The 53,463-nt window shown below is 66.3% G+C and carries 49 protein-coding genes and 1 pseudogene (1 of these 50 only partly in view); 11 read left to right on the top strand and 39 right to left on the bottom strand.

The genetic code is table 11. The annotated features are described in order from the left end of the window. Positions 1-74 precede the first annotated feature (74 nt). Positions 75-353 (top strand): enolase C-terminal domain-like protein, encoded by a 279-nt coding sequence (locus IQ782_RS10415; protein ID WP_194134577.1) that lies wholly within the window; start codon positions 75-77, stop codon positions 351-353. 703 nt (positions 354-1,056) lie between these two features. On the opposite strand, the gene IQ782_RS10410 is transcribed toward IQ782_RS10415, so the two are convergent. The 19 genes from IQ782_RS10410 to IQ782_RS10320 all read right to left on the bottom strand — a co-directional run bounded on the left by IQ782_RS10410 (position 1,057) and on the right by IQ782_RS10320 (position 23,166). After that, positions 1,057-2,586 carry a tannase/feruloyl esterase family alpha/beta hydrolase gene (locus tag IQ782_RS10410; protein ID WP_194134562.1) on the bottom strand — a complete coding sequence of 510 codons (1,530 nt, stop codon included), beginning with the start codon at positions 2,584-2,586 and terminating at the stop codon, positions 1,057-1,059. A gap of 310 nt (positions 2,587-2,896) precedes the next feature. Beyond that, on the bottom strand, positions 2,897-3,739 hold the full coding sequence (locus IQ782_RS10405; protein ID WP_194134561.1) for an alpha/beta fold hydrolase: 843 nt from the start codon (positions 3,737-3,739) through the stop codon (positions 2,897-2,899). Positions 3,740-3,812: 73 nt separating this feature from the next. Continuing rightward, positions 3,813-4,415, bottom strand: a complete 603-nt coding sequence (locus tag IQ782_RS10400; RefSeq protein ID WP_194134560.1) for a flavin reductase family protein — start codon at positions 4,413-4,415, stop codon at positions 3,813-3,815. Between the two features lie 51 nt (positions 4,416-4,466). Continuing rightward, complete coding sequence (locus IQ782_RS10395) at positions 4,467-6,026, bottom strand: tannase/feruloyl esterase family alpha/beta hydrolase (protein ID WP_194134559.1); 1,560 nt, start codon at positions 6,024-6,026, stop codon at positions 4,467-4,469. 103 nt (positions 6,027-6,129) lie between these two features. Continuing rightward, positions 6,130-6,873 (bottom strand): GntR family transcriptional regulator, encoded by a 744-nt coding sequence (locus tag IQ782_RS10390; protein ID WP_194134558.1) that lies wholly within the window; start codon positions 6,871-6,873, stop codon positions 6,130-6,132. A gap of 96 nt (positions 6,874-6,969) precedes the next feature. Then, entirely contained in the window at positions 6,970-7,560 is a 591-nt protein-coding gene (locus IQ782_RS10385) for a carboxymuconolactone decarboxylase family protein (RefSeq protein WP_240989213.1), read from the bottom strand. A 5-nt stretch (positions 7,561-7,565) separates the two neighbouring features. After that, positions 7,566-8,759, bottom strand: coding sequence for a CaiB/BaiF CoA transferase family protein (locus IQ782_RS10380; RefSeq protein ID WP_194134556.1), 1,194 nt, complete (start codon positions 8,757-8,759; stop codon positions 7,566-7,568). Then, a complete protein-coding gene (locus IQ782_RS10375; RefSeq protein ID WP_194134555.1) occupies positions 8,756-9,400 on the bottom strand; it encodes a glutathione S-transferase in 645 nt (214 codons plus the stop codon). Before IQ782_RS10375 ends, IQ782_RS10380 begins: the two co-directional genes overlap by 4 nt. Next, positions 9,397-10,176: an alpha/beta fold hydrolase gene (locus IQ782_RS10370; protein ID WP_194134554.1), complete on the bottom strand. Its 780-nt coding sequence runs from the start codon at positions 10,174-10,176 to the stop codon at positions 9,397-9,399. Before IQ782_RS10370 ends, IQ782_RS10375 begins: the two co-directional genes overlap by 4 nt. Further along, a complete protein-coding gene (locus tag IQ782_RS10365) occupies positions 10,176-10,937 on the bottom strand; it encodes an enoyl-CoA hydratase-related protein (RefSeq protein WP_194134553.1) in 762 nt (253 codons plus the stop codon). The genes IQ782_RS10370 and IQ782_RS10365 overlap by 1 nt, the downstream gene beginning before the upstream one ends. Before the next feature lie 19 nt (positions 10,938-10,956). Beyond that, positions 10,957-12,153, bottom strand: coding sequence for a 3-oxoadipyl-CoA thiolase (gene pcaF, locus IQ782_RS10360; RefSeq protein ID WP_194134552.1), 1,197 nt, complete (start codon positions 12,151-12,153; stop codon positions 10,957-10,959). 3 nt (positions 12,154-12,156) lie between these two features. Beyond that, positions 12,157-14,214, bottom strand: a complete 2,058-nt coding sequence (locus IQ782_RS10355) for a 3-hydroxyacyl-CoA dehydrogenase NAD-binding domain-containing protein (protein WP_194134551.1) — start codon at positions 14,212-14,214, stop codon at positions 12,157-12,159. Between the two features lie 13 nt (positions 14,215-14,227). After that, a complete protein-coding gene (locus IQ782_RS10350; protein WP_240989212.1) occupies positions 14,228-16,225 on the bottom strand; it encodes a TRAP transporter permease in 1,998 nt (665 codons plus the stop codon). Positions 16,226-16,299: 74 nt separating this feature from the next. After that, a complete protein-coding gene (locus IQ782_RS10345) occupies positions 16,300-17,430 on the bottom strand; it encodes a TAXI family TRAP transporter solute-binding subunit (protein WP_194134550.1) in 1,131 nt (376 codons plus the stop codon). Positions 17,431-18,275: 845 nt separating this feature from the next. Then, on the bottom strand, positions 18,276-19,859 hold the full coding sequence (locus IQ782_RS10340; protein ID WP_194134549.1) for a TRAP transporter large permease: 1,584 nt from the start codon (positions 19,857-19,859) through the stop codon (positions 18,276-18,278). 3 nt (positions 19,860-19,862) lie between these two features. Next, positions 19,863-20,549, bottom strand: a complete 687-nt coding sequence (locus IQ782_RS10335; protein WP_194134548.1) for a TRAP transporter small permease — start codon at positions 20,547-20,549, stop codon at positions 19,863-19,865. 95 nt (positions 20,550-20,644) lie between these two features. Beyond that, a complete protein-coding gene (locus IQ782_RS10330) occupies positions 20,645-21,640 on the bottom strand; it encodes a DctP family TRAP transporter solute-binding subunit (RefSeq protein WP_194134547.1) in 996 nt (331 codons plus the stop codon). Between the two features lie 134 nt (positions 21,641-21,774). Then, complete coding sequence (locus IQ782_RS10325; RefSeq protein ID WP_194134546.1) at positions 21,775-22,191, bottom strand: carboxymuconolactone decarboxylase family protein; 417 nt, start codon at positions 22,189-22,191, stop codon at positions 21,775-21,777. An 87-nt stretch (positions 22,192-22,278) separates the two neighbouring features. Beyond that, entirely contained in the window at positions 22,279-23,166 is an 888-nt protein-coding gene (locus tag IQ782_RS10320) for an NAD(P)-dependent oxidoreductase (RefSeq protein WP_194134545.1), read from the bottom strand. A gap of 242 nt (positions 23,167-23,408) precedes the next feature. Here IQ782_RS10320 and IQ782_RS10315 point away from each other — a divergent pair, with 242 nt between their 5' ends. Then, on the top strand, positions 23,409-24,110 hold the full coding sequence (locus IQ782_RS10315) for a GntR family transcriptional regulator (RefSeq protein WP_092429456.1): 702 nt from the start codon (positions 23,409-23,411) through the stop codon (positions 24,108-24,110). A 6-nt stretch (positions 24,111-24,116) separates the two neighbouring features. Here the strand turns inward: IQ782_RS10315 and IQ782_RS10310 are convergent, their stop codons facing one another. Then, positions 24,117-24,869: an IclR family transcriptional regulator gene (locus IQ782_RS10310; RefSeq protein WP_194134544.1), complete on the bottom strand. Its 753-nt coding sequence runs from the start codon at positions 24,867-24,869 to the stop codon at positions 24,117-24,119. Between the two features lie 101 nt (positions 24,870-24,970). Here IQ782_RS10310 and IQ782_RS10305 point away from each other — a divergent pair, with 101 nt between their 5' ends. Then, positions 24,971-26,455, top strand: coding sequence for an NAD-dependent succinate-semialdehyde dehydrogenase (locus IQ782_RS10305; RefSeq protein WP_194134575.1), 1,485 nt, complete (start codon positions 24,971-24,973; stop codon positions 26,453-26,455). A 120-nt stretch (positions 26,456-26,575) separates the two neighbouring features. Here the strand turns inward: IQ782_RS10305 and IQ782_RS10300 are convergent, their stop codons facing one another. Beyond that, positions 26,576-27,277: an HPP family protein gene (locus tag IQ782_RS10300; RefSeq protein ID WP_420832636.1), complete on the bottom strand. Its 702-nt coding sequence runs from the start codon at positions 27,275-27,277 to the stop codon at positions 26,576-26,578. Here IQ782_RS10300 and IQ782_RS10295 point away from each other — a divergent pair. Then, positions 27,177-27,588, top strand: a pseudogene (locus tag IQ782_RS10295) (integrase core domain-containing protein); the annotation flags it as partial. The gene IQ782_RS10300 and the pseudogene IQ782_RS10295 overlap by 101 nt on opposite strands. After that, entirely contained in the window at positions 27,582-27,959 is a 378-nt protein-coding gene (locus IQ782_RS30505) for a hypothetical protein (RefSeq protein ID WP_240989229.1), read from the top strand. The pseudogene IQ782_RS10295 and the gene IQ782_RS30505, both read left to right, overlap by 7 nt. Positions 27,960-28,050: 91 nt before the next feature. Here the strand turns inward: IQ782_RS30505 and IQ782_RS10285 are convergent, their stop codons facing one another. Next, a complete protein-coding gene (locus tag IQ782_RS10285; protein ID WP_194134541.1) occupies positions 28,051-29,253 on the bottom strand; it encodes a pyridoxal phosphate-dependent aminotransferase in 1,203 nt (400 codons plus the stop codon). A 1-nt stretch (position 29,254) separates the two neighbouring features. Further along, positions 29,255-29,917 carry a TetR family transcriptional regulator C-terminal domain-containing protein gene (locus IQ782_RS10280; protein WP_194134540.1) on the bottom strand — a complete coding sequence of 221 codons (663 nt, stop codon included), beginning with the start codon at positions 29,915-29,917 and terminating at the stop codon, positions 29,255-29,257. A 155-nt stretch (positions 29,918-30,072) separates the two neighbouring features. Between IQ782_RS10280 and IQ782_RS10275 the strand changes: the two genes are divergently transcribed. From IQ782_RS10275 to IQ782_RS10260, 4 genes are all read left to right on the top strand, one after another. Further along, a complete protein-coding gene (locus IQ782_RS10275) occupies positions 30,073-30,846 on the top strand; it encodes an ABC transporter ATP-binding protein (RefSeq protein ID WP_194134539.1) in 774 nt (257 codons plus the stop codon). Positions 30,847-30,882: 36 nt separating this feature from the next. Further along, positions 30,883-31,659, top strand: coding sequence for a transporter substrate-binding domain-containing protein (locus IQ782_RS10270; RefSeq protein ID WP_194134538.1), 777 nt, complete (start codon positions 30,883-30,885; stop codon positions 31,657-31,659). Between the two features lie 71 nt (positions 31,660-31,730). Next, positions 31,731-32,450 (top strand): ABC transporter permease, encoded by a 720-nt coding sequence (locus IQ782_RS10265; RefSeq protein ID WP_194134537.1) that lies wholly within the window; start codon positions 31,731-31,733, stop codon positions 32,448-32,450. Positions 32,451-32,460: 10 nt separating this feature from the next. After that, positions 32,461-33,291: an ABC transporter permease gene (locus tag IQ782_RS10260; protein WP_194134536.1), complete on the top strand. Its 831-nt coding sequence runs from the start codon at positions 32,461-32,463 to the stop codon at positions 33,289-33,291. Between the two features lie 34 nt (positions 33,292-33,325). Here the strand turns inward: IQ782_RS10260 and IQ782_RS10255 are convergent, their stop codons facing one another. From IQ782_RS10255 to IQ782_RS10185, 15 genes are all read right to left on the bottom strand, one after another. Continuing rightward, positions 33,326-34,282, bottom strand: coding sequence for an NAD(P)-dependent oxidoreductase (locus IQ782_RS10255; RefSeq protein ID WP_194134535.1), 957 nt, complete (start codon positions 34,280-34,282; stop codon positions 33,326-33,328). Positions 34,283-34,425: 143 nt separating this feature from the next. Beyond that, on the bottom strand, positions 34,426-35,433 hold the full coding sequence (locus tag IQ782_RS10250; RefSeq protein ID WP_194134534.1) for a zinc-dependent alcohol dehydrogenase family protein: 1,008 nt from the start codon (positions 35,431-35,433) through the stop codon (positions 34,426-34,428). A 132-nt stretch (positions 35,434-35,565) separates the two neighbouring features. Beyond that, the gene (locus IQ782_RS10245; RefSeq protein ID WP_277347845.1) at positions 35,566-36,342 is read right to left on the bottom strand and encodes a class II aldolase/adducin family protein; all 777 of its coding nucleotides are present in this window, start codon (positions 36,340-36,342) and stop codon (positions 35,566-35,568) included. Next, a complete protein-coding gene (locus tag IQ782_RS10240) occupies positions 36,323-37,744 on the bottom strand; it encodes a carnitine 3-dehydrogenase (protein WP_194134532.1) in 1,422 nt (473 codons plus the stop codon). The genes IQ782_RS10245 and IQ782_RS10240 overlap by 20 nt, the downstream gene beginning before the upstream one ends. Continuing rightward, positions 37,741-38,664 (bottom strand): 3-dehydrocarnitine:acetyl-CoA trimethylamine transferase BcoG, encoded by a 924-nt coding sequence (bcoG, locus tag IQ782_RS10235; RefSeq protein ID WP_194134531.1) that lies wholly within the window; start codon positions 38,662-38,664, stop codon positions 37,741-37,743. Before bcoG ends, IQ782_RS10240 begins: the two co-directional genes overlap by 4 nt. A 19-nt stretch (positions 38,665-38,683) precedes the next feature. Continuing rightward, positions 38,684-39,469: a carnitinyl-CoA dehydratase gene (locus IQ782_RS10230; protein WP_194134530.1), complete on the bottom strand. Its 786-nt coding sequence runs from the start codon at positions 39,467-39,469 to the stop codon at positions 38,684-38,686. After that, positions 39,466-41,520: an acetate--CoA ligase family protein gene (locus tag IQ782_RS10225; RefSeq protein ID WP_194134529.1), complete on the bottom strand. Its 2,055-nt coding sequence runs from the start codon at positions 41,518-41,520 to the stop codon at positions 39,466-39,468. The genes IQ782_RS10230 and IQ782_RS10225 overlap by 4 nt, the downstream gene beginning before the upstream one ends. Positions 41,521-41,523: 3 nt before the next feature. Continuing rightward, positions 41,524-42,684 carry an acyl-CoA dehydrogenase family protein gene (locus tag IQ782_RS10220; RefSeq protein ID WP_092429037.1) on the bottom strand — a complete coding sequence of 387 codons (1,161 nt, stop codon included), beginning with the start codon at positions 42,682-42,684 and terminating at the stop codon, positions 41,524-41,526. Positions 42,685-42,764: 80 nt separating this feature from the next. Next, a complete protein-coding gene (locus IQ782_RS10215; RefSeq protein ID WP_092429035.1) occupies positions 42,765-43,577 on the bottom strand; it encodes an ABC transporter permease in 813 nt (270 codons plus the stop codon). Next, entirely contained in the window at positions 43,574-44,383 is an 810-nt protein-coding gene (locus IQ782_RS10210) for an ABC transporter permease (RefSeq protein ID WP_194134528.1), read from the bottom strand. The genes IQ782_RS10215 and IQ782_RS10210 overlap by 4 nt, the downstream gene beginning before the upstream one ends. Before the next feature lie 55 nt (positions 44,384-44,438). Further along, a complete protein-coding gene (locus tag IQ782_RS10205) occupies positions 44,439-45,551 on the bottom strand; it encodes an ABC transporter substrate-binding protein (protein WP_194134527.1) in 1,113 nt (370 codons plus the stop codon). 113 nt (positions 45,552-45,664) lie between these two features. Beyond that, a complete protein-coding gene (locus IQ782_RS10200) occupies positions 45,665-46,633 on the bottom strand; it encodes an ABC transporter ATP-binding protein (protein ID WP_240989210.1) in 969 nt (322 codons plus the stop codon). Positions 46,634-46,799: 166 nt separating this feature from the next. Further along, the gene (locus IQ782_RS10195) at positions 46,800-47,681 is read right to left on the bottom strand and encodes a LysR substrate-binding domain-containing protein (protein WP_240989226.1); all 882 of its coding nucleotides are present in this window, start codon (positions 47,679-47,681) and stop codon (positions 46,800-46,802) included. 135 nt (positions 47,682-47,816) lie between these two features. Then, on the bottom strand, positions 47,817-48,563 hold the full coding sequence (locus IQ782_RS10190) for a class II aldolase/adducin family protein (RefSeq protein ID WP_194134525.1): 747 nt from the start codon (positions 48,561-48,563) through the stop codon (positions 47,817-47,819). Continuing rightward, entirely contained in the window at positions 48,560-49,690 is a 1,131-nt protein-coding gene (locus tag IQ782_RS10185) for a TauD/TfdA family dioxygenase (protein WP_240989209.1), read from the bottom strand. Before IQ782_RS10185 ends, IQ782_RS10190 begins: the two co-directional genes overlap by 4 nt. 126 nt (positions 49,691-49,816) lie before the next feature. Here IQ782_RS10185 and IQ782_RS10180 point away from each other — a divergent pair, with 126 nt between their 5' ends. Together IQ782_RS10180 and IQ782_RS10175 are read left to right on the top strand one after the other, a co-directional pair. Next, positions 49,817-50,758: a LysR substrate-binding domain-containing protein gene (locus IQ782_RS10180; protein WP_194134523.1), complete on the top strand. Its 942-nt coding sequence runs from the start codon at positions 49,817-49,819 to the stop codon at positions 50,756-50,758. Between the two features lie 571 nt (positions 50,759-51,329). Continuing rightward, positions 51,330-51,749, top strand: a complete 420-nt coding sequence (locus IQ782_RS10175; RefSeq protein WP_194134522.1) for a type 2 periplasmic-binding domain-containing protein — start codon at positions 51,330-51,332, stop codon at positions 51,747-51,749. Between the two features lie 131 nt (positions 51,750-51,880). Here IQ782_RS10175 and IQ782_RS10170 read toward each other — a convergent pair whose 3' ends face one another. Beyond that, positions 51,881-53,463, bottom strand: the 3' portion of a protein-coding gene (locus tag IQ782_RS10170) for a thiamine pyrophosphate-dependent enzyme (RefSeq protein WP_194134521.1). The gene runs 40 nt beyond the window's last position; the window shows 1,583 of its 1,623 coding nt (coding positions 41-1,623); its start codon lies off the right edge, out of view — the gene reads right to left on this strand; it ends in the stop codon at positions 51,881-51,883.

Below are 53,463 nucleotides of genomic sequence, written 5' to 3'. Positions count from 1 at the left end.
TGCCCGCCGTGGCATCCTGATCAGACCCGGACCTCTCCGAAGGTCGACGCTCCTACACCACGCGCGGGGGCACTATCAATGCGGCGCCCTTATCCTTCGCACACGGTGTCGAACTCGTTCCGCATCAGACCCAACCGGCGGTCGGTCACTTCGCCAACCTGCACGTGCTCGCGACGCAGATGCACATGACCCGCCCGGTAGAACTGGCCGACATGTGGCAACGGGGTCGCCCGGTGTTCCGCAACCCCGCCAAACCGTCGGGCGGCAAGCTGTCGCTCGACGACACGCCGGGCCTCGGGATCGAAATCGATCAGGCAAGTTTCGCTGACCGGGCGACCCTCATCAGAGCTTGACGCGGGTTCAAATCAACCTGAGCCGAAATTCGGTTCCGTGACTTCTGTAACGGGACCGTTTCCTTCAAGCATTCTGCTGCACCTCGGGCGTGTCTCATGGCTAGGCACGTAGGCGGCGCGGTTTGCGGAGCGCCGTGGCAACAAGCGCGCGATGGTTGCACGTGCTTGGCGGATCTCGGCCGTTCAGCACCGCATGTGCTGCGACGGCAAAGTCTTCCAGCCGGACTCGGTGCCTTAGGTCACCTGACCGGCACGCTACTCCGCCCGCCGCTCTGAGGGGCGCGGGCCTCCGGGGCCCATGGGAGCGTGGTCCCGGCGATGGCGCCGCTTTGATTGTTGCCGCTGCAGAATGCGAGCACGCAAGTGAGATGGGCACGCCGGAATTGCATCAAACCAGCATGATATTATCTGCCACCGCGCTGACCACGAACCGAGGTACGCCCCCAAGGACCCTGGCAGCAAGGCCGAGTTCTAAGGACGGACGGCGCCCTGACTGACTGAAACCCCCGCTCCGGCGGACCGAGCCGCTTGGCCGAGAATGGTTGACAGAGACGGCCCGTGAACGAACTCACAGGCTAAAACTGCCCGTGCCGACCGAGACCGCATAAGGCCAAATTATGAAGGCTACTCTCCGATTTTTTGTCGAATTTATGGAGGCGCCGGCAGGTTTGGGAATGCCGGGCCATGCGCCCGGCACTGTGTACTACTCCTGGCAGCCCCAGCTTTCGGTGGCTGGCTCCCAGGTGACGTACCTCGGATAGGCGCACAAAGGACGCTCCCGAGACGGCGTGCCGCCGCTCGCCAAGCGATGGTCCGGCGCACTCCCGTCTTCGACCCAGGCCATGAGCATCTTGAGGCCCGGGAAGACGTGCGGCCCAGAGCCCGTCCGGTCGTGCCGGACACCGGTCAGCAGGAAAAGGCGCGCAAAGCTCCCGGTTTCTGCGCCATAGCGGTTTTGCACGGTCTCGAACCAGCGGGTCGTGTCTACGGCCGAGATCCCGCTGTCGCCCATGCCATGCACCACGATCAGCCGTCCGCCCGCGCCCTTGAACGCGTCGAGATCGGCGGAAGCGGCGTCGGTGAACTGCGCGGCGGCGTTCATGGAGACGGGATCCGTGTCGAAGTCGAAGCCGTAGACGTCGAAATCAGGATCCGGCGGGTCGCGGAAGACATTGTGCATCGAGGTGTTCCGCGCCTTGCGGCCATTGTTCGGGAACGCGTCCGCATCGCCGATGTGCCAGCCCATGAAGTCGGAGCCCGCATCATAGGCGAAGGGTACGTAGAGCTCTTCGCCCGCGGAGTTGACCGGGCCCTCGTGGATCAGGGTGAAGGCGTCGATCTGGTCCCGTGAGAGGCACTGTTCCGTCGCGCCATCGCGGCACTCCAGCGCGGAAAAGTCGGGATTGCAGCGCCGCGCGCTGTCGACCACACCGTCCTTCAGGCCATCAAGCTCATCGCATTGGGCGGTGATCTCGCGCGTCAGCAAGGCGAAATCGGCATCGTCGAGGAACTGCGTGAAGATCGGCTTCCCCGCGGCGTCCTTCGGCGCCCGCTCTGCGAGCACGCGCACGCTCCAGGCCCCCGCCACATGTCCGCGGGTCTGCTGTCTGATCGGATTCTGCGCCAGGATGCCATCAAACTGGTTGGGATGCCTTAGCGCGAAGATGAGCCCCTGCCGTCCGCCGTTGGAGTTGCCCACGAAATAGGAATATCGGGGCCAAGTCCCGTAAGCCGCCTGCAGAATGGCCTTGGACACGGTGGCAGTCAGGTCGATGGCGTTGTATCCCCAATCGACGCGCGCCTTCGGCTCGAGCCCGAAGCTGGTGTCTGCACGATCGCCAAGGTTGTGCCCCGCATCGGTGGACACCACCGCGAAGCCGAGAGTGAGTGCCGGAGGATGGCCGATCGTGTTCACCCCGATCGCGGGCCTGATCGAGCCGTCGGTGCCGCCTCCGCCCTGGAAGTAGAACCGCTCGTTCCACGCTACCGGCATGCGCAGCTCGAAGCCGGTGGCGTAGCGCTTGCCGTCACTGCCGACGCGCTCCTCGAGATAGCCCTCCACGCGGCAGTGGTCCGGCAAGGCCGTCTCGTCGATCGTCGTGCCGCTGAGGAACTCCGCGACCTCGATGCGCAGGTCGGGGTAGGCGAATTCTGCAAGCGCCCTGCAGGTGTCCTCGGTCATTTCTGCCGACGCCGTCGAGGCCAGTGCCGTGGCTGCCGTGATCAATGCCACTGACAGCATTCTCATCCTGGAATGTCTCATCCCGTCTCCTCTTGGGAAGCTCATGTTGCATGCGATTTCTTGTGATGCCCGCCTCGGCGCTCTCCTCGGCACTCCGGCGATGGCAGAATTTAGGCCCTGTGCCGGGTCGCGCCGCGTAAGGTCCACGCAAAGTCGTCGGCGCGGCATTGGGAAAGCTGGCGCGCGGTCGTGACGCCCTCGCGCCCCGACCTTGCCAAATCGCGGACCGGAATATGCCCGTCCCGACACGGGGACGGGCGCTGGTGCCGCCGACGCCGCTGCGCGGCGCCTAGGCGCCAAGTCACTTCTGCAGGAGTGCGTCCGCCCAATCGGCGATGGCATCGGCGGTCTCGACGGGCTTCGCCGCCGGAAGCGCGTGACTGGCACCGTCGATCACCGCGACCGTCACGCGATCGCCCAGCTCGTCGCGCACCTCCATGCGCGAGCTTTCCGGCCGGAACGGATCGGCGCCCGCCTGCAGGTCAAGGATCGGCGCGGTGCCGCCGGCCCAGTAATCCTCGCGGTTGGTCAGCTTGCGCGCCGCGCGCTGGCTGACCGTCACGTCCTGGTGCCAGCCCTCGAGCCAGGGTTCGGCACTCTGCTCGTCGGTGAAGAAGGCCAGCAGCAGCCCTTCCATCTTCTGGTCCCGGCTCGAGTCCGGATCGTTGATCATGGTGATCGCCTCGGAAAGCTCCGAGGGCCAGGACTTCGCCCCGCCCGCGATCAGCGCCAGGCCCGAGACCATCTCGGGGTGGTCCGAGGCGATCGTCTTGGCGATCCACTGTCCGTAGGCATGGCCCGCGACGATGGCCTTGCCGCCCTCCTGTTCGATCACCGCGGCGAAGTCGTCGCCGAAGTCGTGGAACGAGACCTCGGTCATCTTGCCGGTGCTGGCGCCGATGCCGCGCGGTTCCGGCAGGGCGACGCGGTAGCCGCGTTCGGACAGCCTGTCGGCCAGCGGGGCAAGCTCGCCGGAGCTGCGGCCGGTCGAAGCAATCACCACCACCAGAGGCCCCTCGCCGCGGACCGAGTAGCCCACCTGCGCATCGCCATTCATCGCCGTCTTCTCCTCGACCTGCGCTTGCGCAAGGCACGGCATCGCCAGGGCGAGGGCAAGGCCCATCACCGCAAATCTCGTCTTCATGTCGGTACTCCTCCGAGGGCCCCACACTGTCCGCGACCATTCCCGGCGTGGGGTGAGCCGGGGGCGGGTCCGTTCAGGACCCGGGACGCGGTATTTCGAACGTCTGCTCCGTCACCGCGTACTCGAGATAGCCTAGCCGCGAGACCGGTCGGATCAACTCGCTGCGCACCCGCCCGTCGCGGATCACGCGATCGGAGATCTCGATCCCGGTGACCTCGCCGAAGACGATGTGCGTGTCGCAGGGCAGCCCGCTCTTCGGCGAGAGCGAGATCACCCGGTTCAGGATGCACTCGATGACGACGGCGCTCTGCGCCACGCAGGGCGCGTCGATGCTGCGGCAGGGGCGCGCGTTCACGCCGGCGAGCCCAAACTCATCGACATCGGACGGCACCGGCGCAGAGCTGCCGTTCATCGCCTCTGCCAGCTCGGCGCCGACGATATTGATCGCGAAGACGCCTGTGCTCTCGATGTTCGACAGGCTGTCCTTGCGCGGGGTCGAAGAGAGCATGACGAAGGGCGGATGCGTCGCCGCCGCGTTGAAGAAACTGTAGGGCGCGAGGTTCGGCACACCGGCGGCGCTTCGGCTCGACACCCAGCCGATCGGCCGCGGTGTCACCAGCGCCGTCCAAGGGTTGTGCGGCAGCCCGTGGTCGCCGTTGCGCGGATCATAATACATTGTCTTGCTCCTTGCGGCATCGCGCCACGACGCGGCGCGATGACATTTCCCTCAGCGGCAGACGAAGCTGGCCGCCGCATCGGTGGGACCGCTGCCATCATAGGTCGCCACGGTCGGCCAGGGGCAGAGCGGACGGGTGATCCCCTCGGTCGCCGCGCCGGTGGCAACCAGCCGGTCGGGGGCCCTGCCTTCCTCGACCCACGAGACGATGGTCTGCAGCACGTCAAAGCTGTCCGGCCCCGGCCCGCCGCGACAATGGCCCATGCCCGGTACCGGGAAGAAACGGGCGAAATCGCCGATGTCGCCCATGTCATCCTGCAGCGCTGCCATGTAGCGGGCGGTGTCATTGGCCGAGATCGCCGCATCCCCGGTGCCGTGGTAGAGCAGGATCTTGCCCCCCGCATCGCGGAAGGCGGCAAGATCGGTCGAGGTCGCATCCGCAAAGGAGGCGGAGGCCTCCATGCGCTGCGGGTCGCTGTCGAAGTCGAAGTTGATGATGTCGAAATCCGGGTCCGGCGGCGTCAGGAAGACGTACTTGATGCCGTTGTTGGACAGGCCCGCCTTGATCGCGTTGGGCTCCGGGGTTTCCGAGGTGCCGAGCCGCCAGCTGCGCCAGCCCGCGTCGGCGATCGCCGGGTCGTAGCTCCATGCGACGTAGAAGCGCTTGCCGGCGCTGTCGCGCGAGCCCTCGTGCAGCAGCTTCAGCGTCTCGACCTTCTCCGCGCTCAGGCAGGCTTCCTGCCCCGCACTACACACCAGCCCCGAGGGGTCGTAGTCGCAGCCCGCAGGATCGAGCACCAGCCCATCCGCGAGCCCGTCGAGCGCGTCGCACTGCCGGGCGATGTCCCGCGCCAGAAGCTCGAGATCGGCATCCGAGAAGGCGCGTGACAGGATCGGATGGCCCGCGTCATCCTTCGGGGCGATGGCGGTCAGCTTCTGCAGGCCCCAGGCGGTATCGACGTGGCTGCGCGACAGGCGGAACACCGGCGCGCCCGCGACGATGCCATCGAAGAGTTCGGGAAACCGCTGGCTGGCCATCATGCCCTGCCGACCGCCGTTGGAGCAGCCGATGAGGTAGCTGTGATGCGGAGCTTCGCCGTAATAGCCGGTGGTGAGTGCCTTGCCGGTCTCGGCAACATCCTTGATTGCCTGATAGCCCCAGGCCTCGCGGGCCTCGGGATCGAGGCCAAAGGAGCTGTCCTTGTCCTCGTGCCCGGCATCGGTCGAGATCACCGCGTAGCCTTCGGCCACGGCCGCCGGCTCGCCGGTCGGCTGCGAGCCGCCATAGGCCGGGCGCACGCGGCCATCGAGCCCGCCGCCGCCCTGGAAGTAGAAGCGTCCGTTCCAGCCCTCGGGCAGACGCAACTCGAAGCGGTCGCCGAAGAGCACGTCTCCCACGCCTCGACGTTCATCGATCACCCCGGTGACCTTGCAATAGGCCGGCAGGTCCTGCCCGGCATCGTCATCGGGTCCGGCCGGGACCCAGGCCGCCTCGGCGATCTTCAGGGCGTCCCGGGTGATGTTTGCAAGCGCAATGCAGCCCGCCTCATCCGCTTGCGCACCGGTGGCAATGGCACTGCAAAGCAGTGCGCCATGAGCCAGCAATCTCATGATTCTCCTCCCAATTTCTCCCTTGAGAGGTAGATTAAATCATTAAGCTAGTTTTGTCACTTAAAGAGTCGATGCGGTCCCGGTGTTTGCGCGAACCACTGGGTCAGGTGAGCAATTTCATATCGATCCGCACCTTGTCGCCGCGGTAGATTCCGTTGGCGACGAGGATCAGACGTCCGCCCTCATCGATGGCCAAGCGCTGCACCAGTACAATCGGATCGTTGAGCGACAGCTGCAGCAGTTGCGCGGTCTCAACATCGGCGGAGGCCACCGACAGGATCTGCCGGGCATCAGCGACGCGCACGCCCGGCAAGTCCGACACCAGCCGCATCGCGGTGGTGGTGGAGTAATTCTCTTCGGGGATCAGCGGTTGCAGCTTCTCGTCGACGTAGACGTCGGCGACGAGGAAGGGCACGTTCTGCCGCCGGTGCAGGCGGCGCAGGTGACGATAGCTGGGCGCAACAGTGCCATGATCGAAATCCGCCTGCGCGAGCGTCGCGCCGGGCGTGTCCGACAGCACCTCGATCTGCGCATCGGCACGCGACATGAGCAGGCCGTTCCAGTCGGTCTGCACCTCGCACCAGAGGTCACGCTCCGGTCGCGCCCGCACGAAGGTGCCCTTGGCCCGGAACCGCTCGATCAGACCCTCCTTTTCGATCTGATCGAGCGCCTGCCGGATCGTCATGCCCGCCACGCCGAATTCCTTGGACAGCTGTTCCACCGTCGGTATCCGCGCTCCGATCGCCCAGTCCCCCCGCTCGATCCGGCCGCGGAAAAGCGAGGCAAGCTGGATATAGCGGGCGACATTGCTCTTCTCGAGCAGGTCGGTCGAGCTGGGCTTCTGCATGGAAAGGTCCTCGCTTCTCTTTGCCTTCCGGGCATATCTGACGATATTATAGCTTTATATCACTTACTCCAGGTTGAGGGGAACCGGCTGCAGTCCTCAGTTGCGCAACGGCAGGTCGAAGAGGGCACCGGGGGTGATGGGAAGATCGGCGCTGACCCCTTCCGGAACCGGGATCTCATGCGCGTTCAGGGTCATGGCCACCATTGAATAATAGCCGACGACGGCGGTCAGCTCGACCACCCCTACCTCGCCCCAGCGCGCGCACACCAGATCGTAGACCGGTTGCTTCGGGGTGCCTTGCGTCAGAAGTTGGCAGACGAAATCGTAGATCTCGGCCGCCGCGGTGTCGTCGCCGAAGTCCGGCACCCGGCCCACGCGAAGGGCGTCGATCCACGCCTGATCCAGATCCTCCTTCAGACCGTCGCGTTCATGGATGGCCCATTCCAGCAGGCTGTTCCAGCGCCGCGCTGTGATCAGGATAGCCAACTCGTTGAGATAGCCCGGCAGCGTTGTCTCAAACCGCAGCACGCGGCCAAGCTGCTGCCAGCGATCGGCAAGAACCGGATTGTGCAGCGCCGCCCGCAGGGGGCCGACGAGCACGCCGCGCGGCCCCGACACGATCTCGTCGAAGACGGCCTTCTGTGCCGGCGACATGGTCTCCGGCGCGGGGAAGCTGATACGTCCCATGCTGGTCATCCTTTCACCTTGGCCGCGGCGACGCGGTCCCGGATTTCATCGGTATGCTGGCCGAGCAGCGGCGGCGCGGCATCGAAGGACAGCGGCGCCTCGGCAAAGCGCATCGGTGAGACCACCTGCGGGACCGTTCCGGCAAGCGGATGCGGCAGGTGCCGCAGCATCTGGCGATGCTGCACCTGCGGCTCGTCAAGCACGCCCGGCACGGTGTTGATCGGCGCGCAGGGCACTTTCACCGCCACGAGATCGGCCCGCCAGTCGGCGAGATCGCGGTTGCGCAATGTCTCGCAGATCATCGGGTGCAGCACGTCGAGGTTCTCGACCCGCGCCGCGTTGGTGGCAAAGCGCGGATCCTGCGCCCAGTCCGGGTGACCGAGGGCGGCGGCGAAGCGCACGAACTGCTCGTCGTTGCCGACCGCGATCACGATATGCCCGTCGCGGACCGGGAAGATGTCCTGCGGCTGGATGTTCGGATGCTTGTTGCCCTTGCGGGTCGGCGTCGCGCCCGAGACGAGGTGGTTCATCGCCTGGTTCGCAAGCATCGCGGTGGCCACATCCAGCATCGCCAGATCGATATAGTCGCCCTTGCCGGTCTCGGCGCGGCGCGCCAGTGCGGCCAGCACGGCGACCGTGGCGTACATGCCGGTCATGATGTCGATGACCGGCACCCCGACCTTCTGCGGCCCGGACCCCGGCGCGCCGTCCGGCACCCCGGTGACCGACAGCAGCCCGCCCATCGCCTGGATCATGAAGTCATAGGCGACGTCCTCGGCCATCGGCCCGTCCTGGCCGAAGCCGGTGATCGAGCAGTAGATCAGCCGCGGGTTGATCGCCCGCAGCGACGCCTCGTCAAGCCCGTAGCGTGCCAGGGTGCCGACCTTGAAGTTCTCGAGCACGATGTCGCTTGTCCGGGCGAGATCGCGGATCAGCTCCTGACCTTCTTCCGAGGCGATGTCGACCTCGACCGATTTCTTGCCTCGGTTGACCGACAGGTAATACCCCGACTCCTTGGTCGGCGCGCCGGCGCTGTCCTTCATGAACGGCGGCCCCCAGCGCCGGGTGTCATCCCCGACGCCGGCGCGTTCCACCTTGATGACCTCCGCTCCGAGATCGGCGAGGATCTGGCCCGACCAGGGGCCGGCCATGATGCGGCTCAGGTCAAGCACCCGAACGTGGGAAAGCGGTCCGCTCATGTTGTCTCCTTTTCGAAAGTCAGGACGCCTGCGGTGACCTCGTCGCCCGCTGCGCCGTCATCGACGATGGCGGTGGCGGCAACCGAGGGGCGCTCGGCCCAGGTCGCGGCGAGCACCGCAAGGTGCGGGAAATGGGCCCGCCAGGCGCTGTCGCCCCAGCGGAAGTCAAGCTGGCCGAGGAAGCAGATCACCGCGACATGGCCAGCCCCAAAGGGCCGGCTGGCCAGCGCATCGGCCTCGGCCTCGAGCGTGGCCATGACCGCAGCGATCTTGGCGCGGAAGCTGGCGGTGATCGCGTCCCAGGCGCCCTGCGGGCGAAGAAGTTCTGTGCGCCAGGCCAGCAGGATGTCGGTCGCGCCGTCGGCCAGCGCCTGCCAGCGCTGCGCCTCGATCCCGGCGTCGAGCACGCCGTCCCGGTCGAGCCAGGCGCAGATCACCCGGCTGTCGAAGAGCACGCCCTGGTCGGTGACCAGCGCCGGGATCTTGCCCAGCGGGTTGTCAGCCAGCACGGCGGGGTTCGGCGGCAAGTGGCTGGCAACGACGTTGCGCATCAGCTCCACTTCATCCAGCCGGCCGGTTTCGTGCAGTGTGATCATGACCTTGCGCACGAAGGGCGAGCGGGGGGACCAGTGCAGTTTCATGCCGCAGCCTCCACCTCGGCCAGAAAGGCGTTGAGCAGCGCGGCGGTGGCCTCGGGCCGCTCGAAGCAGGGCACGTGCCCCGCGCCGGAGACCCCTTCGAACCGCGCCCCGATGCTGTCAGCGATGCCGCGCATGGTCTCGGGGATCTTGCCGTCTGACAGCCCCGCCACGAGCAGCGCGGGGACCGCGATGTCTGGCAGGACGGCGGCATAGTCGTAACCCTGAAGCGCCGTGGCGCAGGCCTTGAACCCCTCGAACGGGGTCGCCGCAATCATCGCCGCCAGCGCCTCGGCCCGCTCGGGCGTGGTCAGCCAGCGCTCGGCGGTGACCTTGGCGTAGCCGTCCATGCCGAGCCTGCGGCCCTCATCGATCCGGGCGCCCCATGTTTCGACCGCCGCCGGCGCGGATTTCGCCATGCCGTCCATGAAGACAAGCCCGGCGAAACGCTCGGGCGCCTTGGCGTAGGCGGCCAGCGTTGTCGGCACGCCCATCGACAGGCCGACGCAGACCGCGCGGGAGACGCCCGCGTGGTCCATCACCGCCAGCAGGTCCTCCGAGAGCAGTTCGAAATCCACCACGCCGTCCGGGACGTCCGAGCCGCCATGGCCGCGCTGGTCGTAGCGCAGCACGTTCCAGCCCGAGAGCCGTGCCACCACGCCGTCCCAGACAGACAGGTCGGTGACCAGCGAGTTCGAGAAGACCACCCAGGGCGCGCCATCCCCGGCGCGGTCGATGCGGGTTTTGAGCCGCGTGCCGTTGATCGCCTGCAAAGTCATCAGCGACCCTTCCAGACCGGCTTGCGCTTCTCGACCACGGCGGCGGTCGCCTCGCGGGCATCTTCGGTCTTCATCAGGATCGTGCTGAACTGCTGTTCGATCTGGTAGCCCTCGTCGACCGGCAGAAACTCGATCTGGTTCAGCGCCTGCTTGCCGAGCCGCAGGCCGAGCGGCGACTTCTCGGCGACCTTCGCGGCGAGCGTTCGGGCGGCCTCCATCAGCGCCTCGGGGGCAAGAACCTCCTGCACGAAGCCGAAGCGGTAGGCCTCGGCCGCGTCGATCGGCTCGCCGGTGAAGAACATCTTGCGCAGCATCCCCTGCGGCAGGTGCCGCCCCATGTGCGACGCGCCGCCGCAACGGCCGACGTTGATCTCGGGCATCCCGAACTTCGCCGTCTCCGACGCAAGCCGGATGTCGCAGACCGAGGCCAGCACCGTGCCGGCCCCGAGCGCGGGGCCATTGACCGCGGCGATGGTCGGCAGGGCGCAGTCCCGGATCGACTTGAAGCAGCGCCGCACGATACGGGCGCGGGCCGGGTCTTCCTCGACCGTGGCGGCAAGGAACTCCTTCAGGTCGAGCCCGGCGCAGAAGGCGCGCGCGCCCGCTCCGGTGAAAAGCACGCAGTTGATGCCCTGCCAGCTGTCGGCGGCGTCGAAGGCTTCGCCGATCTCGGCGTAATTGGCGAGGGTGATGGCGTTGACGGGGGGCACGTCGATGGTGATCTCGGCCACTTTCCCGTTGAAGCTGATGTCGATACCCATTGGTCGGTCCTTTCTGAAGTCAGGCGGCGGCGAGCGACAGGGCGATGCCCTGCCCCACCCCGATGCACATGGTCGCGAGTGCGGTGCTGCCCTCGCCGCGCGCGATCATCCGGGCGGCGGTGCCGGTGATCCGCGCGCCGGACATGCCGAGCGGATGGCCGAGCGCGATCGCGCCGCCATAGGGGTTCACCCGCGGATCATCGTCGGCGATTCCGAGCCGCCGCAACACGGCCAGCGCCTGCGCGGCAAAGGCCTCGTTGAGCTCGATGCAGTCGAAGCTGTCCGCCGGCACGCCGAGTTGAGCACAGAGCTTCTCGGTCGCCGGGGCCGGGCCAAAGCCCATGATGCGCGGCGCCACGCCCGCGGTCGCACCGCCGGTGATCCGCGCCAGAGGCGTCAGCCCGTGGCGCTTCATCCCGGCTTCGGTGGCAAGGATCAGCGCCGCTGCTCCGTCATTGACCCCCGAGGCATTGCCTGCGGTGACGCTGCCGCCCGCGCGGAACGGGGTCGGCAGCGCGGCCAGCTTCTCGGCGGTGGTGCTGCGCGGGTGCTCGTCCTGATCGAAGATCACCGGCGGACCCTTGCGCTGCGGCACGGCCACCGGGATGATCTCCTCGGCCATCACGTCGCGCGAGGCCGCCGCCTTCTGCTGGCTGCGCAGGGCAAAGGCGTCCTGATCCGCGCGCGAGATGCCGAAGTCGGCGGCGACGTTCTCGGCTGTCTCGGGCATCGAGTCGGTGCCGTAGCGGGCGTGCATCTCCGGGTTGATGAAGCGCCAGCCGATGGTGGTGTCCTCGACGCTGGCCTGACGCGAGAAGGCGCTTGTGGCCTTGGGCATGACGAAGGGCGCGCGGGACATCGACTCGACGCCGCCCGCAATCGCCAGATCGCCCTCGCCCACGGCAAGCCGACGATAGGCCGCCAGCACCGCATCCATGCCCGAGCCGCAGAGCCGGTTGATCGTGGTGCCCGAGACGGTTTCGGGTAGCCCGGCAAGCAGCAGGGACATGCGCGCCACCGACCGGTTGTCCTCCCCGGCCTGGTTGGCGCAGCCGTAGATCACGTCGATGGTGTCGGCCCAGTCGAGGCCGGCATGGCGATCCTGCAGCGCGAGCAGTGGCAGTGCGCCCAGATCGTCGGCGCGGATGCCCGAGAGGCTGCCGCCGTAGCGGCCGATGGGGGTGCGGATGTAGTCGCAAATATAGACGGTCTGCATGGCTCAGCCCTTCAGCTCTTCGAGGATTTCGGGCACCGGGCCCCGGGCGAAGCCATGGCCGATCGCCGTCTCAAGCGCATCGAGATCGGCCTCGATGCGGTCCGCGGGCTGCTGCGCCGCCCACCACAGCGGCCCGCCCTTCCAGCGCGGGAAGCCGTAGCCGTTGGCAAGCGTCACATCGATGTCGGAGGCGCGCTGCGCCACCCCCTCGTCCAGCAACAGCGCGGCCTCGTTGACCATGGCGATCAGCAGTTGCCGCTGGATCGTTTCGGCATCGAAGGCACACGGGGTGATGCCGGCCTCGCGGCGCGCCGCCGCGATGAATGCGGTCACCTCAGCCGAGGGCTCGGGGCGTTTCTCGGGGTAGTCGTACCAGCCGCCGCCGGTCTTGCGGCCCAGCCGTCCCGCCTCGCAGAGCCGGTCGGGGATGGTGACATAGCGCGCGACCGCGTCGCGCGTCGCGGCCTGCCGCTTGCGCATCGCCCAGGCGATGTCGAGCCCGCTCATGTCCGACACTGCGAAAGGCCCCATCGCGAAGCCGAAGGCTTCGACCGCGGCGTCCACCTCTTCGGGCGCGGCACCGTCGAGCACGAGCAGCTCGGCCCGGCGGCGGTAGGCGGCGTAGATGCGGTTGCCGATGAACCCCTCGGCGACGCGCGCCACCACGGGCTGCTTGCCAAGGCGTTTTGCAAGCGCCAAGCCGGTGGCCAGCACGTCATCCGCCGTTGTTTCGGCCCGCACCACCTCGAGCAGGCGCATCACGTCGGCGGGGCTGAAGAAGTGCAGGCCCAGCACACGGGACCGACCCGGCAGACCCGCGACCATGGCGTTGATGTCGAGATAGGAGGTGTTGGTGCCGATCAGCGTCTCGGGCGGCAACGTGGCGTCGAGCTCGGTCAGCAGCGGCACCTTGACCGAGAGCTCCTCGAACACCGCCTCGATGACCAGATCGCAGCTGGTCAGATCGGAGATCCGCGTCGTTCCCGAAAGGGCCTTCAATTGCGCCGCCAGCGCGGCCTCCGAAAGCCGTCCGCGCGCCTGCTTCGCCTGCAACGCATTCCGCAGCGCACCAAGGCTGCGTTCCAGCGCCTCGGCGTCACGCTCGACGAGGGTGACAGGCAGCCCGGCTGCGAGGCAAGCGCGGGCGATGCCCTGCCCCATGGTGCCGCCGCCGATGACACCGACGGACGAGACGGGGCGAGGCTTGGCGTCCAGCCCGTCGACGCTGCCCGCCCTGCGCTCGGCAAAGAACAGGTGGCGCAGGGCAAAGGCGTCCTCCGACAGGCGGAGCTTTTGGAAAACGGCCCGCTCATCCGCCAGGACGGTGGCGATGTCGGGGTCGGCCGAGGCCCGCACCAGCCGTATTGCCTCGGCCACGTTCGGCCGGCCCCTGCCCTTGTGCAGCGCCTTCGCGGCGGCGGCCTCCAGCGCGGTCTCGTCCTCTTCGGGCACCGCAAGGTCGGCCACCACGCGCTTGGGGCGATCCTCGGCAAGGAACCGCTTCGCCGCCGCCAGCAGATCGCCCTCGGCGACCGCATCGACCAGCCCGAGCGCCTCTGCCTTGATCCCGGTGATGCGGGTGGCGCCGCAGATCATCTCGAGCGCAGCAAGCCGTCCGGTCAGGCGGGGGAGCCGCTGCGTGCCGCCCGCGCCGGGCACCATCCCGAGCGACACCTCGGGCAGGCCGAGCTTCGCGTCCGGCGTGGCGATACGATAGTCGCAACCGAGCGCCAGCTCGAGCCCTCCGCCAAGCGCCACGCCGTGAATGGCGGCGACCACGGGGAACGGTGCCTCTTCGCAGGCCGCGATGACGTCCGGCAGCTCAGGCCAGGCGAGGGGCGCGCCGAACTCGCGCAGGTCGGAGCCGGCGATGAAGCTCTTTCCGGACCCGACGAGCACCGCACCCCGAACCTCGCCGCAGCGGTGCAGCGCCTCGATGAGGCCCTTGCGGATCGCGTGGGAACCGGCGTTCACCGGGGGATTGTCGATGGTCAGCACGGCGATGCCATCGGTGACCTCGAGGTGAACGGTGCCATGCGAGGGGGCTGTGTGGGTGTTCATCGGACTTTCCTCTTCAGTCGGCGGACGGGGCCACGGACGGGACCGGCTCACGGCGGCCGTCCGGCGCGCTCAAGCGGTTCACCAGCACCGCGACCGCGAGCAGCGCCAGTCCGATGCCATCCGACAGGTAGCCGGGTATGATCAGCGTGATCGCGGCGGCCCCGAGCAGCACCCGCGCCGGGATGCCCAGTCGGCCAACGAAATGCAGCCAGCCTTCGCTTGCGGCCGCCATCAGCCACACCGCCAGAACCGCGCTGCCCACGTCATGCAGGATGTCGAGCGGTTCCCCCTGCAGCACCAGCGTCGGGTTCAGCGCGAAGATGAACGGCAGCACGAAGTTCACCGCGCCGAGCCGCATCGCCAGCACGCCGGTGCGCATGCCGTCGGATTTGGCGATCACCGCGGCGGCGAAGGCGGCCAGCGCGACCGGAGGCGTGATGTAGCTCAGCATGCCCCAGTAGAGGATGAAGAGGTGCCCTGCGATCGGGTTCAACCCCGCTCCGGCCATGGCCGGCCCCAGCACGATGGCCAGGAAGATGTAGCAGGCGCTCACGGTCATCCCCATGCCCAGCACAAAGGAGGTCAGGGCACCGAAGAGCAGCAGCAGGAAGACGTTGTCGCCGGCGAATTGCAAAAGCTCGCGCGAGAAGGCACCGCCGACGCCGGTGTAGCTGAGCGCGCCGACGATGAGCCCGACCCCGGCAAGGATCCCGACGATATTGGCGATGTTGCGGATCGCGTCATCCAGCAGATCGACGAGCCGGCCGAGGGTCAGCTGGTTCTCGCCGCGGATCCAGCCGTTGAGCGCGCTGGTCGCAAGCAGCACGAGCGTTGCGTAGAACGGCGCCTGCGCCTCGATCCCGCGCGCCACGATCAGGTAGATCAGAACGACCAGCGAAAGCAGGAAATGCCAGCCTTCCTTCAGCGTCGGCCAGAGCTTCGGCAGGTCTTCGGGACGCTGCCCGGCGAGCCCCCGGCGCGCCGCGTAGCAATCGGTTTGCAGCATGAGCGCGAGGTAAAAGAGCGCCGCCGGAACGATCGCTGCGATCATCACGGTGGAATAGGCGACGTTGAGGTTCTCGGCCATGATGAAGGCGACGGCGCCCATGACCGGCGGCATCAGCGCGCCTCCGGTCGAGGCGCAGGCCTCGATTGCGGCGGCGTAGCGCGCCGGGTAGCCGACCTTCTTCATCGTCGGGATGGTCATCTGTCCGGTGGTCACGATGTTCGAGATCACCGACCCCGAGAGCGAGCCGAAGAAGCCCGAGGAGAGGATGGCCACCTTGGAAGGGCCGCCACGGGTACGACCGAGCAGCGCCTCGGCGAAGGCCATGAAGAAGGCACCGCCGCCGGTGACCACCAGCGCCGAGCCGAACAGCAGGAAGCCGATAAGCAGGCCTGCCACCACGCGCATCGGCACGCCGATGATACTTTCCGAGCCGAGCGCGTGCATCATCACCAGGCCGGGGATGTCGGTGGACGGCCCCCAGAGGAAGCCCGGCATGTTCTCTGCGAAGAGCGGGAAGAGGAAGAAGAAGCCGCAGATGCACAGCAGCACAAGCCCGCCGGTCCGGCGCAGCGCCTCGAGCACCAGCAGGCAGAACACCCCGGAGATGACCTGCGCATTGGTCGGCGCGACGAGGTCCCATCCCTCCATCAGGATACGCTCACCGTTCCAGGCGAAATAGCAGGCCGAGCCGAGCGCGAGCAGCGAGAAAACCACGTCCGCGATGCGTCCGGCGGTGCCGAACCGGTTGTAGGGCAGCGGGTAGACCTGGAAGACGATGGCAAGGAAGATGCCGGTGAGCAGGTAGAAATACGCGGTGTCGAGCAGCACGTAGCCGATCAGCATCTGTGTGTTGAACAGTCGGTCGACATTCAGCAGGAGCGCGATCAGGCCGAGAATGAGCACCACCGCCCGTGTCGGCCCGTGCAGCATGCCGACCTTGACGCCTGAACTCTGGGAGGTGTCCGGCTGATCGGACACGGGAATGGACTGCGGATCGCTCATGACGGACCTCGCTCACGCTCTGAAGTAGGGAATAGGAGCGGGTCCGACCCGTGCGGACCCGCAAGAGGCGAAACTCAGTTCGCCAGGTGTTCGGCGCGCCAGGTGCCCCAGAACTCGGGCCAGCCTGCATCGTCGCCGTCATAGGCCGCCTGTGCCTCGGCCCAGGCCGCCTTCACCGCGTCGACGCGCGCCAGGCGGGCGTCCTGCCAGGCCTGCGCCTCGTCGGTCCAGTAGCCCATCTCCTTGGCATAGCGGATCGCCCCGTCATGGAACGGCGCGTCGGCCGGCGGCACGATGGCACCTTCGGTGGCCCAGTTCGCCGCCTCGGCGGTGGCCTCACGGAAGCCGTCGAAGCTTTGGTCGATTGCCTTGACGAGGTTGTAGACTTCCTCCTCGCTGGTCGCCGCGTAGGTCGCCAGCATCGGATAGCGGTAGCCCAGGAGCCACACCGGGTGGTCCTCGTCGATCCCTGCCCCGGTGGTCTGCTTGTGCGGTTCGGCAAAGCTGATGACGTCGGTGGCCTTCTTCCAGCCCTCGGTGTCCTCGGGCGGGAAGTTGAGCCAGGTCAGGCCCCGCGAACTCGCCTCGATCTCGCGCGCGAAGGACGAGGTCGGCACCATGCCCATGGCATCGAGCTGGTTCGAGATGATCGCATCCTTGAGCGCACCGTAGCTGCCGAACCAGACCTCCTCGACGTCGTCACGGGTCAGGCCGCCGAAGGCAAGATAGGCGTCGGTCTTGATGTTCAACGACGGGTTGCCCTTCACGAAGCCAACGCGCTTGCCGCGCAGGTCAGCGACGCTTGTCGCGTTCAGGTCCGCGGCGGCGATGATCCCCACCGAGGCCGGCCGTCCAAGCATCACGCGCACGTCCTGCGGACCCCAGTCTGGCATGGCGAATTCCTCGGTGCCTTCGCTGGCAAAGAAGAGCTCGTTCGACAGGAAGCCGAACTGCGCGCGCTGTTCGCGCAGCGGCAGCAGGCGGCCGATCGACGTGCCCGAGGGCAGAACGCGAATGCGCGTGTCGAAATTGCCCTGCACTGCGTTCGCGATGGCCGAGGCCTCGGTGTAGCCGCCGGAGCCGACGTCGTAAGCACTCCAGATCATCGAGCGCGGAAGCTCCACATCGTCCTGCGCCAGCGCGGCGGTCGCGCCGAAGCCAAGGATGGCCAGTGTCGGCAGGGCTTTCACAAGCAGTCTAAACATGAGGGGCTCCTCTCCCAGTTGTCGATCAGCCGGTCCCGTATCGGCGGCCAATCCCTCCTGCGAGAGAGCTAAAACATTAAAAGCTATATTACTAGCTTTTTGTTGTTCGCAGGAACTCGATCGAAATTTCTGCCCTGCTGAGAGCAAGTTACCAAAGGCCTCATGTGCGCTTGCCTTTGGGGAACCAGCCTCTCACGTGTCCTTTGCCTGCGACCAAGACTTCGCAGCGCGAATCGAGGTGGCGCTCAACCGTGAACGCCAATGCATGGACCAAGGTCCGCCACGCCGTGCCGCGTCGCCTCGTCACCGCGGCCGCCGCCAGACCGTGCCCCAAAGTCCCTCGCCAGAAATGTTCGTTGGTCGCGCAATGGGCGCTGATGAAGTTGAACCATTGCTTGGGTTCCCCCACTTCTACCGTGAAGGTCTTGGGATCCCGATAATCCCGCCGGACATCGCGCCAAGCGCGCGGACTAGCCACTTTTGAGAGCTGCCGACGTATCCGCGTCCGGGCCCATGAGGCCAAATTATGGAAAATCAAAAAGCGGCGACCCGCGACAACACAGCCACGGATCCTGATCGGTCGATGGGAAAGCGCTTGGGAGGCGATTGCCGGCGCAACTCAGTGCCTTACTGCCGCGATCAGTCGAAGTCGGCCGCCGCAACAACCGCGAGCCCGCCGTTGGCTCAACCCTGGATTGGCATTTGACCCGGCCCATTCGCTGAGGTCGGCTCATGGCCATCATCTCGACTGGAGTACGCAACAGAAAGCAGCATCTCCCCGCCGGCGCACAAGCGCCGGCGAGGAGAGAGACATTTGGTTTCAAGAGGCGTTTCGACGGAGTGTCCTAGTGTACTGGCTCGGGGCCCATGATCGCATAGGGGAGCGTTGTCGAAATAGCTGGCACGTATGTCACTAGGATCAGGAACCCGAACAGGACGAGCACGAACGGTGTTGCCGCCTTGACCACCCTTACAAGGCTCATGCCGGTGATCCCCGAAGTCACAAAGAGGTTGAGACCGATCGGCGGGGTGATCATTCCAATTTCCATGTTCACCACCATAATAATCCCTAGATGGATAGGGTCGATACCCAGTTCGACGGCGATCGGGAAGACAACCGGCGCAACAATCAAAAGCAGCCCCGAGGGTTCCATGAACTGCCCGCCGATCAGCAGAAGGATATTGACCGCGATCAGGAATGTTATCGGCGTAAAGCCATATTCCAGCATCCAGGCGGTAATGGCCTGCGGGATACGCTCCGAGGTCAGCACATGCGCGAAGAGCATGGCGTTGACGATGATGAACATCAACATGACGGTCGTGCGCGCCGCTTCGACGAAAGCCCGGCTGGTGTCCGGAGCGACGAGCGCCGGAAAGAAGGCCCGAGCTGTCAGCGCGATGTTTCGCCCGAATAGTCCTGCCCCGGAAGCCAGTGCTGGCACGGCAGAGGTGCGCCCGCGCAGCAAGAGATAGGCTGCTATGGTCCCGATGCCAACGAATAGGCCGGCAACTGGCGTATGAGCTTGTCGCATGAAGGCGCCGATCACGACAATGACGATCGCCAGGCACAGACCATAGAGAATGGCCCGCTGTCCGGTCCGGGCGTTGTCCGAAATCCCCTCCGGCTCCCAGGATTTGTCTGCCAACGGGCCAGAGTCGCGATAGCCGAAGTTCGCCACGAGGAAGGCATAGACCGCTGCCACGGCGGCAGCCTCGGTCGGCGTGAAGACCCCGCCATAGATCCCGCCTAGGATGAGCACGATCAGAAAGAGCCCCAGCCCTGCGTTCTTGCCACTGTTGACAAGATGTCCGACGCCCATCCACTCGCCCGCCGGCAGGTTCCTGACCCTGGCCATGATGTAGATCGCCACCATCAACGAGAGTCCGGCCATGATGCCCGGAATGACGCCCGCAAGGAACATGCGCCCGACCGAGACGTCGGTGGCCGCGGCATAGACCACCATGGTGATCGACGGCGGGATGAGAATGCCAAGCGTTCCGGCGTTGGCGATGATCCCCGCCGCGAAATCCTTGGTGTACCCAATCCGCTCCATGCCGACGATCGAAAGCGAGCCGATAGCGACGACGGTCGCAGGTGAGGATCCGGAGAGCGCTGCGAAGAGCATGCAGGCAAGCACCGAGGCCATCGCCAGCCCGCCGCGGAAATGGCCCACCGACGCGATCGCAAAGTCGATCATCCGCCGCGCCACGCCGCCCGTTGTCATGAACGTCGATGCCAGAATGAAGAAGGGAATTGCCAGCAGCGTGTAGTTTTGCGACGCGGTGAAGAGCTGGAGGGCGACGGACGACATGGAATCCGTCGAGAGGAATGCGATCACAAGGACGGATGACAGGCCCAGGGACACGGCGATCGGCACGCCGATCAACATCAAGGTGAAGACCAGGATGAACAGGGTGAGGGTTTCCATGGGTCAGTCCTCGGCGGAAACGGAATTGCGGTTGTCGGCGACGAGCTGTTCTGCCTCATGGCCTGCGATGATGGCTTCGCGCTGATTTGTGGCGATCTGCCAACTCGCCTCCAGCGCCCTGTACGCAAGAAGCGCGAGACCGACGGGCAAAATTAGATAGGCAAGCCAGCGCGGCACTCGTTCGTCGAGCGCGAACATCTGGGACATCCATTCGGGCCAGCGCAGCATCTCCATCCCCAATCCGGAATTGAAGAAGCGCTGCCAGTAGAAGACCGCCCCACCCCGCGCCTGACCTCCGAAGATCGAGAGCCAGTCAGCGGAAAGAAGGATAACGGCATAGAAGAACACCGCGAGGGCTCCCAGTATGGCGCAGATCCGGAAGAGCCGCCGCGGAAGAAGACGGATTACCACGTCCACCCCGAGGTGCAGTCCGGTCTTCAATCCGTAGGACATGCCGAAAAGGATCAGCCATGCAAACATGACGCGGGTCAGGTCCAGCGCTCCGGTCCAGCCGCTGTTGAACGCGTAGCGGGCCACGACCTGCGCAAATGAAATCAGGACCATCCCGGCAAGAATCAGGGTGAGGATGCGTTCCTCGACCATCACCACCAGTCCGGGCCGTGCCCGTTCGACAAGGTGAATTACGACGACGAGGGCCAGCAAGGCAAAGAACGGCCAGTATGCCGACATGCTGCATCCTCCTTTTGATTGGGTGTTGAGAGTGTTTTGCGTGCAGAGCGATGTGTCTGCGCGGGACGACGGCAGGCGCCGTCGCCCCGGAGGCATCAGTCCGCGCGACCGCTGGCGACTTCGATGACCTCGGTGCCGATATCGGCTTCGAACCGCTTCCAGACCGGCTTCATCACCTCGACCCAGGCTGCGCGTTGCTCGTCGGTAAGCTCTCGCACAGTTCCGCCGTTGTCGATGATTGCCTGACGGGCTGCCTCGTTCGCCTCGTTGGCGCGGGCGTTATACTCCGCGGAGACCTCATCCACGAGGGTGGTGAAGGCGTCGCGATCGTCGCCGAGGCTGTCGAGGAACTCCTGCGATGTCACGATGAGGTAGGTGAGGAACTGGTGATTGGTTTCGGTGACACCATCCTGAACCTCATAGAATTTCCCAGTATAGATGTTCGACCAAGTGTTTTCCTGTCCGTCCACAACCCCGGTCTGCAGCGCGCCGTAGACCTCGGCGAAAGAGAGTGCCTGCGGCGTTGCATCAAGCGCCGCGATCATTGCCTCGGTCACTTCCGAAGTCGTGGCGCGGAACTTCAGCCCGGCCGCATCCAGCGGTTCCACAAGCGGACGGTTTGCCGAGAACTGGCGCATCCCGTTGAAGATCCAGCCCAGACCGATGATGCCACTGTCCTCCATGGACATCAGAATCTCTTCACCTTGCTCGGTTTCGGTAAAGGCCTGCACGGCTTCGGTCGAGTCGAACAGGAACGGAAGGTTGAAGACCTGGAGTTTCTGGGTGTAGGCGTCGAATTTGCCCACATCGGGCGCAGCCAGCTGCACATCGCCCAGCATAAGCGCCTCGAGCACCTTGTCGTCGCTGAACAGCGTGGAGTTTGGGAAGACCTCCATGCACATTGTTCCGTCAAACTGCTCGTCGAAGCGCTCGGCGAGCGCCGCGACCATCTCGCCCTTGGGGTGGCCGGCAACCGCTGTCACATGGCTGAACTTGACGACACGCTCGCCGCTGTCACAGGCGGCCTGCGCCAGAACTGGCATGACGGAGAGCGCGGCGGCGCTGCACAGGAATTTGCTGAATTTGGTCATGGTATCCTCCCATAGATGACCGTCTGCGCTTGTGTGGCAGTCAAGCCTGTCGTCCCGTCCCGGCGCGCAGTTCCCGGGACGGGTTTATCCGAGCGGCGTCAGCGTGGCGCGGACGCACGGGCAAAAGCCGTCGCTCAGATGTCCATTTCGGCGAAGACTTCCTGTGCGGTGCGGAAGCTGTCGATGCCTGCCGGAACGCCACAGTAGATTGCGACCTGCAGGAAAATCTCGCGCAGCTCGTCTTTGGTCAGCCCGTTGTTTATTGCCCCGCGGACATGGAGGCGCAGCTCGTGGGTACGACCGAGCGCTGAGATCATGCCTAGGTTCAAAATCGACCGCTGTTGCTTGGTCAAACCCGGACGGTTCCAGATCTCGTCCCAGCAATACTCCGTCACCAATTGCTGCATTGGGAAGTTGTAGTCGGTCGCTTTGTTGACCGAAGCATCGACGTATTCGTCACCTAGGACGGCACGGCGCGTCTCCAGCCCCTTCTTGAATTTCTCGGTGAACGGGGTTCCGTCGGGTGCGGTGCCTTCAGCATGCGTGGACATGGCGGTTTCCTTCGATTGGTCTTGGATACAGGGTGCCCACCCCATTGGCAGGACAATGGAGCAGATCGCGTCTTCGGGTTGGCAGGGTCAGCTGTCGGCGAGGAAGCGGTAGATTTCCGTGTGGTCGGCATCCGGCCCGAGCCTGTCTTGCGCCGCCTTCCACCGAACGGACGTTTCGGCGAGAGAGCCCATCTGCAGGTTCAGGGCTTCAGCCAGATCGTTGGCGATGCCGATGTCCTTGGCCATCAGGCCAAGCGCGAAGCCCGAACCGAAATCGCGGTTCAGCACGAACTGCTTCATCTTCACTTCGGTGGTATTGTTGCGTCCAGTCGACACATTCAGCACATCCACGATCACCTCGGGCTCGAGACCAAAGGTCTCTCCCAGGATTACGCCCTCCATGGCTGCCACCATTCCAGCGCCGGACACGTAGTTGTTGATAGCCTTCATCGCGTGGCCCGAGCCGATCTTCCCGGTACGGAAGATTTTGGCGCTCATCGCCTCGAGCACAGGCAGGATCGCATCGATCACGGTCGGCTCTCCGCCTGCCATGATCGTCAGCGTGCCATCGACTGCGCGCTTGCGCCCGCCAGAGACAGGGGCGTCTACCACCCGGAAGCCACGCGGCAGCAGTTGCTCAGACAGGTACGTTGTGTCCGTCGGGGCGCTGGAACTCATATCGATGATGATCGCCCCAGGCGACAGCGCGTCGGCGATCCCGGCCTCTCCAAGCAGGACTTCGCGGACGATTGAGCCATTCGGCAACATCGTGATGACGACATCCGCTCCCCTGGCTGCTTCTTTCGCAGAGCTGCAGGCCGTCGCGCCAGCGGCCGCGACCTCTGCGCGCGCTGCCTCGGACTGGTCAAATCCCTGCACGGAAAAGCCGGATTTAAGAAGATTTTCGACCATGGGCAGGCCCATCCGGCCCAGCCCGATGAATCCAACCATCGCAAGTTCATTTTTTGTGTTCATCGGCTCCTCACCCTTTTTCTCACCTTTGTCAGATTCGCAGACAATCTGTCAACGCAATTTCCGTACGGTCAGTCACCCCTTCGCTTGGAGAGACGACATATTGCCATTTTCTCGAAGCTATAGCAGTGTGATACTTGCTTTGGGTCTTTAGACCTCACTGCCTACCGGAGCACATATGCATACAATCAGACAAAATAATGTGCCGGTTCTTGTCCAGCCACGCACAGCTCGGGAGAACGGAAATGGGTGATTCAAAGGCTCAGAACCTGCAGATCCCACGCCGCAGCGCCACGCTGCGCTCTATGGTCGAGGACAATCTGCGAAAGGCCATCGCCTCGGGAACCTTCAAGCCCGGACAGCGGATGATCGAGCGGGATCTCTGCGAAAGGATTGGTGTCGGGCGGACCTCAATTCGCGAAGCGCTCCGCCAGCTGGAAGCCGAGGGGCTGGTGGTCAGCTACCCGCACAAGGGGCCTGTTGTGGCGTCCTTCAGCGCGGAAGAGGTGCGCCAGCTCTACGTCATCCGCGCTGAACTAGAGGGTTTTTGCGGCCGCGAATTCGCGAGGCACGGGTCGCGGGAAGACATCGCGAAGCTGATCCGGGCCGTTGATGCGTTTGATCGCGCGGCCCAGGGCGATGATCAGGAGGCGCTGATAGAAACCAAGACGCACTTCTACGACGTCCTCGCCCAAGGCGCGGGCAACATCTATGTCACGCAATTCCTGACGTCGCTGCACAACCGGATCACGCTGCTTCGAGTATCCTCGATGCGGCAACCAGGTCGCCTGCCGGAAAGCGTTCGGGAAATCCGCCTGATTTCTGAGGCGATCGCGGCTGGGGAGCCTGAGCGCGCCGAGGCCGCCTGCAAGCAGCATATTGAAAATGCCGCACGAGTGGCCATCGCGCAGGCGCTGACGGGTCAATCCAACGACGCGGAAGAATGATCCGCGCTACACCAATGCGAGCGACGCCGCGACCTCCGACAGACGCGCGCCGATTTCATCGCAGCGCTCAGGCGTGGCCTCCGCGACCGTCAAAGAAACGGCGATGCCCGCCGATGGTTGACCGCTGGAGGCCATGACCGGAACGCCAACACAGATCATGCCCTCGCGAATTTCGCCGTTGTCGATGGCATAGCCGCGTGCGCGGACCAGCCGCATCTCGTCCTCGAACCTCTGAGCATCGCGCGAGCCGTTTGGCGTCAGCGGGGCCGGCCAGGGACTTGAGAGAAGCCGCCGCCTTTCTTCAGGCGATGTGTAGGCAAGCATGGCCTTGCCAGTGGCCGAGTAGATCGCCGGAAGCCGAAGCCCCGCTCGGAAGGTGAAGCCCAGCGGCTGCTCCGAATTGCGGCAGTCCAGGTAGGTCACGTGATCATTGTCGAGCGTAGACAGCGTGACGGTGTAAGCGGACACGCCGCGATCGGAAAGCAGAATGCGGCGAAATTCCGAAACGAGCGAGGTGCCGCCCAGGTAGGCTGCGCTCCAACGCAGGCAGTGCGAGCCGAGGGCGTACCCCTCTGCCTCTGGCCTCAAGACCCCGCAAGACACCAGCGTTTCACAAATCCCAAGCGCAGAACTTTTGGGCAACCCCAGATCGCGGGACAGTTCTGACAGGCCCATGGGCCGCCCAGCCTGCGCCAAATGGTCAAGAATGCGAGCGGCGCGCTCAACCGCCGGCGCGCGGCGCAGGGAACGTTCGGGCAAAAGCCACCTCCTGAAAGCAAGCGGAAACGCGTTGGCGAATTGACATCGCCAAAACACCCCCCGTATGATCCATATTAGGAATACTGGTGCATATATGGAACATGTCATTGTCAAACGCAAGCCCTGAAATTGCCGCCCCGACCCCCAAGCTCGTTGACCCGTCCCTCCTGAAGTCACGCTGCTTGGTCAACGGCGACTGGGTCACCGCGGCATCTGGTGAGACCTTCGACGTCACGAATCCCGCCGACAGCCGCCGCGTTGGGCGGGTTCCGAGCATGTCGCCCGATGAGATCCCGGCCGTCATCGAGTCCGCTCGCATCGCTCAGGCTGACTGGGCCGCGTGGACGGCCAAAGCCCGATCCGCTGTCCTTCGGCGCTGGTTCGAATTGATCATGTCGCATATCGATGATCTTGCCCTGATCCTGACCCGCGAGCAGGGAAAGCCACTTGCCGAAGCACGCGCAGAGATCGCCTATGCCTCTTCTTTCGTGGAGTGGTACGCGGAAGAGGCAAAGCGCATCTATGGCGACACGATCCCGGCCCCTCATGCGGACCAGCGCATCACCGTGCTTCGCCAGCCGGTGGGTGTGACCGCGGCCATTACACCATGGAATTTCCCTGCGGCCATGGTGACACGCAAGGCAGCCCCGGCGCTGGCGGCAGGTTGCTCGATGATCCTTCGCCCCGCCGACCTGACTCCGCTGACCGCGCTGGCCCTGGCAGAACTGGCCTGCCGCGCTGGCGTGCCCGCCGGAGTTCTACAGGTCGTTACCGGCTCGGCCCGTGAAATCGGCCAAGTTCTGACCGACAGCCCAGTGGTGCGCAAATTGTCTTTCACCGGGTCGACGGAAGTCGGGCGGTTGCTCATGGCGCAGTGCGCAGGCTCAATCAAGAAACTCTCGCTCGAGCTGGGCGGAAATGCCCCCTTCATCGTGTTTGATGACGCGGACCTGGACGCAGCAGTAGAGGGCGCGATGGCGGCTAAGTTCCGAAATGCGGGACAGACCTGCGTCTGCGCCAACCGGCTTCTCGTGCAGCGCGGAGTCCATGACGAATTCGCCGAAAAGCTGGCGGCCCGCATGGCAGCCCTAGAAGTTGGTCCCGGCGAATCTCCGGGCATCCACATCGGCCCAATGATCGAACGCAAGGCACTGGACAAGATCGACGAACATATCGGCGACGCGCTGGCCAAGGGCGCGCGTCTGGCGCAGGGCGGAAGGCGTCTTGGCGGGCTTATGATGGAGCCAGCGCTGTTGGTCGGCGTGACGTCTGAGATGCGTGTTGCGCAAGAGGAAACCTTCGGACCGCTTGCACCGATCTTTGCCTTCGACACAGAGGAAGAAGCGATCGCAATGGCCAATGATACGATTTATGGTCTGGCCGCCTATTTCTACACCGACAGCCACGCGCGCGCCGTGCGCGTATCAGAGGCCCTTGAGTACGGAATGGTCGGTCACAATACCGGGTTGATATCCAACGAGGTGGCACCCTTCGGCGGTATCAAGCAATCAGGACTAGGCAGCGAAGGATCCCGCTACGGGTTGCTGGAATACCTGGAGATGAAATACCTCTGCAGCGCCCATTAGAGGAAGAGCTCATCCGGGCGCTGACGTTGCTGTCCGGCACCAGGGGGTTCTGATGCTCGTCCGCCCGCGACGAAACCACATCACATCGCGCCAGCCGCGCCAGTGGCCTCGCGCGGGCCCTTACCGGGCTCGTCCGTCCCGGGGCCGCAGATCATTGACGAGTGCATCGAAAGTCCCGGCATCACCAGTCGCCCGGGCCAGAACGATGCCCCTTTGAATGGTCGCGATCATCCGGCGAGCCTGCGCCTCGGAATTGCCCGCCGAGGGCTCCACGTGGCGCTGGCAGGCGGCGAGCACAGCGACCCATCGCGTGAAGTATTTGGCAACTGCGCCCGCTGCGCGGTCGCGGGTCCGATCCAGCGCGAACGCCCCCGCGATACGGACCCCCTGTCCGCCCTCGAAATAGGTCAGTACCGCAAGCACCACGAAAGGCAGGAACCCGACAAGCACCGGCAGAACGAGGAAGCCGAAGCCGGGATCCGTCCAGAAGACCACGAGAGGGTTCGCGCCCGCGAGTGGATGCCTGACCCCCAGGGCAACCATGACCGCAAGCGCCAATGCGCACCAGCCATTGGCAAGCCAGAGGCGCATGAGAAGCCCGACGAGGGACGTAACCACATGGCCGCCGATCACGTTCGCGGGCTGCGACAGCGGGCTTCCGGGCGCGACGTAGCCAGCGCGTCTCGCCGTGCTCGGCCAGCACCCATCCACGCAGCGCAAGCCGCCCCAGGGCCGGGAAGATGGCCGGCTCTGGCTAGGCGATGGCTCCTCCGTGCGGCTGAAGCCCGAGCACCCCAACCACGTCTGGTCCTGTGGCTTCATGCAGGACCGGACCAATGACGGCCGGGCGTACCGGACGCTCAACACCCTCGATGAATATACGCGGGATGATCCGTGTCGACAGGCGGCTGAACTCCACCGATGTCCTGGACGCCCTGACGGACCTCTTCATCCAGCGCGGCCCGGCGCGCTTTCGAGACGAGCTGCTGAATGGCGAGGTCTTCAACTCGTTGAGGGAGGCGCAACTCCTCATCGAACAATGGCGCAAGCGCTACAACACCGCTCGGCCGCATCGCGCTCTTGGATACCGGGTGCCGGCGCCCGAGGTCTTCATCCCAGCAGATCGATGGCCGACCATGCATCAGCATTCAACCCGGACCACTCCATGGGGTCGCCTCGTCTTTTTGTTCTCGGAAGCCACGATTTCGGCACCCATCTTGAGCTTGCCGCCGTCTTCGGTGTTCTTGATGATCTTCACCCGCTGGCCGCCTTTCCGGAAGCGCCATTCTCCATCTCTGGCGTCTGGGACATAGGCCCGCCGTTGCTCCACGTGGTCGTCGTTTCCGTGCATTCGCCGACCGGCGAGGTATTCCACCGGCAGGGCCTCGTATTGAATGAGGGATCAGCAAACGGCAGGTTCATCATGCAAGGCCACCAATCTCAAGTCGCAGATCATTGCGACCAGGAAGAGTGCCAGCAGTGTCTGAGATCGGACGATCCTTGAGGGCATCGGACAGAGCCAAACTATGTGATCTATTGGGTTCTAATTTGGCGCAATCTCACCCATGTGCAGACTCCCAAAGGTGGCGCGCGTTCTACTGCGCCACCGCTGCTCCGGCGACGCCGCGCCCAGACAGTACTGCACTGAGCGCCTCAACGCGCCGTGCCGCGTCTTCCAGCTTGGCATCGGGGACCGTCAGGGCGACCCGCACCAGCCCGTCGCCGTTGCTGCCGAAGGCGCTGCCCGGCATCACCGCGACACCTTGTTCTTCGAGCAGCCGCCAAGCGAAGGCGTCACCGTTGAGCCCGGTGCCGGAGACGTCGAGCATCAGGAACATGCCGCCGCGCGGCATCTGCGCCGATAGTCCCGGCACCGCGTTCAGCCGCGCGCAGAGCATCCGCGCGCGCCGCCCGAAGGCCTCGCGCATCCGCGTCGAGGTGTCGAAGTCGCCGCGCAGCGCCGCCTCGGTCATGTCGGCGATGAAGGGCTGGTTGCCGAAGAGCATCGTCTCCGAAACCGGCAGCAGCGCGGCACAGAACTCCGCCGGGCCGATAGCCCAGCCGCTGCGGAAGCCGGTGGCGGCGTGGCTCTTGGAGATCGACGAAACCACCACGACGCGCTCGCGCAGTGCGGCGATCTCCAGCGGCGAGGTGAAGCTGCCCTCGAAGATCAGTTCGGCATAGACCTCGTCGCAGACGATCCAGAGATCGTGCTCGGCGCAGATCGTCCCCAGCTCTTCGAGCGTCTCGCGGTCGATCACAGCGCCGGTCGGATTGTGTGGCGTGTTGAGCAGCAGCACCCGGCTTTCGGGCGTGATGGCGGCGCGCAGGTCGGCGGGCTGCAACACGAAATCCCGGTCCATACGCAACGGCACCGGCTGCACATGGCCTCCGGCGGCGGACACCACGCCCTCGTAGGTGGCATAATAGGGATCGCCAATCAGCACCCCCTCGCCCGGCCCCACCAGCCCCAGCATGACCGCGAAGAGCGCGGTCTGCGTGCCGGGAAAGCACAACACGTTCTCGGGCCCGATCTGCGGATGGCGCGGGCGGTAGGCCTCGACCAGCGCCTCGACCAGCCCGGGCTCGCCGCGCCCGTTGGAGTATTGCGTGCGCCCCGCGCGCAACGACGTCACGCAGCGCTCGATCAGCGCGGAGTCCGGGGCGATGTCCGGCTCGCCGATGGTCAGCTCGAGGATGTCCTCGCCCGCATCGCGCCGGGCGCGGGCCGCGTTGTGCACGGCCCACTTGTCTCCGCCGAGGGTGCGCAGGCGTTCGGTGATCGCGGCATACCGCATGTCAGCTCCTTTCGTCTTCGAGCGCCAGGTGGCGCGTCAGCGTGGTGTCGGGCAGCCGCAGGATTCCCTCGGCAGCGGCGAGCGCGATGGCCGGGAGCCGCCGCGCGTCATAGAGCCCGTGGCCGAGCGAGCCCTCGATCCACAGACCGTCGATCAGCCCGTTGAGCGCGATGGCGAGATGCTTGCACCGGGCCGGGTCCGCCGGGCAGCCCTGCGCCACCAGCACGGGGTGGATGCGCGCCTCGAGCAGGTCGAGGAACTCGCGGTAGCCCTCGCGGTGGATGTCAGCATAGGCCGGATCGACGCGCACCCGGCCCACGAAGGTGGCCCAGAGCGAGACCTTCACCCCCGAGAGGCTCGGCGGCGCGAAGTTGGCCGCGATGACTTCCGCCAGTGCCGCCTCGGGCGACAGCGCGTCCCCGGCCCCGGAATCCTCGGCGGCGGCGGTCATCTGGCCCATCAGGTAGGCGTAGGCGGCGCGCACCATCTCGTCCTTCGACGGGAAGTAGTGCCGGATCAGACCGGCCGAGACCCCGGCCCGCTCGGCAATCTGCCGCGCCCCGGCCCGGTCAAGCCCGAGATCGGCGACACAGGTGAGCGTCGCCTCCAGCAGGTCGGTGCGGCGACGGTCCTGCGACAGGCGGTTGTAGGCACGCCGGGTCACACCCGGCCTCCCGCCGCCGAAAGCATCATGTCTCGCGCATTCCGTATGGTCACTTTGACTTCCTCGTCGAGATTTGTTTTACATTCGTACAACAGCGAAGAAATTGCAAGGGATGCAGCCGTTCGGGAGGGCCCGGATTCGGCAGAGGGACAGCCATGAACGACGCCACGCCGGCGGTAGAGATCCGCGACCTGCACAAGCACTTCGGACGCCTCGAGGTGCTCAAGGGCATCTCGCTCACCGCCCGCCCCGGCGACGTGGTGGCGGTGATCGGCGGCTCCGGATCGGGCAAGTCCACCATGCTGCGCTGCATCAACATGCTCGAGACCCCCAGCGCCGGCGAAATTGCCATCCACGGCGAGGCCTACGCCATGCGCCCCACCCGTGACGGCGGGCTGGAACCGGCGGACCGCAGGCAGCTGCAGCGCATCCGGGCGCAGCTCGGCATGGTGTTCCAGAACTTCAACCTGTGGCCCCACCGCACCGTGCTCGGCAACGTGATCGAAGTGCCGGTGCAAGTGCTGGGCATGCCCCGCGACGAGGCCGTGGCCCGCGCCCGGCAGGTGCTCGACCGCGTCGGGCTCGCGGAGAAGGAAGATGCCTACCCCGCCCATTTGTCCGGCGGCCAGCAGCAGCGCTGCGCCATCGCGCGGGTGCTGGCGGTTGAGCCGCTGGCGATGCTCTTCGACGAGCCGACCTCGGCGCTCGACCCCGAGCTGGTCGGCGAGGTGCTCAACGTGATCCGCGACCTCGCCGCCGAGAAGCGCACGATGATCCTCGTCACGCACGAGATGGGCTTCGCGCGAGATGTGGCCAGCCACGTCGTCTACCTGAAGGACGGCCGCATCGAGGAACAAGGCCCGCCCGAGCAGATCTTCGGCGATCCGCGCTCGCCGCACCTGCAGCAGTTCATCCGCTCGATCGCCTGACCGCCCCGCACCAAGAAAACCAACAGAGGAGACACCATGTTCAAGACACTCGCGCTCGCCGCCACAGCCGCCGCCGCGCTCGCCGCACCGGCCCTCGCGGAGCCCTACAAGGTTGGCATCGCCGCCGAGCCCTATCCGCCCTTCTACAGCCCCGACTCGAGCGGCACCTGGAGCGGCTGGGAGATCGACTTCGCCGATGCGCTCTGCGCCGAGATCGAAGCCGACTGCGTGATCACCCCGGTGGCCTGGGACGGCATCATCCCGGCGCTCAACACCGGCAAGATCGACATGATCGTCGCCTCGATGAGCATCACCGAGGAGCGCGCCAAGCAGATCGCCTTTTCCGACAAGTATTACGACACGCCGACCGGCGTGATCGCCCTGAAGGACAGCAAGGTCCAGCCCACCCCCGAGGGCGTCGATGGCACCTATCTCGGCGTCTCGGTGGGAACCATCCACGAAACCTATGCCCGCGCGCATTTCGCCGAGACCGCCGCGGACATCCGCAGCTACCCGACGGTGGACGAGGAACTGCAAGACCTCGCGGCGGGCCGCATCGACGCGGTGGTCGGTGACATGCTGGCGCTGATGCCCTTCCTCGAGAGCGACGCCGGCGCCGCCTGCTGCGAGTACCGTGGCGCGGTCGAGAGCGACCCGTCGATCCTCGGCCACGGCGTCGGTGTGGGCCTGCGCAAGGAGGACACCGAACTGCTTGATCGGGTGAACTCCGGCATCGCGGCGATCCGAGAGAATGGCACCTATGACGCGCTGTCCGAGCCCTACTTCGAGGGCCTCGACATCTACGGCAGCTGAGCCGACCTCCCGGGCCGCGACACCAGCGTCGCGGCCCGGCACACTTCAACGACACGGGACACGGCCGCACGATGATCGACGCAATGGATTTCAGCCTGCTCGCACTTTCCTCACCGGGATGGGGCGGCGCGCTTCTCGCCGGGTTCTTGCGCTCGGTCGAACTGGCGGCAGGCGGCTATCTGCTCGGACTCGTCATCGGTCTGCTCGGCGCGACCGCCAAGCTCTACGGCGGGCGCGTTCTGCGCGACATCGCCGAGATCTACACGCTGCTCATCCGCGCCGTGCCCGAGCTCGTGCTGATGCTGCTGTTCTACTACGTGGGCACCGACCTGCTGAACAAGCTGATGGGCGCCATGGGGCGCGAGGGCATCGACATCGACGGTCTCAGCGCCGGCATCCTCGTCATCGGACTGGTGCAGGGCGGCTACGCCACCGAGGTGATCCGCGGCGCGATCCGCGCCGTGCCGCCCGGACAGATCGAGGCGGCGCTGGCCTTCGGCATGTCGCCTCTCAAGGTGCTGCGCCGGGTGACCCTCCCGGCGATGACGCCGCACGCGCTGCCCGGCATGGCCAACCTGTGGATGATCGCCACCAAGGACACCGCGCTGCTCGCCGTCATCGGCTTTTCCGAGCTGACGCTGGTGACCAAGCAGGCCGCCGCCGCGACCCGCGAGTACTTCCTGTTCTTCATCGCCGCCGGGCTGCTCTACCTCGCGCTCACCCTTATCTCGAACCTCGGCCTGCGCTGGCTCGAGCGGCGCGCGCGCCGCGGCCTGCCGGCCGCCGCCTGAGGAGCGCGACATGCCCGACATCGACATCGACACCCCGATCCGCCCCGCTCCCGCGCTGCCGCTGCGCGCACGCCTCGCACCGCTGCTGATGCCGCACCGCCTGGTCATGGCCGGGCTGGCGCTCGCGGCTCTGACTGCGATCATCACCCAGATGGATTGGAGCTGGCTGCCCGGCTACCTGCCGAAGATCGGCCACGGTCTGCTGGTGACCCTGGCGCTGCTCGTCTCCAGCGTCGCCGCGGGCTTTGCGCTGGCGCTGCCGCTCGGTGCGGTGCAGGTCACCGGCCCGGCGCCGCTGCGCTGGCTGGCCACCGGCTTCTGCACGGTGATCCGCGGCACGCCGCTGCTGCTGCAGCTCTGGCTGATCTACTACGGGCTCGGCGCGCTCTTCGCGCAGTTCCCGGAAATCCGTGGCTCCTGGCTCTGGCCCTACCTGCGGCAGGCCTGGCCCTACGGCTTTCTGACGCTGACGCTCTCCTTCGCCGCCTATCAGGGCGAGGTCATGCGCGGCGCCTTTGCCGGGGTGCCGCGCGGTGAGTTGGAGGCGGCGCGCGCCTTCGGCATGCCGCGGATGATGGTGTTCCGTCGGGTGTGGTTCCCGCGCGCCGTGCACCGTGCGCTGCCAACGCTGGCGGGCGAGATCATCCTGCAGCTGAAGGCGACGCCGCTGGTGGCGACGATCACCGTGACCGACCTCTACGCGGTGATCACCCGCGTGCGGCAGGCAACCTATCTGACCTACGAGCCGCTGCTGCTGCTGATCGCCATTTACCTGTGCTTGAGCGGCACGCTGACACTGGTCTTGCGTTGGCTCGAAGCGCGGGTTCCGAGCGGGAGCTGAGCCCGCTCCGCCCCCGGGGGGCAGTCCAGCCCGGTCAGTAGCCGCGCGCGCGATCCACGGCATAGGCCATGGGCTGACCGTCACGCAGCGCACGCGCGGTCTCGACCACCTGCTCCGCCACAACCTCCGGCAGCGAGTCACTGGCGACATGCGGGGTGATCCTTAGCCGCGCATCCTGCCAGAAGCGGTGCTCGGGGGGCAGCGGCTCCTCGCGGAAGACATCCAGCGTCGCGGCCGCCAACTGGCCGCTGTCCAGCGCCGCCTCGAGATCGCCTTCGACGAGGTGTTCGCCGCGACCGATCTGCACCAGACGCGCGCCCGGCGCCATCCGGGCGAAGAGTTCGGCATTCAGGACATTCTCGGTCTCGGCGGTCAGCGGCAGCACGTTGACGAGGTACTGCGCGCCTTCGGCCGCACGGGCCGCGGCATCCGGGCCGGAGAGATAGGCGACGCCCGGAAGCTGTTCCGCCGGTTCGCTGCGGCAGGCCACCCGAACCGAGAAGCCCACGGCCCGCAGCCCCGTCACGACGGCCCGTCCCATAGTCCCGTGCCCCAGCACCGCGATCTGGACCGAGGCCGGTGCCCGCATCCGAAGCGGCGCCCACCGCGCCTGCCTGGCATTGGCCGCCATTTCGGGAAAGCCGCGTTCGTAATGCAGCACCTCATGCACCGCGTAGCCGGCCATCAACTCGGCCTGATGCGGATCGCGCACCCGCGCGATGGCCGCATCTCCGGGCACGCCGGGATGCGCCAGCAAAGCATCGACGCCCGCGGCCACCGACATGGCCAGACCGAGGTTCGGATAGGGCGCAAAGGCCCCCTCCCCCGGCTCCCAGCAGATCGCGAAGCGAACGTCCTCGGGACGGTCGATTTCAGGGGGGCGGCGCAGGACGACATCCGTTGCGCAGGCGCGCAGGGCCTCTCCGTAGAGCGCATCGAGATCCGCCGTTGCGCTGAGATAGACGCCAAGGATGGGTGGTTGCGCGGGCATGGGCTTTTCTCCCTTTCATACGACAGCCGATTTATTGCACGTATGTACAACAAGTGCCACGCCGCAGTGACTGGTGGAAACCGCTGTGAAAGGTCTGGCGCTCCGCCGCATGGTGGTCCCCCGGGCCGAGGACCACCGCAGGCTCACATGCTCACGCAGATCTTGCCGAAATGCGCACCGCTTTCCTGGTAACGGAAGGCCTCGGCGAGATCGGCCAGCGCGAAGCTGCGGTCGATCACCGGGCGCAGCTTCAGTGTCTCGAGCGCCCGGACGAAGTCGATCTGCTGCGCGCGCGAGCCGACGATCAGCCCCTGCAGGCGCTGCTGGCGCGCCATCAGCAGCGCCGTCGGGATCTCGCCGGAGCGCCCGGTGAGCACACCGATCAGCGCGATATGCGCCCCTGGGCGCCCCGCGACGATGGATTGCGCCAACGTTGCCGGACCGCCGACCTCGACCACGATGTCGACTCCGCGCCCACCGGTGAGACGGCGCATCTCTTCACCCCACTCGGGCGTGCTGCGGTAGTTGATGACATGATCCGCCCCAAGGTCGCGCAGGCGCTCGAGCTTGGCGTCCGAAGACGAGGTCGCGATCACCGTGGCACCCATCGCCTTGGCGAGCTGCAGTGCGTAGATCGACACGCCGCCGGTGCCCAGCACGGCAACTGTGTCGCCCGCCTTGATTCCGGCGTCGACCACCAGCGCGCGCCAGGCGGTCAGGCCGGCGGTGGTGATCGTCGACGCTTCCGCGTGGCTCCAGCCCTCGGGCGCCTGGGTGAACCAGGTGGCGGGCAGCGTCACCCGCTCGCGCGCGTAGCCGTCGCGCCCGTCGCCCGGCGTGGTCGAGAAATCGCTGGGCCGGTCATCGCCGGTCTGCCACTCCGGGAAGAAGCCCGAAACGACGGCGTCGCCGACCGCGAAGTCCTCGACACCTGCGCCGACCGCCTCGACCACGCCAGCACCGTCGGCCATCGGGATCCGGCCGTCCGGCAGGGCACCCTCGATGGCGCAGACCCGGTAGTCGTGGTAGTTGAGCGAGCTGGCATGCAGGCGCACGGTTATCTCGCCCGCGCCGGGAGCCGCGGGCTCCGCAACATCGCTGAGAACGAGATTGTCGAGGCCGCCCGGCGCTTTGATCGTTACCTGTTTCAAGAGATTGCCTTTCTTTTGTCTTGGCCCTCGAACGGGCCAACGCCCGCCCTGGCGGCGGATCTAGTGCGCCCTCCGGGGAAACCATCCCCGGGACACGGCCTCGTTGGGCGGTCCGGTGGTGCTGCCGCTGCTTCAGGCCCGAAAGTCAGTGCCGATGCCCTCGATCGAGCGCAGGTGCGCCTGCCATTCAAGTTCGAGGTCGCCGTCTTCCTCGTTCATCTGCACGTATTGCTGATGCACGCGCGCGGCGATCTCGTCGTCCACCATGCGCAGCGCTTGGCCACTGGAGGTGGCAGCGATCTGAATTTCGCAGGCACGCTCGAGGTAGAAGATGTTGTTGAACATCTCCGCGGCGCTGCGCCCCGTGGCGATGAGCCCGTGGTTGCGCAGCATCAGCACCGGGTGATCGCCAAGGTCCGCGACGATGCGCTCGCGCTCTTCCAGATCCAGCGCGATGCCCTCGAAGTCATGGTAGCCGATGCGGTTGTGGAACTGCAGCGAGATCTGGTTGAGCGGCAGCAGCCCCTCTTCCATGCACGAGACCGCCACGCCCGCGCGGGTGTGGGTGTGCATGATCCAGGCCGCATCGTGGCGGTTCATGTGCACCGCCGAGTGGATGGTGAAACCTGCCGGGTTCACCCGCTGCGGGCTGCCGTCGACCTTGTTGCCGTCGACGTCGATCTTCACCAGCGACGAGGCGGTGATCTCCTCCCAGCGCCAGCCATAGGGGTTGATCAGGAAATGCCCGTCCTCGCCCGGCACGCGGGCGGTGATATGGGTGTAGATGAGGTCGGTGAATTTATGCAGCGCGGCGAGCCGGTAGCAGGCGGCCAGTTCTTCGCGGGTCTGTTTCTCTTCGGGGGACATGGTCATCTGTGTCTCCGGTCTTCTAGTTGCGTTGGCCGACAGCGCCACCGGCGCCCTCTGCGGGGCGCCCGGCGTGGGCCGCAGCGAGGTCTTCGAGCGCCTCCGCCACCTGCGGCTCGGGCGGGCAGGCGCGGCGGGTGGTGAGGTCGGTGTGAAGAAGCAGGGTTTCGAGCGTCGCCGCAAGGGTGCCGTCGGGCTTTGTCACGCGGTGGAAGAGTCTCATCTTCTTGCCGACGCCTTCGAGCACCTGCGTGGTCACCGTCAGGACGGTCCCCCGGTGCACCTCGTCGAGATAGCGGATGCGGGTGTCGACGGTGAAGAAGCTCTTGCCCGCCGCGACATAGGCCTCGTCCGCGCCCACGCGCTTCATCAGCCCGTCGGTCGCCCAGGTGCCCAGCTCGAGGTAGGCGGCCTCGTTCATGTGGCCGTTGTAGTCGGTCCATGTCACCGGCACCGCCTGGCGCAGGGTGATCGGCAGCCCGTCCAGCTCACCTCCCTCGGCCAGCGTCTTCTCGTGTCCCAGCAACACGCCGCCCGCACCGCTGCCCGTGCGGCGCAGCCCGCGCAGGATGGCGACAAGGTTGTCGTCGCGCAGCCGCTCCAACTCGCGGATGGTGCGGTGGCCCGACTGGGCGTCGGACTGGCTGCTGATGGTCTCGATCAGCGCCGCATCGAGATCGGGCACATCGGTCAGCTTGGTCCAGGGCCAGCTGAGGGTCGGGCCGAACTGCTCGATGTAGCTCTGCATTCCCGCCTCGCCGCCTGCGATGCGGTAGGTCTCGAAGAGCCCCATCTGCGCCCAACGGAGGCCGAAGCTCATGCGGATCGCGTCGTCGATCTCAGTGGTCGTGGCGATGCCGTCCTTCAGCATCCACAGCGCCTCGCGCCAGACCGCTTCCTGGAAGCGGTTGCCGATGAAGGCGTCGATCTCCTTGCGCAGCACCAGCGGGTGCATGCCGATGGCGGTGACTACCCCGGCGGCCCTGCCGCAGAGTGCGGCATCGCCCGAAATCTCGACCAGCGGCAGCAGGTAGACCGGGTTGAACGGGTGCACCACCACAACCGGCGCGCCGCCGGAGGCAAGATCGCTGGCCTTGAAACCCGAGGTCGAGGAGGCGATGAAGCCGCGCTCGGGCAGCGCGTCGGCGATCTCGGCGTAGACCCTGTGCTTCAGCTCGAGCCGCTCCGAGACGCTCTCCTGCACCCAGTCGGCGCCCGTCACCGCCTCGGTGACGGAGGCGGAAAAGGTCAGCGTGCCTTCGGGCGGCAGCGGGCGGTCGTAGAGGGCGGGCAGCGAGGCGCGCGCATTGTCCAGCACCTCGCCGATCTTGCGTGCCGCCTCCGGGTCCGGGTCAAAGACGGCGACGTCCCAGCCGTTCAGCAGAAACCGGGCGGCCCAGCCGCCGCCGATGACGCCGCCGCCGATGATCGCCGCGCGGCTCATGCCGGGACCGACGGGGCGGCGCGCTTCACGAGACCGAGCTGCGCGCGCACCTCTTCCGGGCCGATCAGCGAGGCGCCCATGTTGGTCAGCAGGTCCGCCCCCTTCTCGACCAGCTGCGCGTTGGTCGCCATGACGCCGCGCTCGAGGTAGATGTTGTCCTCCAGCCCGACGCGGACGTTGCCGCCCGCCAGCGTCGCCGCCGCCACATAGGGCATCTGGTCGCGCCCGAGGCTGAAGGCCGACCATGTCCAGCTGTCGGGCACGTTGTTGACCATCGCCATGAAGGTATTGAGGTCGTTCGGCGCGCCCCAGGGAATGCCCATGCAGAGCTGCACCAGCGCCGGGTCTTCGAGCACGCCCTCCTTCACCAGCTGCTTGGCGAACCACAGGTGGCCGGTGTCGAAGGCCTCGATCTCGGGCTTCACGCCAAGCTCGGTCATCTGCGAACCCATGGCGCGCAGCATGTTGGTGGTGTTGGTCATCACGTAGTCACCGTCACCGAAGTTCATCGAGCCGCAGTCGAGCGTGCAGATCTCCGGCAGGCAGGCGCGGATGTGGGCCATCCGCTCGGTGGCGCCCGCCATGTCGGTGTTCGGTGCGTCGAGCTGCATCGGCGTCTCGGGATCGCCGAATGTCAGGTCGCCGCCGACTCCGGCGGTGAGGTTCAGCACCATGTCCACCTCGGAGGACCGGATGCGGTCGGTCAGCTCGCGATAGTAGTCAAGGTCGCGGCAGGGCGCGCCGGTCTCGGGGTCGCGCACGTGACAGTGGACGATGGCCGCCCCGGCCTTGGCGGCGTCGATGGCGGCCTCTGCGATCTCCTTGGGCGAGCGCGGCACGAGGCGGCTCTTGTCCTGCGTGGCGCCCGCGCCGGTGATCGCGGCGGTGAGAAAGAGCTTGCGGTTCATCTGAAGAGGCATGGTGTCTCCTGTCGTCTCCTTACCGGCCCTTCCAGACCGGGTCGCGTTTCTCGGCGAAGGCGCGGGCGCCTTCCTTCTGGTCCTCGGAGCGGTAGAGTCGCTCGACGGTCTCGAACTGGCTGCCGTTGATGCGGTTCAACGCGTCCTGGAACTTCATGTCTTCGGCCTCTCGAGCGATCTCCTTGATCGCGGCGAAGACCAGCGGCGGACCTGCGGCAAGCTCGTCCGCCATCTTGCGTGCCTCGGCCATCAGCTCGGCCGCCGGCACGATGCGGTTGACCAGCCCCCAGCGGTGCGCCTCTTCCACGTCGAACCAGCGGCCGGTGTAGAGCAGCTCCATGGCGATGTGATAGGGGATGCGCTTGGGCAGCTTAAGGGTCGCCGCGTCTGCCACGGTGCCGGACTTGATCTCCGGCAGCGCAAAGGAGGCGTGGTCGGCGGCGAGGATGATGTCGGCGCTGATCGCCAGTTCCAGCCCGCCACCGCACGCGATGCCGTTGACCGCCGCGATCACCGGCTTGTTCAGGCCGCGCAGCTCCTGCAGGCCGCCGAAGCCCCCCTTGCCGTAATCACCGTCGGCATCCTCGCCGCTGGCGGCAGCCTTGAGGTCCCAGCCGGGGCAGAAGAACTTCTCGCCCGCGCCGGTGAGGATCGCCACGCGCAGCTCGGGATCGTCCCGGAACTCGGTGAAGATCTCGCCCAGCTCGCGGCTGGTGGCCATGTCGATGGCATTGGCCTTGGGCCGGTTCAGCGTCACCTCGAGCACCGCGCCGCGGCGCTCGGTGAGCACGTTCGAAGAGGTCATTGGCTCTCTCCCATCCTGATGAGTGCATCCGCCGCCACCGCGCCCGAGGTGCGGCAGATCAGCGGGTTGATTTCAATTTCGTGGAGGTTGTCCGCGTGGCGGCTGACCAACTCCTGCAGCGCCATGATCGTGTCGAGCACGGCCTCCATGTCCGCCGCCGGGCGGCCCCGGTAACCGGTGAGCAGCGCGCCGGTGCGCAGCCCGGTGAGCGCGCTGCGCACGTCCTCGCGGCTGGCGGGGATCAGCAGCGAGGCGGTGTCGCGGATCAGCTCGGTGAGGATGCCGCCCAGCCCCAGCGTCAGCACGAAGCCATGCGCCGGATCGCGGGTCACGCCGATCAGCAGCTCGGCGACGGTGCCGGTGATCATCTCCTCGACGAGGAAGCTTTCGGCAGGCATGCCCGTCGCCGCCTCCATCACCGCCTCGCGGCAGTCGAGGTTCAACACCACTGCCCCGGCCTCGGTCTTGTGGGCGATGCCCTCGCCCTTCAGCACCACCGGAAAGCCGATGGCAAATGCGCAGGTTCCAGCGGTCTCGGCGCAGTCGGCGCGGTCGGATTTCGGCACGCGGATGCCTGCCGCCGAGAGCAGCGCCTTGGCCTCGGCCTCGGGGTAGATGCGGGTGGTACCATGACCGTTGAGCGGCATCAGAACCGGCGCGGGCGGGCGGTTGTCGCCCGTTGCCCGCGCGCCGACCTGCGCCGCGGCACGGATCGCGCGCAGCGCCTCGCCCATGCCGCAGAGCGGGGTGATGCCCAGCTCCAGTGCCCGCGCCGCGACTGGTTCGGGCAGCCCCTCGGCGAGCAGCGAGACCAGCGCCATCGGCGTGCCGGTGGCCTCGCGCGTTCTTGCTACAGCGCGCAGCACCTGATCGTAGTCGGGTGCGGTGAAACGGTCGTCGCGCGGGTAGTCGATCACCACGCAGCCGAGCCCCAGATCGGCGTCGCAGAGGCCGGTGAATGTGGCTTCCAGCGCCGCCTCGTCGCCCCAGATATAGGTGTTGTAGTCCAAGGGGTTGGCCAGTGCGACCTTGGGGCCAAGCGCGGCACGCAGGGCGGTCTTCTGCGCATCGTCCAGCGCCGGGAAGTCTACCCCCACCACCTCGCCCATGTCGGCCATCAGCGAGGCCTCGCCGCCCGAGCACGAAGCCGAGGCGATCCGGGCCGAGGCAAGCCCGCCGGTGACATGCAGCAGCTTCAGCGTCTCGACCAGCTCCGATGGCGTGTCCACCTGCGCCATGCCGAGCCGGCGCAGCAGCGCCCGCGCCCCGGCGTCGCTGCCGGTGAGCGAGGCGGTGTGCGAAACCGCCGCCTCCTGCGCCTGCTGCGACGAGCCGACCTTCAGCGCGACGATGGGCTTGCCCAGTTCCTGCGCGCGGCGGGCCAGCCCCTCGAAAGCGGGCAAATCGCTGATGCCCTCGATGTGCAGCCCCAGCGCGGTGATGCGCGGGTCTTCCAGCAGCGCGATGCCGAGATCGGCCATGGAGGTCTGCGCCTGGTTGCCCGCCGCCACGACCGCGGCCAGCGGCAGGCCCCGGCGCTGCATGGTGAGGTTGATCAGCACGTTGGACGACTGGCCAATGACGGCGACGCCGCTATCCACCGGCGACATGCCGTGCCGGTCAGGCCAGAGCGCCACGCCGTCGAGCGCGTTGACGATGCCGTAGCAGTTGGGCCCGAGGATGCGCATCTGCCCTGCGGCAGCGACCAGCTGCGCCTGCAGCGCGTCGCCGTCGGCCAGCTCGGATACCGCCTCGCTGAAGCCGGCAGCAAAGCAGACCGCGCCACCACAGCCCATGGCCGAGAGCTCTCCGGCGATCTGCACCGAAAGCTCGCGGTTGACCCCGATGAAGGCGGCATCCGGCACGCCCGGCAGCGACGCGAGGTCCGGGTAGGCATGCAGGCCGCCGACCTCGGATTTCTTGGGGTGCACCGGCCAGATCGGCCCGGCGAAGCCGGTGTCGCGGCACTGGCGCACCACGCTCTCGCACCAGGTGCCGCCGCCGATCACGGCGATCGCACCGGGCGAGAAGAAGCGGCTGAGCGGTTCCATGGGTCAGGCTCCCAGCGGCCGGAAGATTTCCCGGCTGATGATGTGACGCTGGATCTCGGAGGTGCCGTCCCAGATCCGTTCGACGCGGGCATCCCGCCAGAAGCGTTCGATCGGCAGCTCGTCCATCAGTCCCATGCCGCCGTGGATCTGCAGCGCGGCGTCGGTGACGCGGGCCAGCATTTCAGAGGCATAGACCTTGGCCGAGGCGATCTCGCGGTTTGCTGGCAGGCCCTGATCGAGGCGCCATGCGGAGGAGAGCGTCAGCATGTCTGCGGCATCAATCTCGGTGATCATGTCGGCGATCTGGAAGCTGACGCCCTGGAACTTGCCGATCGGCTGGCCGAACTGCTTGCGTTCGGCGGCGTATTGCACGGCGTGGTCGAACACCCGGCGGGCGCGGCCCACCGACATGGTCGCCACGGTGATGCGCGTGGCGTAGAGCCATTCGTTCATCACCTCGAAGCCGCCGTCGACCTCGCCCAGCACCTGCGCGTCGGGCAGGCGGCAGTTGTCGAAGTAGAGGATGCAGTTCTTGTAGCCGCGGTGCGAGACCGAGTTGTAGCCGTTCGCCACCTCGAAGCCGGGGGTGTCGCGGTCGACGAGGAAGCAGGTGATGCGCTTCTTGGGGCCGCGCGGGGTCTCGTCGACGCCGGTGGCGACAAAGACGATGAAGAAGTCCGCGTGATCGGCGCCGGAGATGAAGTGCTTGGAGCCATTGATCACCCAGTCACCGCCATCACGGGTGGCGGTACATTTCATGCCCCGCACGTCCGAGCCTGCGTCGGGCTCGGTCATCGCCAGCGCGTCCATGCGCTCGCCGCGCACGGCGGGCATCAGGTAGCGGTCCACCTGCTCGCCCTCGCAGGCCATCAGGATGTTCTGCGGGCGGCCGAAGAAGTGGGTCAGCGCCATCGAGCCGCGGCCCAGCTCGCGCTCGACCAGAGCGAATTCCAGATGTGACAGGCCCGGTCCGCCGACGCTCTCGGGGAAGTTGGAAGCGTAGAAGCCGAGATCGAGGCACTTCTGCTTGATCTCCTGCGCCACCTCGGCGGGCACCTCGCCGCTGCGCTCGACCGCCGCCTCGTGCGGGTAGATTTCGTTCTCGACGAAGCTCCGGACGGTGGAGACGATCATCTCCTGTTCTTCGGTCAGTCCAAAATGCATGTCGGACCCTCTTGTTCTGTCGTTGGGTTGGTCTGGGGTTTTGCGGGGTCTTCCGCGCCGTCGGGGCGCGAAAGGCAGGATCAGCGGGCGGCGCGTTCCTTGCGCATCAGCAGCAGGGCACGGGCGATCACCAACAGGCTCACCACGAGGATCAGCAGCACCGAGAGTGCGGCAATCGAGGGGTCGACGTTGTCGCGCAGGCCCATCCACATGCGGCGCGGCAGGGTGATGGTCTCGACCGAGGTGACGAAGAGCGTTACGCCGATCTCGTCCCAGCTGAGCAGGAAGCACAGGAAGAACGCGCCCAGGAGGCCGAAGCGGATGTTGGGCAGGATCACCCCGAAGATGCGGGTCGGAACACTCGCGCCCATGGATTGCGCGGCCAGATCCATGCGCCGGTCGATCTGGCTCAGCGAGACCATGACCACGACCACGGCGTAGGGCACGATCATCACCATGTGGGCGAGGATCACGCCGCCAAGGCTGTCGTAGGCGATCAGGCTGTTCCACTCCGACAGCTTCTTGAGGAAGAAGTAGAGCGTCAGCGACGAGACCACGGGCGGTGCCACCATGGGCAGCAGCACGAAGCCGGTCATCAGCCCGGAGAAGCGCGGGCGCAGCATCCAGATGCCGATACAGAAGGCGGTGGCCAGCGCGACGGCCAGCAGGCTGGCGATCACGCCAACCTGCACCGAGGTCAGGAAACTGCTCAACCACTCGGGGTCTTCCCAGAGCGCCTGGTAGTGGCGCAGCGAGTATTTCCCGTCGGGCAGGCTGAGATAGCGGCGCGAGGTGAAGCTCACCGGCACCACCGCGATCAGCGGCATCAGCAGGAAGAGCGCGACCAGCGCGGTCAGCAGCGTGGCGAGCCGGCCGGGGTGCAGCTTTGTCATTTCGCCATCTCCCCGTAGCGGCGCATGAGCAGCACCAGGATGCCGCCCACCGCGAGCATCAGGATCACGCTCATCGCGGCGGCCATGCCCCATTGCGGGATCTGGAAGATCCAGAGGTAGATCAGCTCGGCGATCAGCACCGACTGCCCGCCGCCCAGCAGCGCGGGAGTGACGAAGAAGCCGACCGAGAAGACGAAGACCAGCAGGGTCGCGCCGATGATGCCGCTGGCGGTCATCGGCAGGAACACCTGCCAGAAGATGCGCAGGCGAGAGGCGCCCATGCCGTCTGCGGCGGTCAGCACGCGTTCGTCGACGTTGCGCATGGCGGTGGCCAGCGGGAAGACCGCGAAGGGAATGAGGTAGTGTGACATGCCGATGATCACGGCGAACTCGTTGCGCGTCAGCTGCAGCGAGGTCTCGATCAGTCCGAGGTCCTTGAGCCAGGTGTTCAGCAGGCCGCGGTTCGACAGCATCGACATCCAGCCGAAGGCACGGCTGAGGACGGAGATCCAGAAGGGGATCATGATGCACAGCTCGGTCAGGCTGCGCACCAGCGGGCGACCTCGGACCCAAAGAAGGGTGATGATGTAGGCGGCGGCGACCGAGACGGCGGTGACGATCACGCAGATCCGCAGCGTGCGCCAGATCACGCTGAGCGTCAGCGGGTCCGACAGCACGTGGCTGTATTGGCCGAGCCCCGGCTCGGGGTCGGTGAAGCTGAGCTGCATGATCCCGAGGAAGGGCAGCAGGTAGCTGCCTCCGAGGAACAGCAGAACGGGGCATATCAGGAAGAGATAGGCGCGCATGGAGGCTCCTTGGCGCCGCCCCGCGACAGGGCACGGGGCGGCGGGGATGACGGGATCAGGCGGAGATGATCTGCAGGTAGGCGTCGAGCGCCGCGCTGTAGTTCTTCTCGTACCAGTCCATGTCGAGCGCGGTCTGCTTGGGCAGGTTCTCGGGATCCATCGGGTTGAACATGCGCTCCTCCTCGGGGATCAGCGCGTCTGCCGCCGGGTTGCTCGGACCGTTGCCGAGCATCTGGAACAGCACCACCTGGCGCTCGGGCTCCTGCGTCGCCGCGATGTAGCGCATCGCCGCCTCGGTGCCGCCGGGGTTGCCCTTGACCACGGCGATGCCGCCCGGCCCGATGATGCCGTCATCCCAGGTGAAGGTGATCTCGCCCTCGGTGTCCTTGTGCAGCAGGCTCGCCCGGGTGTTCCAGATCAGCGCCATCGACACGTCGCCGTTGAGCAGCAGCGACTGGCTCTCCGCGCCGCCGCCCCAGAAGGCACCGATGTGCTCCTTGAAGCCCTCGATCTTCTTGTGCGCGCGGTCGAGATCCAGCGGGTAGAGGTCCTCGGGCGCCACGCCATCGGCGAGCAGCGCCGCCTCCCACATGCCCGCGCCCCATTTGTACATGGCGCGCTTGCCGGGGAACTTCTCGGCGTCGAAGAAATCGGCCAGCGAGGTCGGCGGCGTGTCGAACTGCGTGGCGTCATAGGCGATGACGTAGGAGTAGAAGTAGCAGGAGGACGAGTACTCCCACTGGAAGCCCTCACGCTGCTTGGCCGGATCGACGATGTCGTAATCGATGGGTTCGATCATGCCCTGACGGCCGAGCGCCTGCGCCGAGAAGGGCTCGGCATCGACGAGGTCCCAGGTCGGGTTGCCGCCCTTGGCCTGCGCGATGATCGCGCCCTCGGTCGGGCCGGAGCCGTCGTAGAGCACCTTGATGCCGGTCTCGGCCGTGAAGGGCTTGCCGAAGGCTTCGTCCATGGCGTCGAGCGCATCGCCGCCCCAGTTGACGAAAACCAGCTTGCCGGTCTCGGCATGCGCGCTGCGCGCGCCGAGGCCGATGGCCGTGGTGCCCATCAGCGCTCCGAGACCCTGCAGCATCTGCCGGCGCGAGATCTGCCCCCTCGCCTGACGTTCCTTGAGGATTTCGACGCAATCGTTCTGGAAATGGCTGTTCATGTACTCACCTGTCGTTTCGTTTCTTGATTGGAAGAGAGTGTCGGGGGACAAATCTGCCCCGGCCCGGTGCGCGCGGCGCGCCGGATCACAAGGCGAGGCAGGGTGGGAGGGCGTCAGACGGCGAAGCTGTCCTGCACGTCCCAGGCGACGCGGAGCTCGGCTCCGGTCTGCGGTGCGGCGGGGCCGGCACCGTTGTCGAGGTAGAGCATCAGCTCCTCGCCGGCCTGCGTTTCCAGCAGCAGGCGGGACTTCGAGCCGAGGTAGACCCGGTCGCGCAGCCGAACCGGCAGCTGGTTGGCGTCGCCCTCGGCGGCGAGCCGCATATGCTCCGGGCGGACGGCGAGGTGGCCAAGCCCCGCGGCATTGCCCGGCAGCTTGATCGGGGTTCCGGCGACGCCGGATGTGCCGTCGAGGGACAGGATATTGATGTCGCCGAGGAACTCGGCGGTGAAACGGTTGGCGGGACGCTCGTAGACATCATCCGGGGTACCGACCTGCTGCAGCTCGCCGTGGTTGAAGATGGCGATGCGCGACGACAGCGCCAGCGCCTCTTCCTGGTCATGGGTGACAAAGACGAAAGTGGTGCCGAGCTCGCGGTGCAGGCGGCGCAGCTCCTCCTGCATCTGGCCACGCAGGTTCTTGTCGAGCGCCGAGAAAGGCTCGTCGAGCAGCAGCACCTTGGGCTCATAGGCCAGCGCCCGGGCCAGCGCCACGCGCTGCTGCTGGCCGCCCGAGAGCGCTTTCGGCTTCTTGTTCTCATGTCCGGAAAGGCCGACCATCTCGACCATCTGCGCCACCCGATCGGCGATCTGCGCCTTGGAGCGTTTCTGCACCTTCAGCGGGAAGGCGATGTTCTCCGCCACCGTCAGGTGCGGGAAGAGCGCGTAGCCCTGGAAAACCATGCCGAAGCCGCGCTGGTTCGCGGTCCATCCCGTCATGTCCTGCCCTTCGAGAAACAGCTGTCCCGAGGTGGTGTTTTCATACCCTCCGAGCAGCGTCAGGAAGGTGGTCTTGCCCGAGCCCGAAGGCCCCAGCAACGAGAGGAATTCGCCTTCGGCGATTTCCAGGGAAATGTCGCGCAAGGCGTGGAATTTCCCAAACTTTTTTCCGACCGAACGTGCTTCGATCTGCGTTGTGTTCGCCACAATCGCCTCGCTTTTCATTCCTGTCCGTTATGCGACAAACCTAGGGAAGCGCGAACGTGGACCGCAAATGAAACTTGTTGAGGAGCGCGACAAACGAAATTTGTCACGCGTTGCGTTTGCGGCGAAACCTGCTCAATTCCAGTCGTCTTTTCAGCCAGTTAGAAAATTCAACCACGATCTGGTTCTCGAGGTTTTCTTCGGGCGTGCAAAGAAAATACCCCGTGTCCGCGTGCAGGGATGGTGCAAAAGGACGCATCAACCGGCCTTCGCGCAGCTCCTCGCGCCACAGGACCGTATCGCCGATCGCGATTCCCTGACCTGACAGAACCGCGGTGTGAACGATGTTCATGTCCGAATAGCAGATACCCCGGTGGGCATTTTCCGGCGGCAGACCGGACAGCTGCATCCAGTTTTCCCAATCGGTGAAGTCGTTCATGTGCAGCAAGGTCGCGGCCTTGAGGATCCCCAGATCGTTGAAGCTCTTGAACTGGCTCAGGTAGGCGGGGCTGCAGAGCGGGGTGAATTCGACCGACATCAGTGGCTCGATCAGCAGGTGCGCGCGCGGCTCCTGCCCGAAGGTGATGAAGATGTCGACCTCGGGGTTGTTGGTGTCCGCGAGGTTGTGGGTGCTGATCACGTTCAGCACCACTTCGGGGTTCTCGGCGAGGAAATCGCCGATGTGCAGGCACAGCCAGGCCGAGGCGAAGCCCGGCGGCGCGCTCACCGTCAGCCGCCCGGTCAGCCCGTGCTGCGCGACGCGGGCGGTCGACGATGCGATCATGCTCAGGGCGCGGCGCACGTCCTCGGCATAAGCGCGGGCGCGCGGGGTGATTTCGGTACGGTTGCCGTTGCGTTCGAGAATCTTGAAGCCGAGATCGCTTTCCAGCAGGCGCAGCTGGTGGCTCACCGCGCTGCGGGTGACGTTCAGCTCCGCCGCCGCCCTCCAGAGCGCGCCGTTGCGCTCGACGCTTTCGATGGCGCGCAGCGCCTGAATGGAAGGGAAACGTTTGATGGCGGGCCTCGTTTGCTGGAATGGCTGCCGCTGAATAGCGCAGCCCGCGCCGGCGGGCGAGACCTGCGCCGTACGGGGCCGCGCATCGCGGCCCCGTACGGGAGTGGATCAGAGCGCGGGCAGTTGCGCCTTCAGGAAGTCGAAGTGCCGGGCCGCCATGCCACGATAGGCGCGCCAGCCGTCGGCAGTGTTCTGCGCCACCGCGTCCGACAGCACCGAGAGCTTTTCGCCGCTGGAGCGCGCGAGGATCAGCGTCTGTGCGGCCTTCTCGAAGAAGTAGAGGTCCTCGTAGGCGTCGGCCACGGTCTCGCCGACCACGGTGATCCCGTGGTTGCCCATCACCAGCACCGACTTGTCGCCCAGCGAGTCCGCCAGCCGCTCGCCCTCTTCCTCGGCATCGGCGATGCCGCCGAAATCGAGGTCATAGGCGGTGCGCCCGTAGAAGCGCGCGGTGTTGTTGTCGATCGGCACGACCGTGGGATCGGCAAGGCAGGAAAGCGCCGTGGCATAGGGCGAATGGCAATGCAGGATCACCTTCGCCTCGGGCTTCCTGCGGTGCAGCGTGCCATGCACGCACCAGGCCGAGGCATCGGGCGCATCGGGGCCGTCCAGCACCGTCTCGTCACCGCTGTCGAGCAGCAGCAGGTCCTCGGGCCGGATCGTCGCAAAGTGCTGCCAGCGCGGGTTGAGCAGGAGGCGGGCACCATCCTCTGAGACAGCGGCACTGAAGTGGTTGCCGACGGACTCGCTCCAGCCCATCTGGTGGCAAATGCGGAACGCCGCCGCGAGATCCTGCCGCAGCGCGGCAGGATCGGTCGCGGTCTCCGGCAGGCTGTGCAGGGATGCGGCGCTCATTTCTTGAAGCGCCCCTCGCTGACCAGCGCGCGGTAGGTCGAGCGCACCTCGGCCCGGTCGGTGTAGCAGCCGCGCAGGTAGCGATCGCCGCTTTCGGCCGTGTAGGCGGCGCGGCCATGCACGATGCGGTGATTGTCGAAGACCATGCATTCACCGGCCTTCATTAGGAAGGTCATCATGTATTTCTCTTCCTGCAGCATCTTCCCGAAGCGGCAGAAGGCCGGGTACCAGCTGTCCAGCAGCTCCTGCTCCAGATCGGAGATGTCCAGCATGTGCTGGCTGATGGTCAGGCCGGACACCTCGCCATGCCGGTCCAGCTCGATGATCGTCTGGCGCGAGCGCATGTCGTAGGTGTCATGCTCGCAGAAGAACGGCACGGGCACCTCCGAGAGCACCTTGAACCCCTCGGGATCGCGGAGCCGGAAATCGTTGGCCACGGCCACGCCATCGGCATAGAGGCTGTAGCCTCCCTCGACGGTGTTGGCCCGGCAATGCAGGAACTGGACGCCCGGCGCGTGTTCCTCGGCGGGGGTGTCGGTATGCAGCTCCAGCGCCGAGGCGGTATAGGCGGTGTTGGTCGGGTTGATGTGGGTCTTCACGTCGAAGTAGTCGCCGAAGAAGGTCGGGCGGACCTGACCGATCATCTCTGCGGTTTCGGTGATGCCCGCATCGCTGTTCGGCATGTCGGTGAGGATCACGAAGCCTTCGACCAGCAGCGCCTCGATCCATTTTGCCCGCAGCGCAGGGTCGGCCAGCAGCTCGGGTTGGCTGAAGCGCGGCACGTCGGGGTAGTGGTCGCCATACCATGCCTTGCGCGGCAGGTCCGCCGGGTCGGGGCGGCGCGCAGGGGTCTTGTAGGCCTCGAGCCAGTCCAGCGGGAAGCGGGTGACGTGATCCTCGTCCGCCCAGGTGATCTTCAGCGCATCGCCGACGACCTCCGCGGTCTGCGCGCGGGGGGCGGTGTCGAGGTGGAAGATGTCGAAGCTGCGCTCGCGCGTGTCGGCGTTGAACGAGCTGGGGCAATTGTCGCGGAGCCAGAAGTAATTGAAGTAATGGCTGGCGCCGTCCGAGAGGGCAAGCTCGAGCCCCTTGTCCTTCAGGACCGGGGCGGCAATCGGAGGTGTCATCACGTTCATCATATTTTCCAGTGTGTTGAGCGTGTGTTTCGGGAGTTTCCGAAACAAGCATCCCATGGGTTTTCTTTCCGCGACAGCCGGATTAGCGTGATGATAACTTAAGCCCAGGGTTATGAAATGGATCGCCTGCCGCCGCTTCGCCTGCTGACCACCTTCGAGGCCGTCTCGCGCCATGGCTCGATGCAGCTTGCCGCCGCGCGGCTCAACGTGACCCAACCGGCGGTCAGCCAGGCACTGAAGTCGCTGGAGGAGCACGTGGGCGCGCCACTGGTCGACCGGGCCACGCGCCCGGCGCAGCTGACCGAGGCGGGGGAACTGCTGGCGCGGGCGGTGCGCGACGGGCTCGGACAGATCGCCGCCGCGCTCGAGGACATCCGCGCGCTCAGCGGGCAAGAGGGCAACCAGGTGACCGTTTCCTGCACGCTCGGTATGGCGACCTACTGGCTGATGCCCAGCCTGCCGGAGTTCTACGCCCGTCATCCCGAGATCACGGTGAACGTGCAGGCCCCGGCGACGGACCTGCCCCATCTCGCGCCGGGCATCGACATTGCCGTGCGCTACGGCACCGGCGGCTGGCGCGAGGGGCGCACGCTGAAGCTCTTCGACGAGCGGGTCTGCCCGGTGGCGGCCCCGGCGCTGCTCGAACGGCTGGAGGCCGAAGGCATCGGCCTCGACAGCGCGCCGCTGATTCATGTGCGCAGCCCGCACAACCAGCATTGGGCAGGCTGGGAGGATTACCTGCGCACCCGCGGCATCGCGCGCGGGCGGCTCTCGGGGCAGACCTTCAACAACTACGTGCAGGCAGCGCAGGCGGTGCTCGACGGTCGCGGTGTGATGCTGGGCTGGCGCTCGATCGCCAGCGGCGCGGTGCGCGAGGGCGCGCTGCGGATGTGGCCCGGTGGCGAGGTGGACCTCGGCACGTCCTATTTTGTCACCGCCGCCACGCCGATGTCGCAGAGCGCGCAGGTGTTCCTTGGGTGGATCCAGAGTGCAGGCACTGCGGCCGAAGAAAATTTCCAGAATCAGCGCTTGTCTGATCCGCGAGACCAGTCGCGCTGACGACGGACGAGGCGGATCGGGCCAAATATTGCTATTTCTAGACCCTAGGCATTCCACTCACCGTCTTAGCGTATGGAGGCTACGGCGGTCGCTGGCCACAGGGGCTGGGCAGCGTTGCAAACTGGCAATGGGTCGCGGGTCGGTACCGCCATTCGGATGCCCGGCATAGAGGAACTTCCACAACTCGCCAAACTGGAGGCGAGCTGCGCCACCAGCCTATTCACAGGCGATCCGAGAGGAATGACCCCGACTGCAGCGGGAGAACTGCTCTACCGCCACGCCCTTCCGCTGCTCAAGGGGCTGCTCGCGACGGAAGATAGCTTGCGCCCTGCGGTGGGTGATATGTCGGGGAATTTCGCCATCGGGCTGGCCTATTCCGTGGTCAAGCTGATCGGGGAGGAGTTCCTTCGGACCGTGCTGGAAGACCACCCGGAGATCAACCTCGCGCTGACCGAAAGCGTCCCGAGCAGCACGTTGGCGCACACGCTGCAGAACAAGATCGACGTGGCGATGACTTTCACCCCCAAACCGATCCGAGCTCGTCATCCGACCAGTGCTGCGCGAGCAGTTGGTGCTGATCGGCCTTGCCGACATCATTGGCCCTCCCGGAGAACTCATCGAGATCGAGAAAATCCGCAAAGCCGCCGATCATGTACCGCCAGTTCGCCGCGGCGACCCTCGACGGCCATTGCAGCGAGAGATCAACGAGCGGGCCCGCTTCGTCCGGGCCATAAGCAACGCCCTGAAGTACGGCTCTGGCGCATTCATCGGCGGCAAGCTCTACAGCCGCGAAATGCTGGAACGCGGCGAGGTCGCGATGCGGCCGATTGCCGGACCGCCGATCACGCGCACCCTGTCGAGTGTCCATCTCTCGGGCAGGCCCGCAACCTTCGTGGGCGAGCTGATCCGCGACCTGTTGATCCGGTTCGTCTGCGACGTGGTGCAGAGCGGGGCGCGGGATGCAGAAATAATCGACACCACACAGACCTGATGCCGCTTGCCGACCTTGTCGATCCGCGCCCGGCGCCCACTGGGACAGGCAGTTCCGAACTCGCGGACCGACGCGAGCAAATCCGTGGACGGCCCGCCCCCCGCTGCGCCGGTCGGGTCCTCGGCGTAAGCTCAGGACAGCGGCGCCGGATGGATGAACGGCCAGGGCGAGGCGTCGGAGCCGCGTTGCACGGGCACCTCGATGACCACGGGCGCATCGAGGGCGAGCGCGTCGGCAAGGACCGCGCGCAGCTCGCCCGGGCTCTCTGCCCGGTAGCCCTGCACGCCGAAGGAGCGCGCCAGCGCCACGAAATCCGGGTTCTCGAGATCCGCGCCCAGCAGGCGGTTGCCGTAGCTGGTCTGCTGGTCGCGCCGGACGTTGCCGTAGGCGCCGTTGTTGAACACGATGGCGACCACGGCGATGTTGAACTGCTTGGCGGTTGCCAGCTCCTGCACGCCGAACATGAAGCCGCCGTCCCCGGAAACCGAGACGACCTTCTTCTCAGGGTTGCCGACCTTCACCCCGAGCGCGGTGTTGAAGCCGAAGCCGAGGTTGTCCTGATAGCCGCAGGTCACGTACTGGCGCGGTGCGTAGACGGGAAAGCACATGCGGGCGGTGAAGCCGACCTGGCTCACCTCCTCGACGAAGAACCCGTCGCGCGGCAGCACCTCGCGGATCACCCGCAGGTAGCCCTCCTGCGGCTGGACCGTGGCGAGCGCGGCCTCGGCCTCGGCGCGCAGCTGGCCAAGCTCCGCCTCGCGCGAGGGCCGCGCGGCATCGCCCGCAAGCGCCGCGTTCAGCGCATCGAGCCCCTGCGCCGCGTCGGCGACAAGTCCGCAGTCGGGCTTCAACCGCACCATCTCGGTCGGGTCGATGTCGAGCCGCAGCACCTTCAGCCCCTTCGGCATCCAGCGCCAGCGGAAGTATTGCAGCTCGAGCCGCGACCCGATGCCGATCAGCAGGTCGCACTCCTGCCAGTAGCGCCAGGCGGCGGGCGGCAGCAGGGAAAGCGCGTCATCCTCGGGCAGGACGCCCTTGCCGGAACGGTGCGCGGTGACCGGCGCCTGCAAGTGTCGGGCCAGCGCCCCTACCTGCGGCCCGGCCCCGAGCGCGCCCGAGCCGACCATGATGAGCGGGCGTTTCGCGGCGCGGATCAGCTCGGCGGCGCGGCGCACCGCCTCGGGGTCCGGCAGGGGCGGCGCAAGCGGCGCGGTGGCGACGGGCTCGGGCACCTCGGCGGACATGCCGAACACGTCCCAGGGCGCCTCGATCCCCACCGGGCGCTGGCGTCCCGAGAGCATCTGGCAGAAGGCCTCGGCCATCTTGTCCCCGGCTTCGGTGGGATGGTCGATGCGCCCGGCCCACTTGGTCAGGCCGCGCAGCGTCGCAAGGTGGTCGGGCAGTTCATGCAGCTGGCCCCGGCCCTGCCCGATCAGGTGCGACATGATGTTTCCGGTGACGCAGATCACCGGCGCGTTGCTGCCGTAAGCGGTGCAGAGCGCCGCGCCGGAGTTGAGCAGCCCCGGCCCCGGCACCACGGTATAGGCCCCGACGCGGCCGGTGGACTTGGCGTAGCCATAGGCCATGTATCCCGCGCCCTGCTCGTGCCGGGTGTGGATGAAGCGCACCCCCTCCTCGCGGGCGAGCGCGTCGTTGAAGTCGTACATGTGCGCCCCGGGAATGCCGAAGACGGTATCCACGCCGTTGGCGCTCA

Origin of the sequence: Salipiger mangrovisoli, assembly GCF_015223355.1 — a bacterium.
GTDB lineage: Bacteria > Pseudomonadota > Alphaproteobacteria > Rhodobacterales > Rhodobacteraceae > Salipiger > Salipiger mangrovisoli.
This window is presented reverse-complemented; position numbering and strand designations above follow the sequence as displayed.

What these genes read in the sequence shown, in the direction of transcription:
- IQ782_RS10405 (WP_194134561.1), bottom strand. Translation starts at nt 3,739, where the DNA reads ATGAAGACGAGATTTGCGGTGATGGGCCTTGCCCTCGCCCTGGCGATG.
- IQ782_RS10400 (WP_194134560.1), bottom strand. Translation starts at nt 4,415, where the DNA reads ATGTATTATGATCCGCGCAACGGCGACCACGGGCTGCCGCACAACCCT.
- IQ782_RS10395 (WP_194134559.1), bottom strand. Translation starts at nt 6,026, where the DNA reads ATGAGATTGCTGGCTCATGGCGCACTGCTTTGCAGTGCCATTGCCACC.
- IQ782_RS10390 (WP_194134558.1), bottom strand. Translation starts at nt 6,873, where the DNA reads ATGCAGAAGCCCAGCTCGACCGACCTGCTCGAGAAGAGCAATGTCGCC.
- IQ782_RS10385 (WP_240989213.1), bottom strand. Translation starts at nt 7,560, where the DNA reads ATGGGACGTATCAGCTTCCCCGCGCCGGAGACCATGTCGCCGGCACAG.
- IQ782_RS10380 (WP_194134556.1), bottom strand. Translation starts at nt 8,759, where the DNA reads ATGAGCGGACCGCTTTCCCACGTTCGGGTGCTTGACCTGAGCCGCATC.
- IQ782_RS10375 (WP_194134555.1), bottom strand. Translation starts at nt 9,400, where the DNA reads ATGAAACTGCACTGGTCCCCCCGCTCGCCCTTCGTGCGCAAGGTCATG.
- IQ782_RS10370 (WP_194134554.1), bottom strand. Translation starts at nt 10,176, where the DNA reads ATGACTTTGCAGGCGATCAACGGCACGCGGCTCAAAACCCGCATCGAC.
- IQ782_RS10365 (WP_194134553.1), bottom strand. Translation starts at nt 10,937, where the DNA reads ATGGGTATCGACATCAGCTTCAACGGGAAAGTGGCCGAGATCACCATC.
- pcaF (WP_194134552.1), bottom strand. Translation starts at nt 12,153, where the DNA reads ATGCAGACCGTCTATATTTGCGACTACATCCGCACCCCCATCGGCCGC.
- IQ782_RS10355 (WP_194134551.1), bottom strand. Translation starts at nt 14,214, where the DNA reads ATGAACACCCACACAGCCCCCTCGCATGGCACCGTTCACCTCGAGGTC.
- IQ782_RS10350 (WP_240989212.1), bottom strand. Translation starts at nt 16,225, where the DNA reads ATGAGCGATCCGCAGTCCATTCCCGTGTCCGATCAGCCGGACACCTCC.
- IQ782_RS10345 (WP_194134550.1), bottom strand. Translation starts at nt 17,430, where the DNA reads ATGTTTAGACTGCTTGTGAAAGCCCTGCCGACACTGGCCATCCTTGGC.
- IQ782_RS10340 (WP_194134549.1), bottom strand. Translation starts at nt 19,859, where the DNA reads ATGGAAACCCTCACCCTGTTCATCCTGGTCTTCACCTTGATGTTGATC.
- IQ782_RS10335 (WP_194134548.1), bottom strand. Translation starts at nt 20,549, where the DNA reads ATGTCGGCATACTGGCCGTTCTTTGCCTTGCTGGCCCTCGTCGTCGTA.
- IQ782_RS10330 (WP_194134547.1), bottom strand. Translation starts at nt 21,640, where the DNA reads ATGACCAAATTCAGCAAATTCCTGTGCAGCGCCGCCGCGCTCTCCGTC.
- IQ782_RS10325 (WP_194134546.1), bottom strand. Translation starts at nt 22,191, where the DNA reads ATGTCCACGCATGCTGAAGGCACCGCACCCGACGGAACCCCGTTCACC.
- IQ782_RS10320 (WP_194134545.1), bottom strand. Translation starts at nt 23,166, where the DNA reads ATGAACACAAAAAATGAACTTGCGATGGTTGGATTCATCGGGCTGGGC.
- IQ782_RS10315 (WP_092429456.1), top strand. Translation starts at nt 23,409, where the DNA reads ATGGGTGATTCAAAGGCTCAGAACCTGCAGATCCCACGCCGCAGCGCC.
- IQ782_RS10305 (WP_194134575.1), top strand. Translation starts at nt 24,971, where the DNA reads ATGTCATTGTCAAACGCAAGCCCTGAAATTGCCGCCCCGACCCCCAAG.
- IQ782_RS10300 (WP_420832636.1), bottom strand. Translation starts at nt 27,277, where the DNA reads ATGAAGCCACAGGACCAGACGTGGTTGGGGTGCTCGGGCTTCAGCCGC.
- IQ782_RS30505 (WP_240989229.1), top strand. Translation starts at nt 27,582, where the DNA reads ATGGCCGACCATGCATCAGCATTCAACCCGGACCACTCCATGGGGTCG.
- IQ782_RS10285 (WP_194134541.1), bottom strand. Translation starts at nt 29,253, where the DNA reads ATGCGGTATGCCGCGATCACCGAACGCCTGCGCACCCTCGGCGGAGAC.
- IQ782_RS10275 (WP_194134539.1), top strand. Translation starts at nt 30,073, where the DNA reads ATGAACGACGCCACGCCGGCGGTAGAGATCCGCGACCTGCACAAGCAC.
- IQ782_RS10270 (WP_194134538.1), top strand. Translation starts at nt 30,883, where the DNA reads ATGTTCAAGACACTCGCGCTCGCCGCCACAGCCGCCGCCGCGCTCGCC.
- IQ782_RS10265 (WP_194134537.1), top strand. Translation starts at nt 31,731, where the DNA reads ATGATCGACGCAATGGATTTCAGCCTGCTCGCACTTTCCTCACCGGGA.
- IQ782_RS10260 (WP_194134536.1), top strand. Translation starts at nt 32,461, where the DNA reads ATGCCCGACATCGACATCGACACCCCGATCCGCCCCGCTCCCGCGCTG.
- IQ782_RS10255 (WP_194134535.1), bottom strand. Translation starts at nt 34,282, where the DNA reads ATGCCCGCGCAACCACCCATCCTTGGCGTCTATCTCAGCGCAACGGCG.
- IQ782_RS10240 (WP_194134532.1), bottom strand. Translation starts at nt 37,744, where the DNA reads ATGAGCCGCGCGGCGATCATCGGCGGCGGCGTCATCGGCGGCGGCTGG.
- bcoG (WP_194134531.1), bottom strand. Translation starts at nt 38,664, where the DNA reads ATGCCTCTTCAGATGAACCGCAAGCTCTTTCTCACCGCCGCGATCACC.
- IQ782_RS10230 (WP_194134530.1), bottom strand. Translation starts at nt 39,469, where the DNA reads ATGACCTCTTCGAACGTGCTCACCGAGCGCCGCGGCGCGGTGCTCGAG.
- IQ782_RS10225 (WP_194134529.1), bottom strand. Translation starts at nt 41,520, where the DNA reads ATGGAACCGCTCAGCCGCTTCTTCTCGCCCGGTGCGATCGCCGTGATC.
- IQ782_RS10220 (WP_092429037.1), bottom strand. Translation starts at nt 42,684, where the DNA reads ATGCATTTTGGACTGACCGAAGAACAGGAGATGATCGTCTCCACCGTC.
- IQ782_RS10215 (WP_092429035.1), bottom strand. Translation starts at nt 43,577, where the DNA reads ATGACAAAGCTGCACCCCGGCCGGCTCGCCACGCTGCTGACCGCGCTG.
- IQ782_RS10210 (WP_194134528.1), bottom strand. Translation starts at nt 44,383, where the DNA reads ATGCGCGCCTATCTCTTCCTGATATGCCCCGTTCTGCTGTTCCTCGGA.
- IQ782_RS10205 (WP_194134527.1), bottom strand. Translation starts at nt 45,551, where the DNA reads ATGAACAGCCATTTCCAGAACGATTGCGTCGAAATCCTCAAGGAACGT.
- IQ782_RS10190 (WP_194134525.1), bottom strand. Translation starts at nt 48,563, where the DNA reads ATGAGCGCCGCATCCCTGCACAGCCTGCCGGAGACCGCGACCGATCCT.
- IQ782_RS10185 (WP_240989209.1), bottom strand. Translation starts at nt 49,690, where the DNA reads ATGACACCTCCGATTGCCGCCCCGGTCCTGAAGGACAAGGGGCTCGAG.
- IQ782_RS10180 (WP_194134523.1), top strand. Translation starts at nt 49,817, where the DNA reads ATGGATCGCCTGCCGCCGCTTCGCCTGCTGACCACCTTCGAGGCCGTC.